Raw genomic sequence first — 57671 nt, forward strand, 5'->3', positions numbered from 1 at the left:
AGCCATGCCGAATTTACTATCTTCTTCAGCAATTTTAATTTGAAGTAAACAATTTATGGTTCTATCGTATTTTTTGGCCTGCTTGTTTATTTCTTTTAATAGTTTGAAACTGTCCACACCATGTATTAAGCTTACAAACTCAGCCATATATTTTACCTTATTGCGCTGCACATGACCAATCATATGCCACTCAATATCTTTTGGCATTTCGGCATGTTTATCTGCCATTTCTTGAATTTTGTTCTCGCCAAAAATGCGCTGACCAGCATTGTAAGCTTCCATTAGGTCTGAAACCGGTTTTGTTTTAGAAACAGCAACCAAGGTTACGTGTTCTGGTATGGTTGATTTTATATGCTGAAGGTTTTGTTCTATGCTCATTAATCTGCTTGCTTTTATTTTTACGCTTTTTATAGATTTAGAAATGCAAAGGTATTTAATACTCATAAATAGTAATAGCACTTCGTAATTTAGGTAAAATATAAGTGCTTTTTGGCGGCATGGTTAAACCTTCGTCTGCAATTTGTTTCATTTGCGCAACGTTTGAAGGACACATACCAAAACCAACTTTAAATTCGCCACTATCTACACTACTTTTAATGGTAATCATTTCGTGTTTTCCGTTAACGTAAGAAATCCGATTATCGTGTCGTAAATCTTCAATGCCTAAAATAGGTTGCAATATGGTTTTGTACAATAATTGTGCATCTAATTGGTCTAAAGCCGTTTTAAAATTATAATTTGTTTTTCTTAAATACAATGAATAAAATTCGCCATCTAAATACATACTAAAATGATGTGGTTTTGATGGATTATAAGGCATTATGCCTCTGTTTTCAATACGATAAAAAGCATCTAGCTTTATTAAAAATTCTTCTTTTGTTAAGCCGTTTAAATCTTTGATGAGTCTATTAAATTCATGAATCACTAAATCCGATTCCGGAATTAAATACGACATAAAATAGTTGTAAGATTCACTACCATTATGGTTTGGGTTTTTCGCCTTTTCATCTTTATAAAGTAAATAAGATGATGATGATCTATGATGACCATCTGCAATATAAATCGTTTCCATTTTTTGAAACTCTTTTTGAATTGTCTCAATAGTGTCTGCATTATCAATCTTCCATAAATAATGCGTGTCTCTATACGTCATCGTGAACTCAAACTCGGCATGTGTTTTTTGAGTTTCAGTTATAATCTTTTCAATTACCGAATTGTCAGGATAGGTGAGTAGTACAGGCTCGGCATTAAAGCCAACATTTTTAAGATAATTTTTAAAGGTTTCTTCGCGTTTTGCAATGGTGTCTTCGTGTTTTTTTATAATATTTCTCTCGTAATCCTCAGCACTTGTTGCCGCGATAATGCCACAAAATTCTTGACCATGTCTATTTACAATTTTGTAGACATAAAATGATGGCTTTTCATCTTGAACAAAAACACCATCTTCCTTAAATTCTAAATATCTATTTCTTACAAGTTTATAGCGTTCTTCGCCAGTCACTTCTTGCGCATATTTATAACCAGGATTTATAACATGAAGAAAACTATATGGATTATATGCCATGCGAGATTCGCGTTCATCTAAAGTATAACTCTGATAAGGACGTGAGGCAACAAGACCAACAATAGCTCTGGTTGGTTTTACAGCTTTAAACGGGATTATTTTTGACATGTTTTTAAGTTTTCAGTCTCAGTTTTCAGTCTTGGTTATGTGTACATCTGAAAACTGAGACTGCGACTGTTTACTTATCAAATTGCGAAGCAATTTTCTCAGCCTTTCGACTTTCGGAATAATCATAAAAACCCTCTCCAGATTTTACACCTAATTTTCCTGCCATAACCATATTAACAAGTAAAGGACATGGTGCATATTTAGGATTCTTGAAGCCATCATACATCACATTTAAAATAGACAAACAAACATCTAAACCAATAAAATCGGCCAATTGTAATGGACCCATTGGATGTGCCATTCCCAATTTCATAACCGTGTCAATTTCGTCAACACCAGCAACGCCATTGTATAAGGTTTCAATAGATTCGTTAATCATTGGCATTAAAATTCGGTTAGCCACAAAACCTGGATAATCGTTAACTTCTGTTGGTACCTTACCTAAGGTTTTAGATAATTCCATAATCGTAGACGTTACATCATCACTTGTGCTGTAGCCTCTAATAATTTCTACCAATTTCATTATTGGTACAGGATTCATAAAGTGCATACCAATAACTTTTTCTGGTCTAGAGGTTACTGCAGCAATTTGTGTAATAGAAATAGAAGATGTGTTTGTAGCGAGAATAGTATTTTCATCACAAACGGCATCTAATTGTTTAAAAATTTTAAGTTTTAAATCTAAGTTTTCAGTTGCGGCTTCAACGACTAAATCTACATTTTTAACACCATCTTCTGTAGTGGTAAATGTTGTTATGTTGCCTAATGTATAGGCTTTATCAGCTTCACTAATTTTTTCTTTAGCGACCATTCTATCTAAATTTCTAGAAATGGTATCCATGCCTCGTTTTAAAGATGCTTCGCTAATATCTATAAGTTGAACGTTAAAACCAGATTGTGCAAAGGTGTGTGCAATGCCATTTCCCATGGTTCCTGCACCTATAACTGCTATGTTTTTCATAATTAAAAGCCCCTTTAATTCCCCAAATGGGGAAAACTAAAGCGTTTATGTTAATATTAATTTTATGGTTTAATTTAATTTCTAGCCGTAACCATGTTCCCTTAATGATGCGAAGGGCTAGGGATGGGCTCCTTTTTCTAAAACTGATTAATTATCATGTTAGCAACACGCAAAGCTTCAGTACCATCGTGCAATGTTACGATAGGTTTAGTGTTGCTATTAATAGCATCTGCAAAAGTTTCTAGCTCATCTAAAATAGCATTGTTATTGGCTATTTCCGGGTTGTCAAAATAGATTTGTTTCTTGATACCTTCTGCATTCTGAAGAATCATATCAAAATCGCCAGGATTATCAGGTGCGTCTTTCATTTTAACAACTTCACATTTTTTTTCTAAAAAGTCTACAGAGATGTAAGCATCTTTTTGAAAGAAACGTGTTTTACGCATATTTTTTAATGAAATTCTACTTGCTGTAAGATTGGCAACACAACCGTTTTTAAATTCAATACGCGCATTGGCAATATCTGGTGTTTCACTAACCACAGAAACTCCACTTGCAGAAATATGCTTTACAGGAGACTGAACTACAGATAGAATAATATCAATATCATGAATCATTAAATCTAAAACCACAGGCACATCTGTACCACGAGGATTAAACTCAGCTAATCTGTGACACTCAATAAACATTGGGTTCTTAATTTGGTCTTTAACGCCTATAAATGCAGGATTAAAACGTTCTACATGACCAACTTGTCCTTTAACACCATGTTCTGCCACTAACGTTCTAATGGTTTCTGCCTCTTCTACAGTATTGGTTATTGGTTTTTCAATAAAAATATGTTTCCCTTTTTTAATGGCTTCTTTGGCGCAATCATAATGAGAAAGAGTAGGTGTAACTATATCTACAACGTCAACTAAATCAATCAATGCATCTATAGAATCATAGTATTTATAACCAAATTCTTCAACAACGCGTTTTGCATTTTCCGGATCCGCATCGTAAAACCCAATGAGATCATATTTATTGGATTGGTTTAGTAATCTTAAATGAATTTTTCCAAGGTGGCCAGCACCAAGAACTCCAACTTTTAGCATATATTCAGTTTTTAACAAAAATAGTCGTTTTCGTTCAGAAATTGAAAAAAGAAAATGGAAATTACTGAGAAATCATTAATTAAATTTTGATTGAATTCTTTCTTTGAAATTCTCCTTCTTTAAATTAATTTAGCGTAAACTAAACTACATTTTGAAAGATACATTTAAGCATCAAGGAATGCGCCAACAACTTGTTGATACACTTGTAAAAAAAGGAATAAAAGACCAAAACGTTTTAAAAGCCATTAATAAAATTCCAAGACATTTTTTTATGGATTCTGGCTTTATTGACCATGCGTATCAAGATAAAGCATTTCCTATTGCGGCAGACCAAACCATTTCTCAGCCTTATACTGTTGCGTTTCAATCTGAATTATTACAAATACAACCAGGTGATAAAGTCTTAGAAATAGGAACAGGTAGTGGCTACCAAACTGCTGTACTTTTAGAACTTGGTGCAAAAGTTTATAGTATAGAGCGTCAGCAAGAACTTTTTAAAAAGACCTCTAAATTTTTACCTAAAATTGGTTACAGAGCCAAAAGTCTCATTTTTGGTGATGGTTACAAGGGATTGCCTGTTGAAGCGCCTTTTCAAAGTATCATTGTAACAGCTGGTGCACCATATGTGCCTAATCCATTGTTGAGTCAGTTAACCATTGGAGGACGTTTAGTAATCCCAGTTGGTGATGATGTACAAGTCATGACTATGTTTATTAGAAAAGGACCAAAGGAATTTGAAAAACACGAATTTGGTGATTTTAGATTTGTGCCTATGTTAGAGGATAAGAATTAAGATAAATCAAGCAAGAACATTGTATTTATTAATTTTACGACAAAAGTAACATGTAGCTATTTTTGTTTTGATTGTAATTTTCTGCATTTTTCTTAATATTCTCTAGAATTGTAGAATCGATAGTTGTTCAGATTTCAGATAATAACTCATTCATTTTACGGTTGAATATACCTAAGATTTGTTCTTCTCTCTTGTGAATATTTGTAATAATACAACCGCTTGAAATGGTTAAAAAAATAATTGGCTTATCGTATTTGAAATCATGTTCCACTCCATATCTTGAACCTAAACCTCTAGAAAAGTTAAATAAATAGTATTTTTCCTTGCTAAAAAAGTATCTCGCTATAAATTCAATCCTTTTTTCTAGTTCCTTAGTGTTATTTTCTGTTATTAAGTCGAGACCAGCTGAATATACTCTTTTAATTGAGGCTATTGTATTTAATTCAGAATTAAGTTTAATTCTTAATTCTGAATTTGTAATAAATTGATTAATTGAATCAATTTTATGAGATAAAACTTCATTTATTAGTTCAAGATCCTTGTTCTCTTTGTTAAATATTTCTTCAGCATTAACATCATCTTGTGAATACGAGTATCCAAAAGCTAAAAATAACAATAGATAAACTTTTACTTTCATAACCTTATTCTTTTGGTAAATAGTCCTCAGGAATTGGATTTTCTTCAGATTCTTGCGTCCAATAAATATTAATAATCCACCAACGTTTACCGTCGTTAAATAACTGAACACTATTAATACCTCTCATAAAAGGTGTTGTGTCGTCTTTACTTTTAAAGGCTTGGTAAGTTGTGAAAACGTGAGCCATATTGCCAAAGGTTTGCGTTTTTCTGCTGATTTCTACTTCGTGAAAACCGTTTTCTACTAACCAATTTCCAGCTGTAGAAATATAATCGTCTGGTGACATATAGCGTATAACGTTTTCGCCTTTGTTGTTTTTGTTGGTTGCGATGAGTTTTGCATCTTTTTTTAAGAGGTGTTTAAACAAATCCCAATCGCGTTTAACGCCTTTATCTCCTGATATTACGGAGTATAATGTGGCAATTGTACTGTCTATAGTAGCAACGTTTTTAGTATAGTCTTTTTTTTCTTCTTGTGCTGAAACATTAAGAGTAAATAGTACTAAGATAAGTACAAAATAATTTTTCATAATTAATCTTGTTTAATAAAATCGTTAGGGTCAAAGCCATAATAGAATTTATTTATTAATCCATTTGAACTTTCTAAGTTCACAATATCCATTAATTCTTCAAAATACAGACAGATGCGTTCTCTATCTTCAGAATCAAAACCTAATTCTAATTCAGGAAATTTTGAAAGGCCATTTTTTATAACCATTAAATAGTCAATATTTGTTAATTCTTCAAATTCCGAAACTTTCTTGAATTCAACAGCAACCTCATTGATTTTTTCAGTTAGGATTGGTTTCAGTTTTTCATCTGAAATTCCTGGATATGTGTTTTCACTAATAAATTTTTCTTTTTCAATAAAGGCTTTAAAAAGCTTATTTGCATTTATAGGTGTTTGCATTTGTATTGTGTCTTGAGCATAGCTAATCGTTACTCCTAAAGTTAACAATAATAATAAAGATGATTTGAAAAATTTCATTATAAAATTTAAACTATAAACTTAAAAGAATTTTAAACCAAATACAACTGCATCACTTATAAATCCGCTTTGGTAAGAACGTAAATAATCGACTCTTAAGAAACGCCATTTTCCCCAGCCAATATTATCTAGACCAATAGAATATTCTTGATAAGGTTTAAAATCTGGTTGTGCCAATAGGTGTGCGCCAACCACTAAATTAAAATTCAGTTTGTTTAATAAAGGCACTTTTCCGAGTATAAAGCCATTAAAATCGTGTTCTGCATGTGCTTCAAAATAAGAATCGTTTGTACTTGCACTGTAATAATCTAAATTATTAAATACATTGGTGTAATTGCCTTCTGTACTCACATGTGTAAGGTTGCCATTAAAATGTTGGTAATCTACAAAAGCGATATCGTCTCCATTAAAGAATTTTCCGGCTTTTAGGTTATAACTAAATCGACCCTTATCTTTTAAATTGAAAGATTGTGCTAAACGTATTTTTATTTGGTCAAAGTTATAGTTGCTGTTGGTTGCTCCAAATCCTTTTTCGTAACCTAAATACAGCGTTGGGTAATTATCGTTACCAACATTGTATTTAGCATCTGGATAACTCATGTATTCTTGTCCGAAGTTAATGCGCGCATTTATTGAACCTTTTAAGATGTTATGCGTTTGAAAAGGTGCAATGCCATACGCTAATTCATTTAACGGATTATTACTTGTGTAAGCATCATTATCATCATTAATATAAACTTGGTCTGTAGTATTAAATAATGCTTTTCGTCTCTGATAACTTATGCCAGCATATAATCTAAAACCGTTGAAAAGTTCTTCGGAATAGTTTAAAGACAAGTGGCTTTTATCATATATCTTCATATAATTATCTTCAAAAAACAAAGAACTTACGCCATTAATTAAAGGTGTAATTGGGTTTGAAGGATTAAATTGAGATATAGTTACACCACCAGATAATGTTAAAAATGGATAGCTGGTATTATTAAATTTGTATGTAATTGCTCCTGTGGCGCGCAATCTATCGTCAGAAAATCCATATTGTAAATCGCCATTAACACTTATGTAGCGATTATAATCGTCAAACCCTTTTGTGTAGAAAACGTTTGTACCAATGGTGTATCCTTGAACCGTATTAAATTGTGTTGAAGTAGGAGGAATGTCAAATCCTAGTCGGTAGTCTTTATATGAATTTTGATAAGTGTAACCTAAAATATTTCCGAGTTTAAATTTGTTTTTTACGGCATCAATAGAGTCTAAATATGGTTTAGATTCTCTTACAATTTGTATACTATCTTTAGTGACGTAATCTGTACGTTCTTCTAAGGTTAGTGGAACAGGTCTAATTTTATTCCAGAAAATTGAGTCCTTTTTGTTGGCTTCATCTTCAAAAGACACAATTTCTTTATTAAAATCTTTTCGAGTTAAAGAGGTATTGAACTCATAATTACTGTAAACGGCCGTAAAACGTCCATCGCCTTTAATGCCAAATAAACCATATTTAAAATCGATACTTTGCGATATTCTTGCCCAAATATCATTGCTTTCAGAATAGGAGAAACTTTGCTGTAAGGAAATCACATCTACAGCCGGAATCCTTGCTTGTATGCCAGTAATATCTAACTCAAGAGCATAAATATCCCATTGGTCTTCTACAATATAAATGAAGCCTGAAAAAACAGGGTCGTTTTTACGTTTGGGTGTTACTTTAATCTTATTAATGAGGTTGCCTCTGTCGTCATAGAAAACACCATCTAGCTTGTATGTGTAGTAACTAAAGGCGTTGTTGGCAATTGGAGATATAATTTCATTACCAAAATTAATGGTGTTTTTGTAGAAATTAAAGTCAACCTCTAAGGCAGTGTTAAAGCTAAATCCATTGCTGTTTCCACTAATTTTTGAAGCAGAAATTCGTTCTTTAAGTTTATCTGGACTTAAAAATTGGATTTTAGAAATGGTTTCAGATAAATAAATAATGCCGCTTCTTGTAGAATCTAATCCGCCTCCTAAATCGCCAACTTCTTGACCCATTATTTTCTCTGGCGCATCTTTAATTTTAATTAAACCTCTAGAATAGAAATCGGCTTTAAAAGATTCAATTTTATCGAGATTAGCTTGTCGTTCCGCTATAGCTTGCCGCATTATAGCATTGGCAGGATCATTAGTTGCATCAACCAAAACTTCGCCAAGTGAAACAGATTCTTCTTCTAAAACAATATCTAATTGATACGGAAATTTAGAAATTGATACCGCCTTTTTTACCGTCTTATAACCCAAATAACTATAGATAATTACATAGTCTTTGGGTTGTGAGATGTTGAGTTCGTAATAACCATCGTCATTACTAGTAGTTCCTTTGTATGTGTTTTCTATTAAAATGTTTACAAAAGGAAGCGGATTTTTGTTTTGGTCTGTGATATTTCCAGTGATTTGTGCCGAAATTGATGAACTGATCGCGATTAGAAAGATGAAGAGTAGTTTTTTTTGCATAGACTAATTGATTGATGATGAGATAATGGTTTTAAGATTGTTTTTATAGCACAAACTTTATGCCTTTTATAAATAAAGACGTCATAAAATTGTAAAAGGTTGCATTCAGCATATAAAAAAATATACTGTTCTCAAACTTAGACTAATAAATAAAACAAAAAAGTTATAGGAATCTTAAAGTTATCGGAAATCTTTCTTAATACGTGCTAAATTACGCTTGTTGTCGCGATCTTTAATAGTTTCGCGCTTGTCGTATAGTTTTTTACCTTTTCCTAAGCCAATAATCATTTTGGCATAACCTCTATCATCAACAAAAAGCTTTAAAGGAATAATGGCATTGCCTTTAACGTCTATTTCTTTTTTAAGCTTTTTAAGCTCTTTTTTATTAAGAAGTAATTTGCGTTCTGCCTTTGGTCTGTGGTTGTAATAGTTGCCGTAAGCATATTCTTCAACCGTCATGTTAATTACAAAAAGTTCGCCGCGTTCATTAAACTCACAGAAACTTTCGGCAATAGACGCCTTGCTGGCTCTAATAGATTTAATCTCAGTGCCTGTAAGTACAATGCCAGCCGTATATTTGTCTAATATTTCGTACTGAAATTTAGCTTTCTTATTAAGTATGTTGACCTTATTTTGCATGGTTGGCAAAGATAGGTTTTTAGCGAAACGTGTAAAAGCTTATAGCTTGAAATGTTTTTCTATGAATTAAGAATTTGTTAATACGTCATTAATTTGTAATCTAAACTTTAGTTTTGCGACTGTGTTTTTAGAAAATAAGTAACCCATGAAAAATTATATTTTACTTCTATTAGTTGCGGTTTGTTTTAGCTGTAAAAATGAAAATACTTCAATAGATACATCTTCTGTTGAAGGGCATAAAACGAAGTTGACAGCAAATGATATTGTAAACAAATCAATTGAAGTTTCTGGTGGCGAAAAGTTTAAACAATCGAGTTTAAAATTTGAATTTAGAGATGTCTATTACCAAGCCCTTCGTAAAAACCATGAGTTTCTTTTAGTTAGAATTTTAGTAAAGGATAACGATTCTATTTTTGATATGTTAAGTAATGTTGGTTTTGAACGTTACGACAATAAAGACTTCGTAAAGCTTGAAGATTCTATTGCCAAAACCTATGAAGCCTCTGTAAATTCCGTGCATTATTTTTCAGTTTTACCTTATGGATTAAATGACGAGGCTGTGAACAAAACTTTATTAGCTGATGAGCAAATAAAGGGTAAAGATTATTATAAAGTAAAAGTGACTTTTAATGAAAATGGAGGAGGAGAAGACTTTGAAGATGTGTTTGTGTATTGGTTTGATAAACAAAGTTTTAAGCTCGATTATTTAGCATATTCATATAACGAAGCATCTGGTATAGGAATGCGTTTTAGAGAAGCTTATAATGAGCGTTATGTTAATGGATTACGTTTTGTAGATTACAACAATTATAAAACAAAAAGCACAGGATTTGTGCTCGAAAATTTAGGCAAAGAATTTGAAAATAATCAATTAGAATTATTATCTAAAATTGAATTAGAGCATGTAGAAGTACAGTTAATTAACAACTGATAATTCTGATGTTTTACCAACTTTTGTAAATGTCACTATGTATAAATTGGCGTTATTATGGTCTTCAATATCTTTGTATTTATCTTCATTTATTAAGCTGTTAACAAATTTTGGAGTCGTATTGCTATGACCAACAATTAATACAGTTTGTCCTTTTGTTTTTTCAATAAATTCTTCAATCTTAAAATCGGAAGGATCATAAAAATGAACCACTAAATCGTTGGCATTGGCAGTTGGAGTAGCAGTTTCTTTAGTTCTGTTATAATTAGTAGAATAGACGGCATCAAAATCAATGCCTTTAAAATGTTTTTTCCAATTTTCTGCACGTTGACGACCAAAGGAAGTTAAATGTGGATCTCTATTATTTTTATCGCCTCTATCTTTCTCAGCATGTCTTATTAAGTAGTAAGTCGCAATTACATTTTCATCTTGTTTTTGAATTGTTTCTTTGCAAGATGGAAATACAATTAATGATAGCAGGAGAATGAAGATTATTTTTTTCATATTTCAATAAAATAGGGTAATAATTAACACGTGTCGTATTTGACTAAATTAGTGAATTATTATGGAGATTAAGAGTGTTTATTTTTCTGATAGGTTTAAATTGTTAGGAATAAACACATTGTGTTCAGATTTTTCAAGGCATAGCTCTAACAATTTTTCGATATCTTCAGGCTTGTAATCTTTAATGTTAATAGATATATCTGATTTTATCTTGAATTCTAAATTCAAGGTTTTAGTAATTCTATTATAGTTTATCTGAATAAGATTTGGTAAAAGCCTCATTTTAAACCATTGTTGATTAAGGTATAATTTATCCTCATTGATAAAAATTTTATATGGTTTTTTCACTTTATAAATAAACCACATTACACAGCTTACGATAGATTTAGACCATAGACACATAATAAATAAAATTTCAAATTCTGAAATGTTGTCTTGCGCGAGGTATAAAGCGGAAATTAGTATGGCGAAAATTAAATCAAATACGTCTAATGACTTTTTCTGACTTCGAAATTTATATTCGTTTTTAAAGTTGTTTTTAAAAATTGATAATTCCCAACTAAAGAGTATAAAATAAATGAGTACAACAATTGAAATACAAAGGTAAGTAGAGTAGTACGTATCCCATAATTGAGATGCAATTAAACAGCAGACTAAGATAATAATTGCAATGAAATATTTCATCTATTAATAGTGTTATTATGCCAATTCTAAAGCGATTTCTATCATGTTTTTAAACGTGGTTTCGCGTTCTTCACTTGTAGTAGATTCTCCTGTTACTAAAGAATCTGAAATAGTTAAGATAGCTAAAGCATTCACATTGTGTTTTGCTGCGACGGTATATAAGCCAGACGCTTCCATTTCTACACATAAAACACCAAATTTAGACCACGATTTAAAAGAATTTGTATCATCTTGATAAAACTCATCTGACGTTAGTACATTTCCTGCCTTTACATCAATTTGTTTTGAGCGAGCTACTTCAACAGCTTTCATTAACAAACCAAAATCTGCTGTTGGTGCATAATTTGCTCCATTAAAACGCAATGTATTTACTCCGGAATTTGATGAAGCAGACATGGCTAATACCACATCTCTTAGTTTTACATCGTTTTGGTATGAACCAGCGCTGCCGACACGGATTAAGTTTTTTACACCATAAGCTGTGATAAGCTCATGTGCATAAATAGAAATACTAGGAACACCCATACCTGTTCCCATAGTAGAAATAGGTTTACCGTTATACGTGCCTGTATAGCCAAGCATGCCTCTAACGTTGTTAAAACATACAGGATTATTAAAAAATGTTTCTGCAATCCATTTGGCTCTTAGTGGATCTCCAGGAAGTAGAATAGTTTCTGCAATTTCGCCTTTATTGGCTTCAATATGTACACTCATATAACAAAGTTACATAAAGTGAATCAATTTAATAAGAGGCATTCGTTAATACATCATTCATCATCGCTACACTAGCAGATGCTCCAATTCTAGAAACACCAACTTCAATATATTTTAATGCAGTTTCGGCATCACTAATGCCGCCAGAGGCTTTAATTTGTAGTTGTCCTCTAACCGTTTTTTTCATGATCTTTACGGCTGTTAATGTTGCACCACTCTTAGAAAAACCTGTAGATGTTTTAATAAAATCGGCATTGGCATCCATACAGATTTCGCAAGCTTTTACAATTTCGTTTTTAGAAAGTTCACTGATTTCTAAAATCACTTTTAATGTGGTTAAGCCTATGGCAGTTTTAACCTTACTGATGTCTTTTAATACAGCAACGTAGTTATGACTTTTTAATCGGCCAATATTCATTACCATATCAATTTCTGATGCGCCTTGATTTATTGCATTTTTTGCTTCAAAAATTTTAGCTTCCGTAGACATTGCTCCAAGAGGAAAACCAATAACAGCACATACCTTTACCGAAGATCTACTAAGCGCTTGTTTGGCAAGTGCAACATAATTACTGTTAACACATACAGAATGAAAATTGTATTTTAACGCTTCATCGCAAAGCTTAAGAATGTCTGCCTCTTTTGCGGAAGCACTTAATAAGGTGTGGTCAATAAATTTGTTTAATTCCATTATAAAGTGTTAGGGCTTTGAACTAAAATTAACTATATAATTTCCCTCTAAATTGAGGGAATATTAACAAGATAATTAAACTCTTAAGGTTTTATTGGAATTAAATAGCTCGACAAAATTAATGATTTGTCGGATAAAAAGCACGTTTTTTTTTGATTTTATTTCACTTTTTTTTGAATTAATTTTTGTTTGCGATTTTAAGGTGTTGAAAATCAGTTTTTAAGTGTGGTTTTTTAAGCAAAAATTATTTTGTTTTTTTTTAATCTTTGATTTCGGCTCTACGACGCACGAAATTCAATTTTATTCTTTACCCTTATGTTAATTTTAAATAGAGCTATTTGTTGATTGCTAGGTAGTTCTCTTTTTTGTGCTTTATGTTAAATAGGAAAGGATGCCTACCTAATGATTGATTATAAATTGCTTTGGGTAGTATAGCATTGTATTATGGACGTACTCAAACTGTTGTAGATTGATGCTATTTGTAATCTAAGGCTTCAAAGATTAAAGGAGTCCAAAGAGATCTTAGTACATTGCTTGAAATATTTTAGGAAGTATAATTAGTATATAGGAAGAGCAACACGCCTTTCCAGTACTTGAAATTTGTGTTGCTCTTTACCAACCAATCATAATATAGACTGTTTTTACACTATAATGTTACAGTCTGTTTTAAATTTCATCCGTAACCAAATCACCTTGATTTCTAAAGACAAGCTGACCGTCAAATTCATCTAATAAAATGATACTATCTACAGTAACCTTACCTGCTAGTATTTCTTTACTCAATTGATTGAGCACGTCTTTTTGTATCACACGTTTTACAGGTCTTGCACCATATTCTGGATTATAACCTTTATCCGCTAAGTAGCTTACGGCTTCTGGTGTTGCATCAAAAGTAATGCCTTGTTTGGCAATCATTTTTGTAATACGCTTGAGTTGTAAACCAACAATGTCTGTGATGTTTTCCTTTGTTAAAGGTGTAAATAGTATAGTGTCATCAATTCTATTTAAAAACTCAGGTCTTACCGTTTGTTTTAATAGCGCTAAAACATCTAATTTGGCAGCTTCTATGGCAGAAGGTATGTCTTTTGTAGCTTCAAAACGGTCTTGAATAATATGGCTACCCATGTTAGAGGTCATAATTATAATAGTGTTTTTAAAGTCTGCAATACGTCCTTTATTATCTGTTAAACGCCCTTCATCTAACACTTGTAGTAAGATATTAAATGTGTCTGGATGTGCTTTTTCAATTTCATCCAATAATACTACAGAATACGGTTTACGTCTTACGGCTTCAGTTAATTGTCCACCTTCATCATAGCCTACGTATCCAGGAGGCGCACCAACTAGTCGGCTAACAGCATGACGTTCTTGGTACTCACTCATGTCAATACGTGTCATTGCATTTTCATCATCAAATAAATACTCAGCTAAAGCTTTGGCTAATTCGGTTTTACCAACACCTGTTGTGCCTAAAAATAAGAAGGTGCCTATTGGCTTTTCAGGATTTTGAAGTCCTGCTCTAGATCGACGTACGGCATCACTAACCGCTTCAATGGCTTCTTCTTGTCCAACAACACGTTTGTGTAATTCATCTTCTAGTTTTAGTAATTTTTCTCTATCACTTTGAAGCATTTTAGTAACAGGAATTCCTGTCCATTTTGCAACAACATCTGCAATATCTTCATAGGTAACTTCCTCTTTAATTAAAGAATTTTCACTTTGGTTTTCTTGTAATTCTTTTTGGAGTTGTTCTAACTGCTCTGTAGCATCTTTTATCTTACCATAACGTATTTCAGCGACTTTTCCATAGTCACCATCACGTTCTGCGCGTTCTGCTTCAAGTTTATAATTTTCTATGTCTTGTTTAATATTTTGAACGTTTTCAACAACTTCTTTTTCAGATTTCCATTTGGCATTGAGTTCATTTCGTTCTTCCTTTAGATTGGCTAAATCGGCTTTAAGACTTTTTAATTTAGCTTCATCTTTTTCGCGTTTAATGGCTTCATGCTCAATTTCTAATTGCATGATTTTACGGTCCAAAACATCTAATTCTTCTGGTTTAGAGTTTATTTCCATTCTTAATTTAGAGGCAGCCTCATCCATTAAGTCAATAGCTTTATCTGGAAGAAATCTGTTGGTAATGTATCGTTGAGATAATTCTACAGCACCAATAATGGCTTCATCTTTAATTCTAACTTTGTGGTGTGTTTCATATTTTTCTTTAATTCCACGAAGAATTGAAATAGCGCTTTCGGTATCTGGCTCATCTACTTTTACCATTTGAAAACGACGCTCTAGCGCTTTGTCTTGCTCAAAGTATTTTTGATATTCATCTAATGTGGTTGCGCCAATGGCTCTTAATTCGCCTCGTGCCAATGCAGGTTTTAAGATGTTAGCAGCATCCATAGCGCCTTGTCCACCACCAGCACCAACAAGCGTGTGAATTTCGTCAATAAAAAGTACAATATCTCCATTGCTTTCGGTCACTTCTTTAATGACCGCTTTTAGACGTTCTTCAAATTCGCCCTTAAATTTTGCACCAGCAATTAGTGCGCCCATATCTAAGGCAAAAATTTGTTTGTCTTTTAAGTTTTCTGGGATATCACCATCAATGATTCTATGTGCTAATCCTTCGGCAATAGCAGTTTTCCCTGTACCAGGTTCGCCCACTAAAATAGGATTGTTCTTTGTTCTACGTGATAAAATTTGAAGGATTCTTCTAATTTCTTCGTCTCTACCAATTACGGGATCTAATTTGCCGTCTTCGGCTAATTGATTTAAGTTTTTAGCATATTTATTAAGAGAATTGTACGTTTCTTCTTGGTTCTGAGACGTTACTCTGTCGCCTTTTCTCAGTTCTGTTATGGCTGAACTTAATCCTTTTTCTGTGACACCTTGATCTTTTAAAATTTGAGCAATTTTGCTTTTAGATTTAAAAATAGCTAAGGCTAAATGTTCAATTGAAACAAAGTCATCATTCATCTGTTTTGCAATAATAGAGGCTTCGTTTAATGTTTTACTAACGTCTCTAGATAGCATTATATCACCTCCAGAAACTTTAGGAAAACTTTCGAGTTCCTTATCTAATATTTGTTCTAGTAAGGCTATATTGACATTTAGTTTTTTTAATAGAAAAGGTATGACGTTGTCATCAACATTAAAAAGTGCCTTAAAAATATGCTCGTTTTCTATGTGTTGATGACCAAAACCTTGAGCAAGCTGCTGTGCTTGCTGTATGGCTTCTTGCGATTTAATGGTATAATTATTAAAATTCATCTTTATTATGCCTGTAAATACAGGTATCTTATTATTTGTTTAACTTATTTTGTTGTGTTTGTTTATCTTTAAACAATAATCTTACCGTTTCATAAATGTAAGAATTAAACGACAAAATGTCTGATTTAGTATAGGTGTAAGTGACGTTTTGTCGCATTGTAAGTTTTTACTTTACTAATCGACTGAAGGCTTCTAATTTTAAATTAGACTAAAAGAAAAATTATGTTCAAAAAATTATTCGGTTCATCTGAGCCTAAAGAAGAAAAAATATTGCCTTGGCAGCCACTGACAGCAATTTCGCAATTAGAAACCATTGTTAAGCGTTCACAAGCTAAAACTCAACTCATTTTTAAACACTCTACGCGTTGCGGTATTAGTAGTATGGTTATGAAACAATTTGTGTCTGCATATGATTTAGATCAAAATGCAGATTTATATTATTTAGATTTGTTAAGTTACAGAGATGTTTCTGATGAAGTGGGTTATAAATTTCAGGTTATGCATCAATCTCCTCAGCTTTTAGTAATTAAAAATGGCGAAGTAGTAGTGCATGCTAGTCATGGTAGTATTAATGACATTGAATTAGCAAGTTATATATAGCATTGAGTTTATATCAAAAATATAAAATAACAAAACAAGATTTATTGAAGCGCAGTTATGGCGTTTCTTTTGAAAGTTTAGATGAGGAATTTTTGTTTTTTATTGAAAAAGAAAGGGTTGCTGGTCAATTAATTTTGAGTGATAAAAATATTGCAAGGATTGAACACAAAATTAAACGCAATAATTCTATTAGTATTCTGGTTTTATTAATCTTAGGAGTTATTTGTTTAGCTCTTGGGTTGTATCAGTTTTTATATGCACAACCCTTAGTTGGTGTAAATCTTTATACGCATTTTCCCGTGATATCTAATGGCGCAATTGAAATTGCTGGTAGTTTAGGATTGCTTTTAGGTTGTTTATATAGTTATAAAAAACGAAATGCTGTTGTAGAACGTTTAGTGAAATCTGAATTAATTGAAGATTTAAAGATTTTAAAAAGAGAAAGAGATCGTTTATCTAAACGTCCAAGTAAAAAGCAAAAGCGCTTTAGGCAGCCGTACAAAGTAGGAAAAAAGAAATCTTAATCCCTAAAAAAATAAGATTCCAACTTATAATTTCGTGTAAAATAATGGTCATAGCATTGCTTAAAAAAAAACACCTTTTAAACAATTAGTTTGAAAGGTGTTTTTTTATGATTAAAAATTTGAACTATTGGTGAATAATTATTTTCTTATTAAATGTGCTTGAATTGGTTTCTACATTAATAATATATGAACCTTCTGAAATATGTTTTACAGGAATTCTAATTTCATGAGATAACGTTAAATTGGTAGCATTCCAAGATGCCACAGTCTGTCCTGCAACATTTATAAGATATAATTGTTTTAATTCCATAGACTGAGGTGTTTGCACTAAAATTTCATCGGAGTCTAACAAGTATCTTACATTAACTTTCTCAACATCTTCCTTAATTGTTGAAAGTGTTGCGCTTTCTTGAAATACAAGATAAAAACGATCTAAGTAATTACTGGCTTCTAAATGTATCTGAAAATTAAGGTTGTTAAATTGCGAATAAGTACCTAACAACGCATCATAAATATAAACATTGATTTCGTCGTTAAAATTCTCTAATGACTCCAGAGCAATTTCAATGTTACCTTGTATATTCATGGATATGTCTAAAGGATAAATTTTGGTTTCATCAAATGCACCAACACCTTGAATAACATATTTTTTGCCTTCTATATTAAAAGACATATCGCTAGGGAAATCATCAGAGTTAAGTCCATCGAAACCATAATCAAAGGCATCAGTAGCTGAATTGTCTGAAGTAAACCCAAGTAAAAGATGTCTTTTTGCACCTTCAGGAGTTTTAAAACTCATTCTAAGACGCTTAATTAAATCTTCATTTTCCTGTTCTTGTTGTGCAGTAACGTTAGGAGATCGTAAAAACACAGATTCTCCGGAAGCCTCTGTTTTAAAAATACGTTGTCCGTTATTAAAGGTTATGTTTCCTCCACTAGTACTTCCGTTAACGAAAAACCCTTGAGCAACTGGTACATATCTTTCTGGAGTATTGCTTGCGGTACCTTGCCCATTTATTTCTACAGGCACTGTAGACGGTAATCCTCCTGTTTTGTTGTAATATGAATAGCGTCCTTCGTATTGAGCTAAATTGTGAGATGTACTGTTAGGTGATTGTTCCCAGAAAATTAATGTACCATCTAATAACGCAGAAGCATTATCATCAATAAATGCATTGGCGTCTATAGCAGATGGATATGGGTTACCAACTAAACTCGATCTATTTCCTCCAGAAATAAAATTAGTAATAGTGCCATTATTAGGTAGTCCTTTAAAGGTGTAATTTTGATTAGGGCTTGTAGTGTTACTACCTTTCATAATAAATCCTAATCCAATATTGATAGGAGTGTGTTGCGAAATGTTTAGCCAAGCATTGTAGTCTTCAAAAGCACCATTGTCAAAAATATGAAGCCATCTTGAACTTAATGATAATGGCGATGCTATGCCGTCATAAGCGGATAACCAATATACCGGAGTGATGCCATCTGCGCCATCATATAATATATTACTTAGAGTAAATGTTGATGTGGTTGTTTTTACAGGACTTCCCCAATAATTATAATTGTATCCGTTACTGGTACCTTGCTGGTCACGTTCTAAATAACCTGTACTTGTAGCTTCTAGAATACTACCAACAGGTTGAAGCAATTGAGATTCACCAACTAAGTCTAAAACACCATCAATTTTAAGGTATTTATCCACAACGATGTGCTGATCGCCAAGAATGCTTAATCTATTGTTGTCTACTAATAGACCAAAAACAGTTGTTTTATTAAACATATTGACTGGTCGTGTTACACCGACATCAGTTGTAGTTCTTACAATATTCCATGTTTGTTCTATACCAGAATGACTATTGATTTTAGAATTCGGGATTTGTTGAACAGAACCATTAAGCCATGTTGCAGTGTTGTCCCAATCATTATTTGTATTAGAAATATATGGGATTGGTGCTGTTTCTGCTTGTATGGTTGTCATGTTATTTAGCTTACCTTGTGTTGCAGATATGGTTGCAATATCTTCAATGTAGCCGTTGGATACTATGGCTTGTGATCCTGTACTCATTTGGTAATAGCCAATTAAGTTATTCCATGGCAAACCACCAGATATGTCTAAAGGTACCTCAACACCTCTTACAAAAGTACCATTAGCCATAATTTCTTGATTCATCATTTCTCTAATCTGATCTTCTGTTAAAGCGATGTCCCAAAACCTTACTTCATCTATTCCGCCATCAAAATAGTGTGTTGGGTTTCCGTTTGTTGTATCCATTGCTCCAATTAAACAGTTGTTTGTATTAAGCAATGGCGCATTTACAACACCTGCTGCAGCTGTAGTTACCGCAAAGCCGTCGACATATATTAAATAGGAATTAGATCCATTGTAAGTGACAGCAACGTGATACCATTTTGAATTGTTTAGAGGAGTCGTAACATACATACTTGCATTGTTCCATCTAAAATAGATTCTGTTATTGATTATAGATAGGTCATAACCAGAATCTAAATTATTACTATCTCTTTTAGATAAAATGGTTTTTGTGCCAATTAAATTATCTGCTTTAATCCAAGCTTCAATACTAAAAGGTGTATTATTTAAACTATAGTTATTGGCAAAGCTGATATAATCTTCAGTGCCATCAAAAACTAAACTAGAATCACAATTTGCAAAAATAACTGACACCGTATCTGTAGTATTAGGACAAGGTGCAATATTAGTTGCTTCCCAAGTTAAGGTGTAGGTTTCTCCACTTTCACCAGTAAAAGTAGAGTTGTAAACATTGGCATCAGAAAAACTATAAGTGCTTGGTAATTGACCAGAAGTTACTGTCCAATGGCCTGCAACATTATTAGCATTTAAGGTTACAGTTGTATTTGAACAATCACTAGTTGAATTGTCAATATCAAGACCTGCTTCAGCGATGATGGTTTGTGTAATTTCAATATCATAGCTATCATTAGATGCACTACACGTAGATGCTGGAGTATTAGAAGTGAACGTTAATGTGGTTGTTCCTGTTTCGTTTATTCCAAACGTATAGGTTTCTGATGTGCCATCAGCAGATAAATTTGAAAATGTTCCCGTTCCAGTAGTCGTCCAAGTTCCAGAAGTGGCACTTCCTAATAACGTTGCATTTACTGCAATGCTTCCGTCTGCAGAACAAATAGGCGTTGATATTGGTTGAATTTCTACAATTGGAGCTTCGTCTATTGTAATAGTTCCGCTTTCTGATTTTGGATCGCCACAAGTTGAAGTTGTAGTGATTGTATAATTAAAGGTTCCAAATTCAGTAGGTGTTCCACTAATTGTGAATTTTAAACCATCAAAAGACGTAGTAAGTCCTGTTGGTAAAGGTGGTGTGCTAGTAATGTTAGGTGCGGTTAATCCACCACCAACATCATATGTTATGTCTTGTATTGGTGTGTTTTGGCAAATAGTTTGGTTGTTCGTTCCAGTAGCGGAAGTTAAAGTAATAAAGGTTGATAGTGTCGCAAATGAAACATCATCTATACCAAAATTGTTGCCTTGAGCAGCTGGGTTGATATTTATAATTTCTAAAATTGCTGTGGTTTCAGTACCTGAATTCCAGGTGTCATAAATACGCTCCCAATCGTTTCCTTTTACTAGGTTTAATGTAGGTCCAACTTCAATACCATTAATTCTAAATCTTAAATCACAAGGGTTTAGTGAGGCATTTGATGGGTCGGATAGGTCAATTCCCCACGCTGAAAAATAATATAATTCTCCAGGTTCTACATTGATTTCTTGTCGCCAAGCGACTAAATTAGGAGTACCATCATTATTCACTGCAAGAAATTGAGCTTCTGTATCTTCAGTGTGATCTGTTACACTCCTAAAAGTTGTGTTAAGTGGTCCTGAGTCAGACGTAATTGTTATCATATTCTGATCTAAAGTTGGGTTTACCACGTACCTGTAACCAGCATTATATGGTGCTACATAATCTTCATCATAATCAAAACCAATAGCATTTAAATTATCATTTGCATCAGGTCCAAAATCACCATCTACTGTTGAGACCGCTTCCGAGAAATCGCCATTAAATACACGCTCTTGCGCTACTCTTATTGTTCCTGAATCTGAACAGCCGTTTGTAGAAGTTGCTATTACCTGATAGAAATCAGCCGTATCGACATAGATGGTATTTCCTGTTTGAACAGGTGTAGTAAGCCATTCCCATGTTGTAGTTGATGGAGAGCTGTCATTTAGATCCGTTGCAATTAATTGCACCATATTACTTTCATCTTGCGCTGTCATTGGGTCATCAACAGGACAATAATCTGCGGCAATAACAATATTTGGGGCAGGATTAACCGTTACTGTTATGTCTTCTGATTCTGTACAGCCATTAGAATTATGAGTTGTAATTGTATAAACCGTAGTTACTTGCGGATTAACGGTTATGGAATTATTTGCACTAGATGGAATATTTGCTCCAGGTGGTAATCCTGCGTCGGATCCAGTATTAGCAGTCCATGAATAAGTGAATGAATCTGGCGTATTTGATGCTCGTATCTGAACGTTATCAATATAAACATTTGGGTGTAAATCTTCAGTTGCCAAACGAGGACCATCATATCCATCAGTAACACCAATCATAATTTGAATAACACTAGGATTGTTAACTATATCAGGCATAGATACGATTACTTCTTGCCAGTTTAAAGCCGTGGCTGAATTGTCTATTAACACACTACTGATTGGGACAAATGAAGCAGAACCAGAAGGGGAGCCTCCAATCGTATTACAATATACAGTGATGTATTTGTCAATTCCAATAACGGCTTCTCTTTTTGTTTGAAAATACAATGAAAAATCTTGATACGTCGAAATATCAGCTCCATCTATTGTGAAAACCCAAACACCACCATCATTTCCTCTATCATTATCAAGTTGCTTCATAGCATAGCCAGGTACAATTTCTAAATCGTACGCAGATCCTTGTGTTGCAGTTCCTGGGCCTTGTCTAAAATACATAGCGTGGCCAGTTATATTACAGTTGATATTAGCAACTTCTTGTCCGTCTAATGCGGCGTAATTTCCTCCCGAATTAAAATTATAATTAACGATGACCTCATTATTAATTCCAGCACCTTGCACATTTGCAGTTAAAATACTAGACTCTCCACTACAAATTAAAGTGTTAGTGGCTGTAAGCGACGAAATAATAGGTGTAGCTAAAATTTCAACAGTATTTGTAATTGATTGACACCCATTACTATCAGTATATGTAAATGTTACATTGCCAGGAGCCACACCAGTAATTACTCCAGAATTAGTGACAGTAGCTCTAGAGTTATTATTACTTACCCAAGTCCCACCAGAATTAGGTGTTAACGTACTTGTTTCTCCAACACAAAGGTTTGCTGGTGCCGATACTACGGGTAAATCATTGATCGTTATTGATAGGTCTGAGCTACAACCATTTGAATCTGTATAAGTAAATGTTGCAATACCAGAAGAAATACCTGTAACAACTCCAGTATTATTAACGGAAGCAAAACTTGTATTACTAACCCAGCCGGAAGTTGCAGGTGTTAAATTTGCACTGTTATTTATACATAATGATGTCGGACCAGAAACACTAGGAAGTGGATTTACATTAATGCTTATTGTATTACTAATTTTTGGGTCACAGGACGAATAAACGGATTGCATTTGAACATAAACTTCATCCAAATCATCTAATGCCGGAAAAGGGGTGAAAACATTACTAGGCGTTGTGCCTTGTGATACATTATTAACAAACCATTCATAAACAGGAGTTGGGCCTGCGTTCATTGGTGTTGCTGTAAAATTAACGTCTTCAGTAGCACATATTGTAGTGTTGTCTACTGATATACTTACCGTAGCAGCATTTGCTGGATCTATTACGGTTACTGTTGATGTACATGAAGCAGAATTTCCAGATGCATCTGTGACAGTTAATGTAACAGTATTTGCCCCAATATTACTACAATTGAATATCGTTTGAGAAGCAGATAATGATATCGAAGAACAATTATCCGATGAATTATTGTCTATATCGGCTGCTGTAATATTCGCATTTCCAGAAGCGTCTAAAGTAATAGAAATGTCTTTACAAACTGCAATTGGTACTGTTGAATCATTAATTGTAATAATTTGCGTTTGCGTAGCGGCATTATTGCCACAGGCATCGGCAACATTCCAAGTTCTAGTAATGGTTCCGTTATACGAAGTCCCAGATAAAGCAGAATCAACACCAGTAACATTACCACCAGCATCACAGTTGTCTGTCCAAACTAAATCGATCATAGCCGGAACGTCAGAAAAACAATTGACTGTGATATTAGCAGGAGCAGAAGCTATCACAGGCGCAGTGGTGTCATCAATCGTTATGATTTGTGTTCTCGTTGTAGCATTATTTCCATTAGCATCAGTAACATCCCAAGTTCTTGTAATGGTACCTCCACATGAATTTCCAGAAAGTGCAGAATCAACACCAGTAACATTTCCACCAGCATCACAGTTATCAGTCCAAGATAAATCCGTTATTGCAGGTACATCTGTAATACATTGCACAGTAATATTCGCTGGAGCAGCAGCAATAACAGGGTTAATGTTATCATTAATTGTAATAATTTGCGTTTGCGTAGCGGCATTATTGCCACAGGCATCGGCAACATTCCAAGTTCTAGTAATGGTTCCGTTATACGAAGTCCCAGATAAAGCAGAATCAACACCAGTAACATTTCCACCAGCATCACAGTTGTCTGTCCAAGCTAAATCGATCATAGCCGGAACGTCAGAAAAACAATTGACTGTGATATTAGCAGGAGCAGAAGCTATCACAGGCGCAGTGGTGTCATCAATCGTTATGATTTGTGTTCTCGTTGTAGCATTATTTCCATTAGCATCAGTAACATCCCAAGTTCTTGTAATGGTACCTCCACATGAATTTCCAGAAAGTGCAGAATCAACACCAGTAACATTTCCACCAGCATCACAGTTATCAGTCCAAGATAAATCCGTTATTGCAGGTAGATCTGTTATACATTGCACAGTAATATTCGCTGGAGCAGCGGCAATAACAGGGTTAATGTTATCATTAATTGTAATAATTTGCGTTTGCGTAGCGGCATTATTGCCACAGGCATCGGCAACATTCCAAGTTCTAGTAATGGTTCCGTTATACGAAGTCCCAGATAAAGCAGAATCAACACCAGTAACATTACCACCAGCATCACAGTTGTCTGTCCAAGCTAAATCGATCATAGCCGGAACGTCAGAAAAACAATTGACTGTGATATTAGCAGGAGCAGAAGCTATCACAGGCGCAGTGGTGTCATCAATCGTTATGATTTGTGTTCTCGTTGTAGCATTATTTCCATTAGCATCAGTAACATCCCAAGTTCTTGTAATGGTACCTCCACATGAATTTCCAGAAAGTGCAGAATCAACACCAGTAACATTTCCACCAGCATCACAGTTATCAGTCCAAGATAAATCCGTTATTGCAGGTAGATCTGTTATACATTGCACAGTAATATTCGCTGGAGCAGCAGCAATAACAGGGTTAATGTTATCATTAATTGTAATGATTTGCGTTTGCGTAGCGGCATTATTGCCACAGGCATCGGCAACATTCCAAGTTCTAGTAATAGTTCCGTTATACGAAGTCCCAGATAAAGCAGAATCAACACCAGTAACATTACCACCAGCATCACAGTTGTCTGTCCAAGCTAAATCGATCATAGCCGGAACGTCAGAAAAACAATTGACTGTGATATTAGCAGGAGCAGAAGCTATCACAGGCGCAGTGGTGTCATCAATCGTTATGATTTGTGTTCTCGTTGCAGCATTATTTCCATTAGCATCAGTAACATCCCAAGTTCTTGTAATAGTACCTCCACAACCAGTGCCAATAAATGCAGAATCAACACCAGCGACATAACCAAAACCATCACAGTTATCAGTCCAAGATAAATCCGATATTGCAGGTACATCTGTTAAACATTGTACAGTAATATTCGCTGGAGCGGCAGCTATAATAGGATTTACGTTGTCTTCAACCGTCACAGTAGTAACGCAGGTGTCTGTTTGACCAATAGAATCTTCAGCCGTTAGTGTCACAGTAATTGATGAACCAATATCTGAACAATCAAAACTATTAATATCTATACTTAAGGTTGGTGTATCTAAATCGTCAGTACTTCCTGCATCTATGTCAGTTGCATTAATAGTTGCATTTCCTGAAGCGTCAAGCTGTACGGTTAATGTGCTAATACAGTTGGCTGTTGGTGGATTATCTAATCTAAAAGTTGCTGTAAAATTATTAGCGTTATTATTAACATAATACGACGTTTGCGGAGTTCCATTAATAGTGTAATCTGCGAGTGTATAGACTTCTAAAGTGTAGTCTCCAGCGGGAAGACCATTTAACAAATTAATATTCTCAGCATTATTAATCCATTCTTGATTGTCGCCACTTCCGGCACATCCTAAACCAGAGTAGGTATAAATGGTTGCACTTAAGTCAACACCTGTAAATGTTGGTGTTCCAGGCCTGTTGCCAGTTAAATAGATGGTGTAATACAGCCAACCTGATGTAATATTGTTTGTAGAATTACATTTCCAAACATCATTTTGTCCACCGATAAGAGTTAGTGTTCCTGATGCTGTATCAAAATTTCCTAATGAATGACCGTTAAAATCAATTTCACCAGTGTCCATCGTAGTGTCTGTTACGGAATGTAAATCGTATAAAGTTGCTCCCGAACCAATGTCTAAAATAACATAACTTCTTTCAATTCCAGAGTTTTGACAAAATGTATTGGTACTAAAAAATAGGACAAATAATAAGAATAAAAACTTAGTGTATAAGTGCTTCATTAATTTAAGGTTATAGTTCGGCTGTGCCATACTAGACATGGCCAAACAGTTTATGTAAAATGATTAGGGTTGAAAGGGACATCAAAATTAACTAATAGCGGTTTAAGCAGTTAAAATATTCGATAAAATACAGATAAAAGCTTCAAATGAAATAGTTAAGATTTAAGAATTTATTTAAATTTTTTACTAACATGTTTATGAATACTGTTTTGGAATTTATGTTATTGATAATAAATAAGTTAAAATTTAGGTTTAGTGTTTTTTTTAGATAAAAAATCATGTAATATAGTTAGGTGTTTCTTTCGTATAAAAAAGCCTTTCAAGTATCGAAAGGCTTTTTATAATTCATAGTACTAAGAGTTTAGTTATTCTTTAAGAATCTTCTGAATATTTTCTCCGTTGTTACTAATGGTTCTTATAAAATAAACGCCCTCTGCATACGCACTAAAATCAATTTCAGTGGAAAAATCATCTATTGTTTTATATAAGATTTGTTTTCCTAATACTGATGTTATTTCTATGCTTATAATTTTACTTGAATTACTAATCTGAAGCATATTCTTAACAGGATTAGGATATAGGCTTAAATTAGGTTGTGTAAATTCATTATCACTTAAGGTTTCAACAAACGTAGTATTCCAAGTATTAGTAATAATGGCAGGATTAAAATCGAAATAGATTTCGGCAGTATTCGGAATCACATCGCCAATAGCATAATTTGGAAAAGGTTTCACTTTAAAAGTAATAAAACCATGACCTGTCTGCGTATCATCATCTTGAGAAGGTGGTAAATTAACACCAAAGAAATTCCACTCTAATTGTTTACCAACACGTTCTAATGAATAAGCATGACTAGCATCTACCATTTTTAAAGTAGATTCATCTAATTGATCATCTAATAAATCTTCAACTCTAATATTTATAGCATTTGCAGTTCCTGTGTTTTCAAAACGGATTGTATAAATTAAGTAATCATCTGTGGTAAATGTCGAGTGTACAATATTTTCACCATGCTTTTCCGTAATATCATTAGGATCATAAGAACCCACAATTGTTTCCGTTAAACTCGATGTATTATTTAATGGTAAAATCTCTCCAGCTAGTACTTCTATATCAGCAGTATTAGTTACCAATTGGCCTAAACTTACGGTTGGTAAGGTAGGCACATACATTTTTACCCAAAGGTGTTTTGTTTCATAAGGTCCTAAATTACTAAAAGTATAAGAAAACCCATTTGATGTTGTGGTTATTGAAGCCACATTAGTAGAGTTCCAATATTGTGTTGATTCATACACATTGTTCAGACTTAAAGCGCTATCCATATTAAAATCAATAGTTCCAGATGTTACTGTTTCATGTGAATGATTAGTGTAGCTCACGTAATTCCAATAATTAAAACCAGGAATAGGTGGTCTCCATGATGCTGATACATCAATAGACAAATCATCGTATGGTGTTGCCGTAATAGGAAAATCATAAGTTGTAATTCCGGAACCTACAGGAACCGAAATATTAGAATAACTTGTCGTTGTAGAATTGTAAGCAGCATAATCTGGATCTATAGTATAAGCTAAATTATATGTCGTTGTTGGATTAGATTCATATAAATAATGAGGCGATACAAACAAATTATGCATAATACCATCATTGTTAATTTCGTAATTAAACTGACCTAAAGGATAATTAATTTCATTAGTTTCTTGTATGCCATTTCCATTACTATCTACAAAAGCATTAAGTTCTAAACCGTCAGATTGTTGTAAACTGAAATTCTGAGACTGATAGTATAAATACTCTATTTGTTCATTTCCGTAATAGGTACCGTAAAAATGTGCACCTTCTAAGTTACCATCGTAATATCCAAAATTAATATCATCTTGTGTAATAATGTGTAATGCGGTAAACGTAGTTGTATCGGTAAGGCCTGCGCCTAAGCTTGCTAATGGTCCACCAACAATATCTAGGTCTTGATAAGGCACTTCCGCATCTATATTGGTAATAGCTGCGTTTCCGTTATTGGTTACTGTGTACTCATATTCAACAGTATCTCCAACACTTGTATAGCCATCGCCATTAAAATCTACATACGTTACAGTATAGTTGACCTCTAAAGGAGATACAACAATAATAGTAACCCAAGCTGTGTCGCAACTTGTTGGGTTTGCTGTCTCGCAAATTTGATATTCTATACTGTAATAACCTAACGGAACACTAGAAGGGACTGTTAAAAGTCCACTAGAATCTAGAGTAATGCCAAAAGCATTGGTACTAAGCATTGTTAAGTTTATATCAGCTAAATTTACAGGTAATCCTTCAAAAGTATCATTATCTAATACATTTAAAGACGTACCAACTTCTAAAATTGAAGCTATTGGGTCTGCTTGTGCATTTATAGCATAATTATCTATAATGAAAGCTTCAACGGAATAATTGGTGTTATATGTATTACCTGAAGTTATAACGGCATCAATGAATAAATTTTCATCATCTTCATCTAGCTGGTCTAAAACTGTAGGATAACTATAAACCTCATTATAATTGTGATATTGACCAGCAGGAATTGTAATATTTATAGTTGAGGTTGTATAGTCTGTATTATCAGCGGTTCCGTTAGTGGTAGTAATTTCAATTTCAGTATCAACAGGACTTGGATGCGTTAATCGTGGTGTAAATTTAAGGTCAAATCCTTCTTCTGCAGCGATACTATCCGAATATGGTTGGTTATCATTACTATAATAAGGCCGAATACTAAAATCTGGCATGCCGTCATTATCAATTATTGTTAAAGACCCAGTTTCAGAAGCATTTGTGGTGTTTCCGGACATCACAGTGCCTGTGTAGTTAAATGATTCTTCTGGTTCATCTAATGTGTCGTCCGTTGTGTAAATTTGGAAGTTTACACCAATATCTCCTGCTTCAATAGTTTTTGTTTGAGTAAGACTTGTATAATCAGAGTTATCAGCCGTTCCATTAGACGTTGTGATTTGTACGGTAACATCAGAATTAAATACTCTATCTAAATTAGCATAGACATACGCAGAATTACCTTCTGTTGTAGTGTCATAAGAGGACAAAATTAGGGTTGGTGTTGTATCATCATCTAAAATGGTAAAATCAATATCAATACTATTATTTGTAGTGTTTCCAGAAGTTATAGTTGCTGATATATTAAATGTTTCATCGGCTTCCGTTGCTGCATCTTGCAACGAAACAACAGGTATATAAATAGAACGTTCTCCAGCAGGAATAGTTAAGGTTGTTGAAATTGCGTTGTAGTCCGAAATATCTGCAGTACCATCACTACTAACTAAATTTAAAGTGACGTCAGTACTAAAATAATTACTAAGAAAAAAATAATGATTTGTCGTTTGGCCTTCAAACATATTTCGTGTTGTATTGCTGCCAACTGTTGGCGTAGTATCATTATCATAAAGATATATAATTCTAGAAATTTCAGAATTATTGGTGTTGCCAGACGTTACATTAGCTTGTATATTAAAATATTCATAATCATCTTCAATCGTAGAATCATTGTTTGTAGGAATACTTAATGCGCTACTACTTAATTGACCTGCAGGAATAGTAACTGTTGTATTAAGAGGTGTATAATCACTATTGTCAGCCGTGTTTGCTAGTGTAGATACATCTACAATGACATCAGTTGTAGTTGCGCTATACATGCTAACGGTAAAGGTATACGTATTACCTTCAATTACAGAATAGCCGCTTCCTCCATTGGTTATGTAAACCGTTGGGCCTTGAGCAAAACTAAATATGGAATAAAAAACAAATAGAAATAGAAGTGATAATTTTTTCATGATGGATTGGTTTGATAACTAATAGACGATAAATTAATCAAATGGTTGCGTTAAATTAAGTGCTATTTTTAACTTTAATAACATATTGGATTCTATAATTATAACAGCTAAAAATAAAAAACTCCTACCTAAGTAAGAGTTTTTTAATCTGGTATTCATTATTTTAACTTCTTCTAAACGCATAAGAACCAATGATATCCTTAAGTTTTAGTTTTAAATCTTCGCCTGTATCATAAACCATTTGTTCGTCTGTTGGGAAACGCATTTGTCTTTGGTTAATTAGGGAGATATCATCTTTATGTAACGCTCTTTTATCGCCTTTAAATGTTCCAAATACATTTTCAAATACAATACCACTATCAATAGCATATGAGTCAATGGTTTGGTTTTGTTTTAAATCTGTATAAACCACATCAGCAATTACTTGTGCTGATTTTGTTTGTAAAACTTCCGTAAATCTAGCCTTAACAGTTATAATTTTATCAATTTTAATATCGTTACCCAAACTGTCTTTTTTCACGTTTCCGTTTCTATCTAGTTGGTATTCCCAACCATCAACAATTTGTTTTTGTCTTAAAATCTGTGTTTCGTTAATACGCTCTGGCGAAATATTTATTTGCTTTAATTGCAATGCCATGGCAAAATCATAATCTATTGTTTCACTCGTGTTAGTGTGATATGTTGTCCAAAAATCATTTAAACCATAGGTGTTAAAATCAATTAAATCTGCTTCTAATTGTTGTGGAATAAACTGTTGTGTCTGGTTTTGTACAGAAACGTGTACATAATCCATACCAGCTTCATGCGCTTCTGTAATTAAGCTTCTATTTTCTTCAAAATTAGGGTTGATTTCTTCAATATAACTGAAAATACCATGTGCTTGTCTTGCATTATATTTATCGCCAGAATCTAATAATGTAATCCCTTGGCCAATTAAATACTCAGAGGTTTTGTATCTGTAATCTACAATTTCAGCAGTATAATCATTAAAATCTAAGTTCAATGTTTTTCCATTGATTTGCAAAGGCATCACACGCTTAATCGCATTTTGTCTTTCTTCTAAATCTACATATATAGAATAAATCGTTTTGTATTGTTCTGGATTACCATCTTTTTTAAGATGAGCCAAGTCATTTAAATCTTCTTCTAAAACTTTATAGTATGCATCCTCAAGCATCACAATGTAATCTTGCTTTCGGTTTTTGTCTTTATTGTTTTCAAGTTTTCTTAACGCTTCAGAAATAGCTTCGTCGTAATTTCCGTTGCTAATGGCGCTTTCAATTTGTTTTTTAGCACTACAAGATACTAGTACTGAAACAAGGACTGTTAAAAGTAAAAATCTTTTCATAATGTTAGGTTTTATTGGTTATATAATTAGTAATTTCAATTATGATGCCAAACTTTAAATTGAACGTCACTTCGAGTGATTTGTGAGGCACAAACAAATTGTATCGAGAAGCTTTTTTAAACATATTGTTCTCGATACAAAATTGCGAAAAAGAAGCAATGTCACTCGAACTGACCAATGGTGCCAAATTATAATTGTATGTCAGTAGAACTGACGAATAGAATATAATTTCGTTTCTTTGCAAATCAATTGAAAGTACTATGTTTAATACGGAAAATGGTTGTTTTCATTCTTTAGAAATTCCTTCGGAAAAACTTCCCAAACAGTTTACATTTCCGTTTTATTATACACCACATCCACTTTGTATTAAAGCTGCAGATACCGTAAAAGCATACTTATCTACGCAGCAAGATTTTGAACATAATTTTGGTCTAGACGAATCAAAAAAAGGTTTAAAACTCGGAAAAATGTTTGGTGTAATGTTAGTTGAAACTTCAGAAGGACAATTAGGTTACCTCACAGCATTTTCAGGAAAATTAGCAGAAAGCAATCATTTAAAAGGATTTGTACCACCAGTTTATGATACTTTAAATAAGGATGGTTTTTATAAGCAAAATGAAGCACGTTTAAATGATTTAACAGCTGAAATTGAACAATTAGAACAAAATCCAGAAATTGAAAAAGCCTTAAAAAGATTAAAGAATTTAAAGCTTGAAAACATTCAAAAACTTGAAGATTTTAAAGCTAATGCAAAAGCCGAAAAACAAAAAAGAAAACAGCGTAGAGTAGAAGCAGAGCAACATCTTTCAGATACTGAAAAATCACTTTTTTTTGAAGATTTAAAGCAACAAAGTATTCAGAGTAATATAGATTTAAAATATTTAAAGCTACATCTTGAAGATGCGCTGAAAACAGCAGAAAGGAATTTAGCCGAATTACAAAAACCAATTGAAGCTTTAAAACTGGAAAGAAAAACATTGTCTGCGCGTTTGCAAAAAGAAATTCATGAGCATTATAGATTTCTAAACGCTAAAGGCGAAACCAAAGATTTAATTACAATTTTTAATAGTACAGATATAGGAAAACCACCTGCAGCGGCTGGCGAATGTGCAGCACCTAAACTGTTTCAGTATGCTTATCAAAATAACATGAAGCCCATTGCAATGGCCGAATTTTATTGGGGAATTGCGCCAACCAAAGAAGTTAGAAAACACGGACAGTTTTATCCGTCTTGTAGAGGAAGATGCGAGCCTATTTTAGAACACATGATGCAAGGCTTAGAAGTAGAGCCAAATCCTATTGAATTGGCAGGTGTGTTTAATGGCGAATTAGAAATAATCTATGAGGACGATTATTTATTACTCGTTAATAAGCCTCATGAGTTTTTATCTGTTCCTGGTAAAACCATTAAAGATTCTGTGTTGACGAGGATGCAAGCGTATTTACCAAATGCGACTGGTCCTTTGCTATTGCATCGTTTAGACATGTCTACTTCTGGATTGTTATTAGTAGCCAAGAATGAAAGAACGCATAAAAAACTTCAAAAACAATTTATAGAACGCACTATAAAAAAGCGTTATGTTGCGTTGCTCGACGGAACTTTAAAAGATGAACAAGGCGTTATCGATTTACCTCTTAGAGTAGATTTAAATAACAGACCAAGGCAATTGGTTTGTTTTGAGCACGGTAAAAAAGCTAAAACAAAATTTGAAGTGGTTGAGGTCTTGGATAATAAGACAAGGATTCATTTTTATCCAATCTCTGGTAGAACACATCAGTTGCGTGTACATGCTGCGCATCATAAAGGATTAAATATGCCTATTGTTGGCGATGATTTATACGGAACAATTTCAAATCGATTACACCTTCATGCAGAAACGTTGAGTTTTGAGCATCCAGTAAAGAAAGAGTGGGTTAGTTTTAGTTGTGAGGCTTCTTTTTAGTTTACAGTCTTAGTTACAGTTTTCAGTCTCAGTCTCAGTCTCAGTCTCAGTCTCAGTTTCAGTTCTCAGTCTCAATTGACAGTAAAAAGTGTAGAGTGTAAAGTGTACAGTAGAAAGTAAAAAGTGTAAAGTGTAGAGTTAAACGTGGCTTGTGATTAGTAAAAAGTTTAGAGTTTTAGAGTTTGTTGAAATATGTTTAATAAAAAAAGAAGATTAAAGTTATTTCACTCTAATCTTCCTTCTATATTTTTTAGATTACTGAACACTGAACACTGAACACTGAACACTGAACACTGAACACTGACTATTTCTTCTTTTTCTTAGAATCAAATACAGGTAATAATTTCGTTTTTACAGAACCAAAACCAATTCTAATATCATCATTTTCACAATAGCCTCTCATAATTACGGTATCATTATCATTGATGAATTTACGCTCAGTACCATCTTTTAATTTTACTGGTTTTGTGCCTTTCCAGCTCAACTCCAACATAGAACCGTAAGAATCTGGTGTTGGGCCAGAAATGGTTCCACTTCCCATCATATCTCCAGAATTTACAGGACAACCATTAATGGTGTGGTGCGCCAATTGTTGAGACATGTTCCAATACATATATTTAAAATTCGAAGTACAAACCGTAGTTTCTTTGCCTCCTTTAGGTTGAATACCAACTTCTAGATTAATATCAAAGCTCTTTTTTCCTTTAGTCTGAAGATAATCTAAAGGCTTTGGGTTTTGCTTTGGGCTTTCTGTTCTAAACGGTTCTAAAGCATCTAGTGTTACAATCCAAGGTGACATTGAAGACGCGAAGTTTTTTCCTAAGAATGGTCCAAGCGGTACGTATTCCCATTTCTGAATATCACGTGCAGACCAATCATTAAATAAAACCAAACCAAAGATATATTCTTCAGCCTCTTCAATAGGAATTGGTTCACCTAAATCATTAGCATCTGTTGTAATAAACGCCATTTCTAATTCAAAATCTACCAATTTAGAAGGCCCAAAAACAGGTTGATCAGCATCTGCAGGTAACGTTTGGCCTTGCGGACGATGAATAGGAATTCCTGAAGGAATAATAGAAGAACTTCTACCATGATAACCAACTGGCATATGTACCCAATTTGGTAATAAAGCGTTATCTGGATCTCTAAACATAGTTCCTACATTTGTAGCATGTTCTTTACTCGCGTAGAAATCAGTATAGTCACCAACTTGTATAGGTAATTGCATTTCAATTTCATCCAAACGAAATAAAATCGTCTCTTTATGAGGTACATTATTTTTTAACGTATCATTTTCTGCATCAAATATTTCAGCAATTCTATTTCTTACTAAACGCCAAGTTTTTCTTCCATCAGCAATAAAGTCGTTAAGTGTATCTTGTAAAAAGATATCGTCTGTTAACGGTATACCTTCAAAATAACCTAATTGATGTAAAGCGCCAAGATCAATTGCCGTATCACCAATTCTGGTTCCTATTGTAATTATGTCGTCTCTAGTTAAGAAAACACCGAAAGGAATATTCTGAATTGGGAAGTCTGAAGTTTTGCCGACATGTAACCATGACGTTCTATCTGGATTATTGGCTGATAATGGCATATTGCTATTGTTGATTAAATGTTCATTAAATTCTACTCAAACCTACATAATTTTTAATATTTAAACTAATGTATTCACTATTTTTGTACCGATTTAACAAACACATTATATATGCAACGCGACGAACAAATTTTTGAACTCATTAAAGCTGAAAATGAACGCCAGATCGATGGTATAGAATTAATAGCATCAGAAAACTTTGTAAGCGACCAAGTTATGGAAGCTGCAGGTTCTGTATTAACAAATAAATATGCTGAAGGTTATCCTGGTAAACGCTACTATGGTGGTTGCGAGGTAGTTGATGAGGTTGAGAACATTGCTATTGATAGAGCTAAAACATTATTTGGAGCTGCATATGCTAACGTACAACCACATTCAGGTAGTCAGGCAAATACAGCAGTTTTTCATGCGTGTTTAAAACCAGGCGATACTATATTAGGTTTCGATTTATCTCATGGTGGCCATTTAACTCATGGTTCTCCTGTTAACTTTTCAGGTAAATTATATCGTCCTACATTTTATGGTGTAAAAAAAGATACAGGTTATATTGATTATGATATGTTAGCTGACCAAGCTAAAAAAGAGCAACCAAAATTAATCATTGCTGGTGCTTCTGCATATTCTAGAGATATAGATTTTGCTAAGTTTAGAGAAGTTTCAGATAGTGTTGGTGCTGTTTTATTAGCTGACATTTCGCATCCTGCTGGTTTAATTGCAAAGGGAATTTTGAATGACCCAATGCCTCACTGTCATATTGTAACAACTACAACACACAAAACCTTACGTGGACCAAGAGGTGGTATGATAATGATGGGCGAAAATATTGATAACCCATTTGGTATCACTTTAAAAAATGGTAAACTACGTAAAATGTCTGGTTTATTAGATTCTGGTGTTTTTCCGGGTAATCAAGGTGGACCATTAGAGCACATTATTGCTGCTAAAGCAATTGCTTTTGGAGAAGCTTTAACGGATGAGTTTTTACATTATATGTTACAAGTAAAGCACAATGCTGATGCTATGGCAAAAGCGTTTGTAGCTAAAGATTATAACTTAATTTCTGGAGGAACGGATAACCACATGATGTTAATTGACCTTAGAAATAAAAATATTACTGGTAAAGATGCAGAGAATGCATTGGTAAAAGCAGATATTACAGTGAATAAAAACATGGTGCCTTTTGATACAGAATCTCCTTTTGTAACTTCTGGAATTAGAGTTGGTACACCTGCAATTACTACAAGAGGTTTAAAGGAATCTGATATGGCTTATGTTGTAGATTTAATAGATGAAGTATTAACTAACTACCAAGATGAAACTGTTCTAGAAGGTGTTGCTGAAAAAGTGAATGCTTTAATGGGAGGACGCTCTCTGTTTAATGCTTAGACTTAAATAAATAGATCTGACAGTTTTTAAAACCGATCTGATCTGAAAATATAGAAAAGCCTTTCAATTTAGTTTGAAGGGCTTTTTTTATAAATTAAAATAAGATTTAATGTGAGTGAAATCGCTATAACGAAACCTATTATGATTAAGTATTGCGTAGATAGATTTTTAAAATCTGGTCGTCTTATCTTTTCTACAACAGCTACAACAAAAGGTATTGCAGCTAAGGCATTAAAAGTTAACCATAGATACTTTATAATTTCAATTGCAAACTTTGAATAATTAAGCTTTGTTTTCATAACTAATCTTCAAATACAATACTTTCATATGCGCCACAATCTGGCGCAGTAGAATTTCTAGGTTTGTGTAGAATATCATAACCTGCATGTGGAGTGAGTTGTAATGCCTTACCATTGGCTCCAGAAGAGGTTCCTATTTGCAGTTCGTTTTCGAGCGAATTTTTAAATTTAGGATCTAGATTAAAAACATTTTGCACGTAATGCTCTGTGTTGTTAAACTCATAATTCCCTGAGTCTTCTAAATTTGTATCATTAAATTTTAATAAGCAATTGGTAAATTTAAAATTAAAAGTAGGACCTTCATTTTCTATTGAAAATTCAGGATCGTTATTTCCGTATATTATGCAGTTAATAAAATTAGCTTCCGTTGCATTGTTGATTATTGGTAAGCCGTTTTCTTCTAATATATAATCATTTATGAGTAAAGAAGGATATTGTCTAAAACTCGAATTCCAATAATTTGCTATAGTACAATGCGTTAGATTGTATTTGCCTCCAAAAGTTCCTGCAAATGAGGATTGTCCACAATTATTAATGACTAGATTTTCTGCTTTTATTGAAGTGGCTCTTCCTAAAACGCCAAAGCTACTAATATTAAATATTTTAGAATTAGAAATGGTTAGCTTATCGTTCTCAGCAGTTTGGTTGCCTTCAGCCAATAGGCCAATCGTAGCATTTTTTATGGTTGCATATGTAATAGTGTTGTTAATACTTCCATTATATAACCAAATAGTTCCCCATTGACCTGGAATATCTGAGTATAACGGTTCTAAACGATCACCTTCTAAAATTACTTCGTTTTCTAAAGTTTCTTGATCTGTACTTAAGTCTCCATTAATATTTAAAGACGCACCATCGGTTACAATAATACCAGAATCTGCATGGAAATGAACACGCGTACCAGCTTCCATAGTTAAGGTTTTGCCTTCGCCAACGCCTGCGTAACCATAAATAACATACGGCTTTTCATTGGTAAAAGTGAGTTCGCTGTCTTGCAAAAATCGTCCTTGTAAGTTGGTTTCATCAGGTGTTCCGTCGCCATCTACATCAAAAGTTAAGGTCTCAACTATATAGGAGTTGTCTTCTTCATTCAATTCTCTATTAGGATATATAAACACTGCATCTTTTACCAAGGTAACAACATCGACGTCTTGCTGAATACTTCCAGAATCGAATAAAATTTTATCGGTATATAAAAATTGATTTTCTAATACACCTAACTCAGGAGAATTAATATCAATCGTGGTTTCAATAAAAATATACAAGCTATCATTGGCTAATAACTCTACATTTTCAAAAAACTTACCTATCTGATTATCGTTTTGAATACCAGTAGACCCATCGACATTCATTCTATAAAGAGAGTTTTCTCCATTTTCTAGTTGAATCGTCGGTATTACAATGTCTTCATCACTGCGATTATATACTTTTAAATTATAAGTGCTAGAGCCTATAGTTGAAAACACTGTATCTAAATATATAGTGTCTTTTGCAAATTCTAAATTTCCGGTATTTGGAGAGAATTCAAAATCATTGCGACAAGAACTCCAAAATATTAGGATTCCGAAGCAAAGTAAAAATGAGAGTAATCTCTTCATGAGTTCATTAATAAAATTAAGGTTTAAAAATATAACTTTTGAAGTTAGGTTTTAGTATCTAAACCTACATATTTCTATTCTTTTGACACGTTTTTTTCTTTATATTCTTCTAATATGATTAAGAACAGTTGACTATTTAGTACCAATTCTTCAAGCAGCAGCATTTTGTTTTCATCTTTCAGTAGTTTAGAACTGATTTCTTTAGCGTCACAAAAGTCATAAAATAAATACGTTTTATCTTCTGGGATTTTTAAGTCTTTGGATAGTAATTCTTTATTAAAAAAATCGCTTTTATCAAATAACGAATCTATTTGCGTATATGTTATAGGTTTGTAAATAGGTTCGCGATATTTATCTTTTTTCTTTAATAATTTAGCGACTAAACCTAATACTGCCAATATGTTTCCACTAGTTGGTTGGTATAGGTGAGGGTTGTTTTTGATGTCTTCTTTTAAAATGTTTTTTAATTCTGCATTATAAGTTTCTTCAGTAAATACAGGTTGTTCTGGTTCTGCTTTAATTTCAACCTCGTCTAGCTCATTTAAAATTTCTTTAAGTTCAAAAACGAAAGTTTCGGTAAAATGAATGTCTTCTAAAATTATGGTCTTTTTATGGTAGAATAAAGATTCAAAAGTAATGCTGTCTTTTACGTTTGCCGTGATACTAAAATCGCCATCATCATTAGTTAACGTTAAGCGGTTTTGAGTTTTATTATAAACTTTAATGTTTTTTATCGTGCCTTTAGAATCGTATACTTTGCCTTTTAATGTTTGAGCATTATGTAGCAAAGGAAGGCATAACAGAAAGAGGAGAAAAGTCGTTTTTTGCATTGTATAATTGATTGATGCTCTAAAGAAAAGAGAATTAATCGATACCATACTTAGCATTAAATAAACTTTAACCTAATAAAATGTTAATTAAAAAGCGCACCAATTTCAGGAATAATACGTGTTGGTCGTTGTGTTTTATTATCAATTAAACACCATTTTGCTTTAGATTTCACTATTAATTTATTGGTGGTTACATTAGTGATTTCTACATGTCTCATGGTAGAAACGCCTTCAACTAAAGGGACGAAGGTTTTTAAATGTAATGTGTCACCTAATAATGCTTGATTTTTATATTCTATAAAGTGATTTACTAAAAACCATGAGTAGGCTTCTAATATATCTTTTGTAGCAAATGCAAGCCAATGTGCTTTAGCTATATCTTGAACCCATTGCACATAACGCACGTTATTTACATGGTTAAGGTCATCTATATCATCTTGTGAAACCGTTATGGTTTTTTCAAATATTTGCATCGTTGTGTTTTGATGCTTAAAGATATTATTTCTTACTAAACAATCTTTTGATTCCGTAAAAGAATTTACCTATTGTGGTTCTTTTTTTAGAACCGTTTTGCACTTGATTATTTTCTGAAAGCGCATGTGTTGGTGTATTATGGTCATAAACTCTAATGCCACCTGCAACTACATTAACCTCACCTAGAATTTCCAATTCATTTGATTGAAGCTTAATATTAATGTGTTTTGCATTTTTAACTTTTATTTCTTGTGAAATGTAACCTAAGAAGCTGAAAATAAGCGTTTCATCTTTCTTTACTGCAATGGTGTATTTACCATCAAAATCGGTTTCAATTTTTTGATTGGTGCTTTTTACCACTATAGAAACACCGACTAATGGTTTACCGCGTTCTGCTTCGGTAACCATACCATAAATTTTTTGCTTGACTAATATAGAGGTTGCTATTTTGCCACCTATAGTAGGTCTTATTGTTGTTTCTGTGAGATTTGAGTTGGGTTTACCTTGTGCATAGATACTTTGGTTTCCTATTGCCAAAAATGCTAATAGACCAGAAGCCACCCAAGATATATAGTTGTTTTTATTCTTTCTGGCTAAAACCATGTCTCTATCAATCTGTTCCGTTTTAAACCTTCCGCATAAATGACTATTAGTTTCTAAAGCTGTAATAATTTGTTCATCTGTTTGTTTTGAAAAATCTACAACTGTTTTATCGCAAACAGCACAATGACGTCCTTGTGTTTGAGGCGTCATTGTATTCCAATCTTCATGACAAGGTTCTGGAATACTTATGGTAATTACTTTTCTCATGATTTCTATGATTTACATCAAAGAACCAAAAGTTGATTATGAAATAAAACGTAGAATGAGTAAAGTCGTCTTTTCAATGAGTGAAGTCGCTTTTGCTTATTGCGCTGTGATTTTTACTTCAAAGAGTTTATCCCAGTTTTTTCCTGTAACAAATATAGTTTTACGCTCAGGATGATATGCAATACCGTTTAATACATCTAAATCAGGATGTTGTTTTACCAAAGACTTTAATGGTTTAAAGTTAATAACACCTTCAACACCACCTGTTTTTGGGTTGATTATAGCAACGCCATTTCTTTGATATATATTAGCAAATATTTTACCATCTATCCACTCTAGTTCATTAATTCTTGGAATTTTTCCTTTTTCGGTGTACACTTCTAAGTGTCCGTTTTCCGTTAGATTTTCAGGATCTAAAAAATAGATCTTTTCGGTACCATCAGATTTGTATAATGTTTCGCCATCATTACAAATGCCCCAACCTTCTTTGCTTGAGCCGTAATTGAATGTATTTAGTTTTTCAAAACTCTCTACGTCATACACAAACCCTCTTTTAGCTTGCCATGTTAATTGATATATTTTGTTGTTTAAAATGGTTAAACCTTCTCCAAAATATTGATCTTCTAAATTGATGTTTTTGATAACCTCTCCTGTTTCAAAATTGATTTTTCTAAGTTTAGATTTTGTTTTTTGCCCTGTACTTTCATAGAGTTCACCATTATAAAACTCAAGCCCTTGGGTGTAAGACGTGATATCGTGAGGATAGGTGTTTACAATCTCATAGGTGTAAATTGTAGGAATTACATTATTATAGATAACCACAGATTTAGTAATGGTTTCTAATTGGTCTCCAAGTTTTATTTTTGCAGTAATTGTTTTTTGCCCTAATGTTATATGTTTTAAAACAGAATTAGTTTCAATAGGTTTTCCATTTAGTTCATAAGCAATACTAGAAATTTCTAAATTCTCAGGATTTTCAATAGATAACTTTAAAGAATCTCCATACATTAATGATTTTTCATTCGTTTTTATAGTTAAACGCGATGTTTTAGTCGAATTGTTTTCGCCACAGCTAAATAAAAATAGAGTTAATGTAAAGAAAATGAAATGTTTAGATGCTAACATAAGTGCTGTTTTATTTTTTAGCAAGTTATTAAATTAAATTCAGTTTAAAAATCTACATAAATCGTTGTGTAAATATGAAAAGGTTGTATCTTTGCAGCCGGCAAGTCCTACACAACCAGCTCCTGTTGAATCCTCCAGGGCGGGAACGCAGCAAAGGTAAACGGTTGTAGCGGTGTGATGTAGGTAGCTTGCCTTTTTTTGTACCCAAAAGTCTCCTATAAATTTGTACTTTCGTTTAAATAATTTCTAAACTATATGTCTAAAGTTGTTTTAATCACAGGAGGTTCTTCAGGAATTGGTAAATCGGTTGGTGAGTTTCTTCATGCCAAAGGGTTTAAAGTGTATGGCACCAGTAGAAATCCAGAAAATTATCCTAATAGTAAATTTCCTATTGTTGCTTTAGATGTTACGCAACCCGAAACGATTTCTAAATGTGTTTTTAATGTACTCGCGGAAACTTCTAAAATTGATGTGTTAATTAATAATGCAGGAGCAGGTATCACAGGACCAATTGAAGAAATTCCAGACCAAGAAATAAAACGGAATTTTGAAACCAACTTCTTTGGTCCCATAAATGTAATTAAGGCCGTTTTACCATCTATGCGAGAGCATAATTCGGGTTTAGTGATTAATGTTACCTCAATTGCTGGTTATATGGGATTACCTTATAGAGGTGTTTACAGCGCAAGTAAAGGCGCATTAGAATTAATAACCGAAGCCTTTAGAATGGAATTAAAAGGGTTTAATATTAGCATGACCAACGTTGCACCTGGCGATTTTGCCACGAATATAGCAGCAGGTCGCTACCATGCACCAGTCTTAGAAAATTCGCCTTATAAAGCGACTTACGGGAAAACTTTAAGTATGATGGATGCGCATGTAGATAGTGGTAGTGATCCTAAACAAATGGCAGAAGCCATTTATAAGATAATAGAAACTAAGAATCCTAAAATACATTACAAGGTTGGTGTGTTTATGCAGAAATTTTCAATTGTTTTAAAACGAATTCTACCAGATACTGTTTATGAAAAAATGCTCATGAACCATTATAAATTATAGAAAATGGTATGTTTTTTGTGATTTAGTTTTTAAATAAGCTATTATGAAATCAAATTACTTTCTACCGTTTTTATTCTGTTTTTTATGTTTAGGTTGTGAAGACACCTTAAGTTGTATCATTCCTAGAGAACCCGAACTTCCTAATAAATCATTTCCTGTTACTGCAGTAGATAGTTATTTCTACACATCACTTAAGGCAGAAATAAACAATGAACCACGAGATGATGATTACGATTATTATTTTGATGTTAAAGGTTTACCATTAGGAATGGAGTACGTAGTAGATTATAGAACCGTAAAATTACAAGGCATACCAGAAGTCGCTGGTACGTATAGAATCACGGTGGATTTATATGTGGATGTTTTAGAGATTTCACAGATGAGTCCGAAATACTATGCAGTTATAGCACCACAAAAAGTTATTTGTTGATTGTGGAATCTCAGTAATGTATTCTTGATATTTTCTTTTTGATATAATCTGAAAATCATTTCTGTAAATTAGCCATTAAGTTGTAAATTCGCAGCAACTTATTAAATAATAATTTTAAACAACATAACATGAAATTTTTTATCGATACGGCAAACCTAGAGCAAATTAAAGAAGCTCAAGATATGGGTATTTTAGATGGTGTTACAACAAACCCATCATTAATGGCAAAGGAAGGTATTACAGGTACCAACAATATTTTAAAGCATTACGTTGATATTTGTAATATTGTAGAAGGAGATGTATCTGCAGAGGTTATTTCTACAGATTTTGAAGGTATGGTAAGAGAAGGGGAAGCGTTAGCAGAACTACATGATCAGATTGTTATTAAATTACCAATGATTAAAGATGGTGTAAAGGCATGTAAATATTTTTCAGATAGAGGAATTAAAACCAACGTTACTTTAGTGTTTTCTCCAGGACAAGCCTTATTAGCTGCCAAAGCTGGTGCAACGTATGTGTCACCTTTTATTGGTCGTTTAGATGATATTTCTACAGATGGATTAAATTTAATCGCAGAGATTCGTCATATCTACGATAACTATGCTTTTGATACTCAAATTTTAGCGGCATCTGTGCGTCACACCATGCATGTTATTGATTGTGCAAAATTAGGAGCCGATGTTATGACAGGACCTTTAAGTTCAATTTCAGGATTGTTAAAGCATCCTTTAACTGATGCAGGTCTAGCAAAATTCTTAGAAGATTATAAGAAAGGGAATTAATTAAATTAACCTTAAGCTTAAAGGTTTAGAGAGCATCTTGTGTTGTAGCAAGATGTTTTTTTTGTAAAATCGTGTTTAGCGTTTCATTAATTTCTGAACTAAAGATATTAACTTTTGGATGGAGAATGATGCCGTTTTTATCCACAATTATTGATTTATTAAGATAATTAATTGCGAGCGTTTTTCGAGCTACTTTAGAATTCTTAAACTTAAATTCATTTTGAGTTGAAAAGTTATAATTATCAATAATTTTTTTCCAGGACTGGTCGTCATTATCATTAACGTTAATAGAAATGAAATCCATATCTGGATAATTAGATTTTAATTTATCCACCATATAATGACTATTCCTATACTGTGACTTAGAGTTAGAAGACCAAAAATAAATGATGGACGGCTTCTTTATAACTGAATTAATAAAATAAGGTTTATTGTCATAGCCAACCAATTCTATATTTGGAAAAGGATTGCCTTGTCTTAATTGCCTTAAAGAAGCTACAAGTTCTTTCATAAAAGCTTTATCCTTGTTATTACTACTTTTTTCTAAATAATAGTTGAGAAAATCATTGGCCTCTTTTTCAGTATGATTGTTAGTAATATATTCTCTAGCTTTATATTTTAATAAATTATTTTTAATGGTTGTATCGGATATAATACTATCAATTAAATCGAGTTTTGATTTATTATAATCCATGGCATGTCTGTTAAACGTGCTATGATAAGGATTGTTTTGGTAATACTTTTTAATGGCTAAATTATCTATATTAGAAAATAGAAATCTATTGTAAGCAAAAAAGTGACTTAAGTAATGGGCATTATAATCGATATGATCTCTGTGATTAAAAAAATTCTCAGGTAAATCTTTAATATGGATCATTTTATTGTTTCCAAAATACGCAAATGGGTAAATTTCTTTATCTGCGTAGGTATTATAATTAATATTGGCTTCTACAATGGATTTAAAAAATTCAGATTCTTCATTTTGAAGTAAAAACTCATGAAATTCCTTTAATTGATTACGTCTTCTGTTTTCAACAAACTCAAAGAATTCTTCAGGTTCCATTTTAGAATAGGTAACCAATTGCTTAGCTTCTTTTTCATTAGATAAGTAGGTCTTAATAAGATAATTATTCTTTTTTGCACCTTTACCAGTAAAGACTAAGGATTCGTCAAAATCGTACGTGTTGAGTCTAATCATTACGCTATCGTTAGGCTCTAACAATAACATTTGGTATTCGCCGCCATGCGTAATAGAATGCAGACCAGGTTGTAAGTTTTCTATTTTATGTAAAAACCTGTTATTATCATCTAAGGTAATGGAATCTACAATTTTCCCCTTTGTATTAAAGAGAACAATAGTTTTGTTTTTTGGATTTATGATTTCGCCTCCTATATATGCTTGCTCACTAGTATTTCCGCCTTTGAAATGGCATCCAAAAGTAACAGAAAGCAAAGTTATAGCAAATGCAAGGTTTCTAGTCAGCATACAATTCATATAATATTTAGTCTAACAAAAATATAGGTTGCGTTCATTAACTCTTGTTAATACCGCGTTAAAACTTATAATCCATTAAGGTTTGATGATTTAATCAATTGAAAATGAGGCGCTTGAATCTATGTGTCTTAGTTCTAAAACTAATAGTCTTAGCACTTTATAATGTCATTGATGTGAAATCCCAACATTAGGATACCTATTGCTTCGATTTAATTTAAAATTCCTTGTCTTGTAAATTGGCAGTATTTGGGTTTAATTTTCTACTTTTGCAGCTTCAAAAAACACCCGATTAATTTCTTGGGTTAACAGAATAAATATATAAGCTATGTTATCAGTTTCTAATCTTTCGGTTCAATTCGGAAAACGTGTACTTTTTGACGAAGTAAGTACGACATTTAATAATGGTAATTGTTACGGAATAATTGGTGCAAATGGTGCCGGAAAATCTACATTTTTAAAAATTATAGCAGGTAAGTTAGATCCTACATCTGGAAGTGTGCATTTAGAACCAGGTAAACGTATGTCTGTTCTTGAGCAGAACCATAATAAGCATGATGAAGATACCGTTTTAGAAACCGTCCTAAAGGGTAACATTCCTTTGTATACCTTAAAAACTCAAATTGATGCGCTTTACGCTGATTACACAGACGAAAACGCGGAAAAAATTGGAGAATTACAAGTGCAGTTTGAAGAAATGAACGGTTGGAATGCAGATAGCGATGCCGCTGCCATGTTATCTAATTTAGGTATTAAAGAAGACTACCATTATACTTTAATGAAAGATTTAGATGGTAAGCAAAAAGTACGTGTTTTATTAGCGCAGGCCTTATTTGGTAATCCAGATCTATTAATTATGGATGAGCCAACCAATGATTTAGATTACGAAACTATTTCTTGGTTAGAAAATTTCTTGGCAAATTATGATAACTGTGTCATCGTCGTATCTCACGATAGACACTTTTTAGATGCTGTTTGTACTCATATTTCTGATATCGATTTCGGAAAAATTAATCACTTTTCTGGAAACTATACCTTCTGGTACGAGTCGTCTCAATTAGCAGCTAGACAACATGCTCAACAAAACAAAAAAGCTGAAGAAAAGAAAAAAGAATTAGAAGATTTTATTAGAAGATTCTCTGCAAACGTTGCTAAATCTAAGCAAGCAACAAGTAGAAAGAAAATGATTGATAAATTAAATATTTCTGAAATTAAACGCTCTAGTCGTCGTTATCCAGCTATTATTTTTGAACGCGATCGTGAGGCTGGAGACCAAATATTAAATGTAGAAGGCCTTTCGGCAAGTCTAGAAGGTGATATTTTGTTTAAGAACATTGATATTAATTTAAATAAAGGTGATAAAGTCGTTGTCTACTCTAAGGACTCTAGAGCAACGAGTGCATTTTATCAAATTTTAAACGGTAACGAAAAAGCAGATGCAGGTAAATTTGCTTGGGGTGTTACAACGACGCAATCTTATTTACCATTAGACAACAGTGAGTTTTTTAACAATAAATTGACTTTAGTAGATTGGTTACGTCAATGGGCACAAACGGAAGAAGAACGCGAAGAAGTAAACATTAGAGGGTTTTTAGGAAAGATGATTTTTAGTGGTGAGGAAGCGCTTAAAACCTCAGATGTATTATCTGGAGGCGAAAAAGTTCGTTGTATGCTTAGCCGAATGATGATGATGAGAGCGAATGTATTAATGTTAGACGAACCTACAAATCACTTAGATTTAGAAAGTATTACAGCGTTTAATAATTCATTAAAAAACTTTAAAGGCACCTTGCTTTTAACAACACACGATCACGAGTTTGCACAAACCGTTGGTAATAGAATTATAGAATTAACACCCAATGGTGTTATTGATCGTTACATGACCTTTGATGAGTACATGAATGATAAAAAGATAAAAGAACAACGCGATAAAATGTATGCGATTAACGCATAATTAATTTTGCATTTGATTATAAATGAAAAGCTAGTATTGTATGATACTAGCTTTTTTATTTTAATATGTCATTAATTCTCTAGGCTGAAGCCTCCATTTCAGCTTCAACACGTCTTACAACAGCTTGCGCTTTTTCTAGTTCGTCATTGTGAACGAATAGTTCTTGAATACCATTGCTAAGCGAACCTTGTCCACCTAAACGTTGAGATTCACCTTCATCTTTAATAATAGGAATAATGCCTACATGTTCTAATTCGTCTTTAACACGTGTTGCTAAAATGAAATTCCCGTAATAAACTTTTGTATATTCTGTTGTGCTCATAACTATTAGGTATTTATTTTAAGAAAAGTTACAAAATTTTTATGATATTATTTCACAAAAATTTCATAATTTTATTGAAAACAACTATTGGTATTTAAAAAGCAATAGTTTTTGGTTATTGAAATATAAAATATTAAAATATGAGTGTTTAATATTCGATGGCGATAATCATTAATTTTATCAAAAATTCTAATCATAAAAAAATATATACTATGGATCACAGTACAAACGGCGATGCAAGCAAATGTCCTTTTATGCAGGGCGCAATAACAACAACCGAAAAAACAGTAACGGATTGGTGGCCTAATACCCTTAACTTGGATATACTACATCAACAAGATGCTAAAACAAATCCTTTAGGAGCCGATTTTGATTACCTAGAAGAATTAAAAAAATTAGACGTAGAAGCGCTTAAAAAAGATGTTCATGATTTTATGACTGATTCTCAAGATTGGTGGCCTGCAGATTGGGGACATTATGGAGGATTAATGATTAGAATGGCTTGGCATGCCGCTGGTTCTTACAGATTAGCTGATGGACGTGGTGGTGGAGGAACCGGAAATCAACGTTTTGCACCATTAAACTCTTGGCCAGATAATGCTAGTTTAGATAAAGCAAGACGATTGTTGTGGCCAATTAAGAAAAAGTATGGTAACAAAGTAAGTTGGGCAGATCTTATCATACTTGCAGGTACTATTGCTTATGAAAGCATGGGACTTAAAACCTATGGATTCGCATTTGGTCGTCCAGATATCTGGCACCCAGAAAAGGATGTGTATTGGGGCGCGGAAAAAGAATGGTTAGCACCAAGTGATGAGCGTTATGCAAATGTAGAGCAACCAGATACTATGGAAAATCCATTAGCTGCAGTACAAATGGGACTTATTTACGTAAATCCAGAAGGTGTAAATGGTGTGTCAGATCCGTTGAAAACCGCAGCTCAAGTTCGTGAAACATTTAAGCGAATGGCCATGAATGATGAAGAAACAGTGGCATTAACAGCAGGAGGTCATACCGTAGGTAAAACGCACGGAAATGGTGACGCTAGTATTTTGGGACCTGATCCAGAAAGTGCAGGTATAGAAGAGCAAGGTTTAGGTTGGTCTAATCCACATAAATCCGGAAAAGGGAAATATACTGTTACAAGTGGTTTAGAAGGTGCTTGGACTACCAATCCAACGAAATGGGATAATGGCTTTTTTGAAATGCTATTTAACCACGAGTGGGAATTAAGAAAAAGTCCTGCAGGAGCGCATCAATGGGAACCTATAGAAATAAAGGAAGAAGATAAACCGGTGGATGTCGAAGATTTAACGACAAAGCATAATCCTATGATGACTGATGCGGATATGGCCATGAAAGTAGATCCAATTTACCGAGAAATTTCTTTAAAATACATGAATGATTTTGAAGCATTTTCAGACGCATTCGCTCGTGCTTGGTTTAAATTAACGCATCGTGATATGGGACCAAAAGATCGTTGGTTTGGTCCAGATGTTCCTCAAGAAGATTTAATATGGCAAGATCCTGTTCCAAAAGGAAACTACAATTATGATGTAGAGGCCGTTAAAAGCAAAATAAACAGTACAGATCTAACGATTTCAGAGTTAGTGTCTACGGCATGGGATAGTGCAAGAACCTATAGAGGATCAGATTTTAGAGGTGGTGCTAATGGCGCACGTATTCGTCTTGAGCCTCAAAATAAATGGGAAGCTAATGAGCCTGCTCAATTGCAAAAAGTGTTGGCTGTTTTAGAACCTATTGCTGCAGAATTTAATATTAGTGTGGCAGATACTATTGTAATTGCAGGTAATCTAGGTGTGGAGAAAGCGATACAAAATGCAGGAATGAACGTTAGTGTTCCGTTTGCACCAGGTAGAGGTGATGCAACGCAAGAAATGACAGATGTAGCGTCTTTTGAATCTTTAGAACCTGTTGCTGATGGTTTTAGAAACTATCAGAAAAAAGACTATGTTGTGAGTCCGGAAGAACTTCTACTAGATAAAACACAATTATTAGGATTAACAGCTGCAGAAATGACAGTTTTAGTAGGAGGAATGCGTGTTATAGGAACCAATTATGGTGGCACTAAGCATGGTGTGTTTACAGACAATGAAGGTGCTTTAACTAACGATTTCTTTGTGAACCTTACAGATATGATTTACGAATGGAAATCTCTAGATAATGGTATTTACGAAATAAAAAATCGTAATACAGGTGAGGTTAAATTTACTGCAACTCGAGTAGATCTAGTATTTGGTTCTAATTCTATTCTTAGAGCTTATTCCGAATTATACGCTCAAGACGATAGTAAAGAAAAGATGGTAACAGATTTTGTTGCGGCTTGGACAAAAGTGATGAACGCAAATCGTTTTGATATATAATTAATAACTTAAATTGATATAAAAAGGAATGGACTTAAGGACATTCCTTTTTATTTTAAATTATTTCGACAATGAAAAAAGATACAGATGTTTTTTTTGAAGCCATACGCTTAGGAGATAAAGATCGTTTAATTGCTTTAATAGGTATTAACCCAGATTTAGTAAATGAGAAAGATGCACGCGGATTTACGCCTTTAATTTTAGCAACTTATTTTAATAATGAAATTGCAACACAAATTCTGTTAGAAAACAATGCAGATATTAATGCCAAAGACGGATCTGGTAATACAGCGTTAATTGGTGTTAGTTTTAAAGGGAATACGTCTTTAACCACCACATTGTTGGCGAACGGTGCAGATATCAATGCCGTTAACAATGCAGGCACAACAGCGTTAAGTTTTGCGACCCAGTATAATAAAATTGATGTTGTTCATTTATTGCTAGAACACAATGCAGATAAATCCATTAAAGATAATGAAGGTAAAACGGCTTTGGATTATGCTGAAGCGAAAGCGTATACCGATATTATTAAGTTTTTGAATTAAACAAAGATAACTCTACATTTGCAGTAGAACGATGCTTAAATTTTAAAACCTCAGATGATTCTGAGGTTTTTGATTTTAAAAAGAATATTTAAAATGTTTCCTGAGCGAGTTCCATATTTAAAGCTGCTCCAGCAATATTTCCAGTATAAACAGCATTAGCCACAGATCTAAATTTGTTGACATTGTCTCCACAAGCATAAACGCCAGGAGTTGTTGTTTTTTGCAGATCATCTACTTTTATGTATCCATTTTCTGTGATGTCACATCCTAAGTCTTGAGGGATATTTGTATGTTGCTCAAAAGGTAATTGAACATAAATGGCATCAAATTGTGCTGTGCTTCCATCGTTATAAATCACTTGTTTTACTTCACCATTATCATGAATAATTTCTGTAATTTCTTTTTCTATAACAGGAATGTTGTTTTCCTTTAATTTCGCGGTTTGTGCTTCCGAAAAATGAGCAGGCCCTTTGGTGATTATTGACAATTCTTTTGATAAGTTATGCACTAATTGGTTAATGTGAAACGCCTTATCACCATTTGAATATATAGCCGTTTTTTTGTTTATAAATTCATAACCATGGCAATACGGACAATGAATTACTGACTTTGCCCAAGTTTCTTTAAAGCCTTTGATATCTGGTAAAATATCTTTTATTCCTGTGGCTATAATTATTTTTTTGGTGTTATAATACAGTCCTGATTGTGTACTGACTTTAAAACCTGTATTTGTCTTTATGGCCTGTGTTGCAAAATCATTAACTAGTCTAACGGTGTCATATTTTAAAACTTGTGCTCGTGCTTTATGGGCAATAATATGTGGTTGTTCACCATCATGTGTAATAAAATTTTGCGAATGAGGTGTATCGCGATTGCAAGGTTGTTTTGCATCTATTATAAGTACGTTTCTCAGGGAACGTCCCAAAGTCATTGCAGCGGAAAGTCCTGAATAACTGCCTCCAATGATAATAACGTCTGTGTGATTTTCAGTGTTCATGTTACTATATTTTTACTTTACAAATATAGGATTATTTTGTTATTGCAACTAAGTTGCGTTAATGTTTAGTTTGGATGGATTTCCAACAGATTTAACTGGAGTAAAAATTAATAATTGTGATATGTTTTAACTGAAAAAGCCTCATACAATTTTATGTATAAGGCTTTTTATATTTATAAGTAGAGCTGTTACTTTAAAAACGCCAATAAAGGTTTTATAAAACTGTCGAACTTTTCAATATGTGGAAGATGACCTACGTTTTCAATTTCTACAAGTTTCGCATTTGGTATGGCTTTTTGTGTGGTTTTACCAAGTTGGCTGTATAGTCCCATGGTTTTTCTTACTTCTTCGCTTACTAGTGGTTTTCCTAGCGCAGTTCTATCTCTGGTTCCTATTATTAAAAGGGTAGGAGCCGAAATGTTTTTAAACTCGTACACTACAGGTTGCGTAAATATCATGTCGTAAGTTAAGGCGTTGTTCCAAGCAATTGTTTTGTAGTTGGAGTTTAAAGTCCAACCAGCCAATAAATTTACCCATTGATCGTATTCTGGTTTCCATTGGTTGTCGTAATAATTGACTAATTGGTATTTTTTAATGCCTTCATAACTCTTTTTAAGTTCGTTAGCATACCACCAAGTTATGGGTTTGTAAGGTACTTTTAGTTTCCAGTCTTCTAATCCAATAGGGTTTTCTAATATGAACTTATCAGTAGCTTCAGGATACATTAAAGTGAATCTTGTCGCTAACATGCCACCCATTGAATGTCCTAAAACAGACGTTTTACTCACGTTTAAAGAATCTAATAAAGTTTTTGTGTTTTGTGCTAACTGCTGAAATGTGTAATGGAAGTGTTGAGGTTTCGATGATTTGCCAAAACCAATTTGGTCTGGTACAATCACACGATAGCCTTCTTTAGTTAAAGCTTCAATAGTCGTTTTCCAGTAGGCTCCATTAAAATTTTTACCATGAAAGAGCAGTACATTCTTACCATTGTAATTTTCTGGTTGTACATCCATATATGCCATTTCTAGCTTTTGGTTTTGAATTTCTAAGTCTAAAGTGGCAACCGGAAAAGGATATTCGTAATTAGATAATTGTAGATCTAACCATTGTAATTTTTCTGTTTGTGCAAATGTTAGTTGTGTTGCAATTACAACTAAAAAGAGGACAAGTATTTTTTTCATAATTCAATTCTTTTTTGTTTATCGAAAGTACTTTGTTTAAAAATATTATCGCCTTAATTATTTGCTAAAATTTGATGGTTTAGAGAGGGGATTTTCTTATTACGTTACTTTTTTAATAAAAAAACCACCTTGCTTTCACAAAGTGGTTTTTAATTATTTAATTATTAATTTCTATTGGTCAATAGAACCTAAAACACGTTTCATAAAATTATTAACGGCATCTTTCTTAGAGCTTCCATCTTTAATCATTTTATGGACTTCTATCGCACCATACATGTTAGAGATTAACTCTCCAATAACGTCTAATTCTTCATCTTTTAAAGAAGGAACTTCGGTTAAGGCTTCTAGTGTTTCAATTGTTTCAATGATATAATCTTCATCATTGTCCTCAATAAACTGCGTTAAGTGCTTAATTACGGGTAATTTCATTTGGAATTATATTTTAATCTCTTAAACAGCAGCTCATAAATAATTTAACTGCTGTTTACCTGAGATTTTATAAATTAAACAACTTCGTTAACTAATTCTTTTAAGACATCAAACTTATTTGTTTGCACTTGGTTCACAAAAGCACCGTTTTTAAACGTTGCAAAAGTTGGTAAATTATCAACGGTTGCAAGTTTTCTACTTTCTGGAAACTTCTCAGCATCTGCGATAACAAAAGTTACGTTTTCTAACTCAGAAGCTAGTTTTTTTACTTTTGGTTTCATTATGCGACAGTTGCCACACCACGTTGCTGAATATTGTACAACAACGGTTTCGTTATCTGCGATATAACTTTGTAAGTTATCTTCGTTTAATTCTGTAACCATATTATATTAGTTTGCGTGTGCAGCTAAATACTCAGCTGTTGCTTTTGCGTTAGCATTCATAGCTTCTTTTCCTTCTTCCCAGTTTGCAGGACAAACTTCTCCTTTTTCTTGTACATGCGTTAAAGCATCAATGATTCTTAAATATTCATTAACGTTTCTACCTAAAGGCATGTTGTTAACACTTTCGTGTTGTATGGTGCCTTCTTCATCAATAATATATGTCGCTCTGTATGTAACGTTGTCACCTTCTACAGTTACTAATCCTGTTTCTTCATCAAACGTTTCGTTAAACGTATCTAAGATACCTAAAGCTGAAGCTAAGTTACGGTTAGAATCTGCTAAGATTGGGTATGTAACACCTTCAATTCCACCATTATCTTTTGCTGTGCTTAACCAAGCAAAGTGAACTTCTGCAGTATCACAAGACGCACCAATTACAATCGTGTTTCTTTTTTCGAACTCACCTAAAGCCGCTTGAAATGCGTGTAATTCTGTTGGACAAACAAAAGTGAAATCTTTTGGGTACCAGAATAAAACAACTTTTTTGTTGTTGTTTTTTGCTTCCTCTAAAACGTTCACTTTAAAAGTGTCGCCTAGATCGTTCATTGCGTTTACGTTTAAATCTGGAAATTGTCTTCCTACTAATGCCATGTGTTTTTAATTTAATTTGTTAATTAATTGTAGTACAAATTTAGCGAGGCAATATTTAATTTTTAATAGGAATTGATTATGAAATAGAATAGTGAAATAGCAAGTGTATATGGTGTCAAAATTTAAGCCTAATAATTGTCATTTTGTTAAAATTTGAAGTCTTAATATATCAACTTGATAATTTATAAGGAAAAAGCCTGAGCAGGTCGCTATTATTTTTTTGTTAACATTTTTATTTTAATTCTTAATGCTGCAAAAAGTAAAGTTGTAAATGGACTTAGCCAATTAAAAATGGCATACATAAAGTATTCGCCAACGCCAACACCTAACACACCACTTTGGTAAGCACCACAGGTGTTCCAAGGAATAAGAACGGAAGTTACTGTCCCAGAATCTTCTAAAGTTCTACTTAAGTTTTCAGGAGCTAAACCTTTGTCTTCATAGGCCTTTTTAAACATTTTGCCAGGAATAACTATAGCTAAGTATTGGTCTGAAGCAATTACGTTTAGACCTAAACAACTTAGTACAGTACTTGTAAATAAACCAAAAATTGTAGTTGCAACAGAGAGTAATGCTTTTGTAATTCTAGATAATGCTCCAATGCCATCCATTATTCCACCAAAAATCATGGCACAGATAATAAGGTAAATCGTCCATAACATACCATTCATTCCACCAGAACCAAATAATTGTTTTAATTTATCTATTGTTAAAAGTCTACTAAGACTATCCGTTTTGATGGCGAGTGTATTTTGGTCGTAATTAAATGGACTAAAGATGTCTTCTAATTCTGAAATAGAAAAGTTTTTTTCAATGCCACCATCTGTAAAAAGCGTTTCGAGATGCGGATTGTTTCCTATGGCTTCAATATCTTGAGCATTTAATGTAGCCATATAAGACGTGTCGTCTATAGGAATATTAGTATCTGTTAATACGGAATTAACGATAGTTTTAGATGTAGAGTTTGATACACTATCTAAAACTTCTGGCTGAAAAATAAGCGCAAAAACAATCGCTAATACAACGCCTGAGCCTAATGCAATTAAAGGTTTCGTTTTTAATAAAATTAAAGCAACTACAACGATAGGGACTAAAAATAACCATGGTGTAATATTAAAAGTAGCATCAATCGTTTCTAGTATTTGAGAAATATCTGTATTTCCTGAGGTGTCTATTGATGCACTGATTATTCCAAAAACAACTAGAGTGACTAAAATTGTGGGTACAGTTGTTATAGTCATGTACTTTATATGCGAAAACAAATCGGTTCCTGCCATTGCTGGTGCCAAATTGGTAGTGTCACTTAAAGGCGACATTTTATCACCAAAGTAAGCGCCAGATATTACAGCACCTGCAATCATTCCTGGGTTTATACCTAATGCTGTACCAATACCAACTAATGCAATACCAACAGTTGCAGAAGTGGTCCAAGAACTTCCTGTGGCTATAGAAATAACAGCTGCAATTATAACGGAAGCAGGTAGAAATATTTCAGGACTTAATACTTGTAATCCATAATAGACCATAGCTGGTATAACACCACTAATTAGCCAAGTGCCAGCTAATGCGCCAACCAAAAATAAAATGATAATAGGAATAAAGACACTTTTGATGTTTTCCCAAACTTCCGTTAGCATTGTATGCCATGAGGTTTTATTAAATAGACCAACTATAGCTGCCACAACACCTCCTAAAACCAAAATTATTTGATTGGTATATTCACCAAACCATTCGCTACCTTTAACAAAAAAGATATTATAGGCCAACAGACCCATTAATATTACCACAGGAATTAAAGCTTCAAAAAGATTAAGTTCTTTATTGTCAATAATTTGTTGGTCTTCGATGTCAATTTTAGATGAATCTTGGTCTTTCATTTTAGTTTTGTTTGGTCTTGTAATGTTACGATTTTGTTAAGTCAATTGCAAATGGTTAGCGTTACAGCGTAAAAGAAAAAAAATGGTTAGACCCCTTTTTCGTAAAAAAGAATGCAACCATTTCTCACTTTAATTAAATATAGTGTTTACAGAATACCAAGTTCTTTCATGCACGTTTTCATATTGTCATATGTGCGTTCAATATCGGCATCTAATCCAATTGAAAAACGAATTAATCCATCGCTTAATCCCATTTCTTTTTGCTCATCTTCTGGTATTTCTGAAGACGTAGAACTTCCTGGAGCACTAAACAGGGTTTTGTAAAACCCTAAGCTTACTGCGAGATAACCTAAATTTCGTTCTTGCATTAATTCCATAAGGGCATTGGCTTTATCTAAAGATCCAACATCAATAGTTAGCATACCTCCAAAACCGTATTTTTCATTCATCATGGATTTAAAGAGCTCATGAGAAGGATGAGATGCTAAACCTGGATACACTGTTTTTAAGCCGTCTTTTTCAAATTTTTCGGCTAAAAAAGTCGCATTGTGGCTATGTTGCATCATTCTAATGTGTAGCGTTCTTAAGTTTTTAAGAACAGATGCAGATCGTAAACTATCCATTGTAGATCCTAGTAGCATTGCTGCGCCACTGTTGACGTTTCTTAGGTCGTCAATTAACTCTTGCGTGCCGCAAACAACACCTCCAACCGTATCTGAGGAACCATTGATAAATTTAGTTAAACTATGTGCAACGACATCAGCACCTAATTTTATTGGAGAAATAGATAATGGAGAAAAGGTATTATCTACAACAAGTTTTAAATTGTGTTTTTTTGCAATGACGGCTAAACCTTTGATGTCTGCAACTTCTAAAAGCGGATTACTAACAGACTCGCAATACAAAACTTTTGTTTGTGGTGTTATTGCAGCCTCAACAATATCTAATTTAGTGATATCAACAAATGTGGTGTCTATACCTAAGCGTGGTGTAAAGTTTTTTAGAAAAGCATACGTACCACCATAAATAGTTCTACTGCTTACAATATGATCGCCAGATGCACAAAGTTGAAGTAAAACAGGTGTAATGGCTCCCATACCAGAAGCGGTAACTGTTGCCGTTTCCGTGCCTTCCATAGCTGCTAAAGCTTCACCTAAATAGAGATTAGAAGGTGATGAATGACGAGAATATAAATAACAGCCATCTGCATTTCCTTCAAAAGTATCAAACATAGTTTTTGCTGATAGAAATGTATAGGTTGATGAGTCTGAAATAGAAGGGTTTACACCTCCGAATTCTCCGAAGTATTGTAAATCTTGAATGTTGTTTGCAGGTTTAAATGCCATAGTTTAATGATTTGTTTATTGTATTCAAATGTCGTTCAAATAAGAATATTATTCAACAGTTGTGATAAAACTTAGAAAATATAATTGCAATAAATATAATTTTTAGATTAAAAATCTCTATATTTAGTGTGAATATGATTTATTCCGAAAAATTATAAGTATGATATTTGACGAAACCGATAGAAAGCTGCTTCATTTGCTACAAGTTGATAGTAAGCAAACAAACAAAGCCTTGTCTACGAAATTAAATTTGTCTGTTACGGCGGTTTATGAGCGCATTAAAAAGCTTGAAAAAAGTGGAATTGTAAAACAATATGTTGCTTTGGTTGATAAAACCAAAGTACAGAAAGAATTCGTAGCATTTTGCCATGTGAAATTGGTGCAACATTCGCAAGAATACGTGGTAAAGTTTGAGCGTGAGGTAAATCAGTTAAACGAAGTTTTAGAATGTTATCATCTCAGTGGTGATTATGATTATTTGCTTAAAGTTTTGGTAAAAGATATGAAAGCTTTTAGGGAATTTATGGTTGAAAAAC

46 protein-coding genes and 1 other RNA gene (2 of these 47 cut by a window edge) are annotated in these 57671 nt (G+C 33.3%); 15 read left to right on the forward strand and 32 right to left on the reverse strand.

Annotated features, from left to right (window positions below; translation table 11 throughout):
* The 4 genes from HNV08_RS14005 to HNV08_RS14020 form a co-directional block, all read right to left on the reverse strand.
* Nucleotides 1–378: the 5' portion of a YggS family pyridoxal phosphate-dependent enzyme gene (locus HNV08_RS14005; protein ID WP_173281981.1), read on the reverse strand. 285 nt of this gene lie to the left of the window's left edge; only the first 378 of its 663 coding nucleotides appear in the window; its start codon is at nt 376–378; its stop codon lies off the left edge, out of view.
* A 55-nt stretch (nt 379–433) separates the two neighbouring features.
* A complete protein-coding gene (locus HNV08_RS14010) occupies nt 434–1672 on the reverse strand; it encodes a DUF1015 domain-containing protein (RefSeq protein ID WP_173281982.1) in 1239 nt (412 codons plus the stop codon).
* 70 nt (nt 1673–1742) lie between these two features.
* The gene (locus HNV08_RS14015) at nt 1743–2633 is read right to left on the reverse strand and encodes a 3-hydroxyacyl-CoA dehydrogenase family protein (RefSeq protein WP_173281983.1); all 891 of its coding nucleotides are present in this window, start codon (nt 2631–2633) and stop codon (nt 1743–1745) included.
* Nucleotides 2634–2770: 137 nt separating this feature from the next.
* Entirely contained in the window at nt 2771–3730 is a 960-nt protein-coding gene (locus HNV08_RS14020) for a Gfo/Idh/MocA family protein (RefSeq protein ID WP_173281984.1), read from the reverse strand.
* A gap of 151 nt (nt 3731–3881) precedes the next feature.
* On the opposite strand from HNV08_RS14020, the gene HNV08_RS14025 reads away from it, so the two are divergent.
* A complete protein-coding gene (locus HNV08_RS14025; protein WP_173281985.1) occupies nt 3882–4523 on the forward strand; it encodes a protein-L-isoaspartate(D-aspartate) O-methyltransferase in 642 nt (213 codons plus the stop codon).
* 127 nt (nt 4524–4650) lie between these two features.
* Here the strand turns inward: HNV08_RS14025 and HNV08_RS14030 are convergent, their stop codons facing one another.
* From HNV08_RS14030 to smpB, 5 genes are all read right to left on the reverse strand, one after another.
* A complete protein-coding gene (locus HNV08_RS14030) occupies nt 4651–5160 on the reverse strand; it encodes a hypothetical protein (protein WP_173281986.1) in 510 nt (169 codons plus the stop codon).
* A gap of 4 nt (nt 5161–5164) precedes the next feature.
* A complete protein-coding gene (locus HNV08_RS14035; RefSeq protein ID WP_173281987.1) occupies nt 5165–5689 on the reverse strand; it encodes a hypothetical protein in 525 nt (174 codons plus the stop codon).
* A 2-nt stretch (nt 5690–5691) separates the two neighbouring features.
* Complete coding sequence (locus HNV08_RS14040; protein WP_173281988.1) at nt 5692–6147, reverse strand: DUF4844 domain-containing protein; 456 nt, start codon at nt 6145–6147, stop codon at nt 5692–5694.
* Between the two features lie 21 nt (nt 6148–6168).
* A complete protein-coding gene (locus HNV08_RS14045) occupies nt 6169–8634 on the reverse strand; it encodes a DUF5686 and carboxypeptidase regulatory-like domain-containing protein (protein WP_173281989.1) in 2466 nt (821 codons plus the stop codon).
* A 180-nt stretch (nt 8635–8814) separates the two neighbouring features.
* Nucleotides 8815–9273: an SsrA-binding protein SmpB gene (gene smpB, locus HNV08_RS14050; protein ID WP_173281990.1), complete on the reverse strand. Its 459-nt coding sequence runs from the start codon at nt 9271–9273 to the stop codon at nt 8815–8817.
* 145 nt (nt 9274–9418) lie between these two features.
* Here smpB and HNV08_RS14055 point away from each other — a divergent pair, with 145 nt between their 5' ends.
* Nucleotides 9419–10204, forward strand: a complete 786-nt coding sequence (locus HNV08_RS14055; RefSeq protein WP_173281991.1) for a DUF6503 family protein — start codon at nt 9419–9421, stop codon at nt 10202–10204.
* Here the strand turns inward: HNV08_RS14055 and HNV08_RS14060 are convergent.
* From HNV08_RS14060 to clpB, 5 genes are all read right to left on the reverse strand, one after another.
* Complete coding sequence (locus HNV08_RS14060) at nt 10190–10708, reverse strand: SixA phosphatase family protein (protein ID WP_173281992.1); 519 nt, start codon at nt 10706–10708, stop codon at nt 10190–10192. The two genes, HNV08_RS14055 and HNV08_RS14060, sit on opposite strands and share 15 nt — an antisense overlap.
* Before the next feature lie 78 nt (nt 10709–10786).
* Complete coding sequence (locus tag HNV08_RS14065) at nt 10787–11392, reverse strand: hypothetical protein (protein WP_173281993.1); 606 nt, start codon at nt 11390–11392, stop codon at nt 10787–10789.
* A gap of 15 nt (nt 11393–11407) precedes the next feature.
* The gene (deoD, locus tag HNV08_RS14070) at nt 11408–12106 is read right to left on the reverse strand and encodes a purine-nucleoside phosphorylase (RefSeq protein ID WP_173281994.1); all 699 of its coding nucleotides are present in this window, start codon (nt 12104–12106) and stop codon (nt 11408–11410) included.
* A 28-nt stretch (nt 12107–12134) separates the two neighbouring features.
* A complete protein-coding gene (gene deoC, locus HNV08_RS14075) occupies nt 12135–12797 on the reverse strand; it encodes a deoxyribose-phosphate aldolase (protein ID WP_173281995.1) in 663 nt (220 codons plus the stop codon).
* A gap of 666 nt (nt 12798–13463) precedes the next feature.
* Nucleotides 13464–16073, reverse strand: coding sequence for an ATP-dependent chaperone ClpB (clpB, locus tag HNV08_RS14080; protein ID WP_173281996.1), 2610 nt, complete (start codon nt 16071–16073; stop codon nt 13464–13466).
* 222 nt (nt 16074–16295) lie between these two features.
* On the opposite strand from clpB, the gene ytxJ reads away from it, so the two are divergent.
* On the forward strand, nt 16296–16673 hold the full coding sequence (gene ytxJ, locus HNV08_RS14085) for a bacillithiol system redox-active protein YtxJ (RefSeq protein WP_173281997.1): 378 nt from the start codon (nt 16296–16298) through the stop codon (nt 16671–16673).
* Nucleotides 16674–16675: 2 nt separating this feature from the next.
* Nucleotides 16676–17197, forward strand: coding sequence for a hypothetical protein (locus HNV08_RS14090; RefSeq protein ID WP_173281998.1), 522 nt, complete (start codon nt 16676–16678; stop codon nt 17195–17197).
* 124 nt (nt 17198–17321) lie between these two features.
* On the opposite strand, the gene HNV08_RS14095 is transcribed toward HNV08_RS14090, so the two are convergent.
* From HNV08_RS14095 to HNV08_RS14105, 3 genes are all read right to left on the reverse strand, one after another.
* Nucleotides 17322–26069: an HYR-like domain-containing protein gene (locus tag HNV08_RS14095; protein WP_173281999.1), complete on the reverse strand. Its 8748-nt coding sequence runs from the start codon at nt 26067–26069 to the stop codon at nt 17322–17324.
* A 365-nt stretch (nt 26070–26434) separates the two neighbouring features.
* Entirely contained in the window at nt 26435–29887 is a 3453-nt protein-coding gene (locus tag HNV08_RS14100) for a DUF7619 domain-containing protein (RefSeq protein ID WP_173282000.1), read from the reverse strand.
* 163 nt (nt 29888–30050) lie between these two features.
* A complete protein-coding gene (locus HNV08_RS14105) occupies nt 30051–31235 on the reverse strand; it encodes a hypothetical protein (protein ID WP_194242025.1) in 1185 nt (394 codons plus the stop codon).
* 260 nt (nt 31236–31495) lie between these two features.
* Here HNV08_RS14105 and HNV08_RS14110 point away from each other — a divergent pair, with 260 nt between their 5' ends.
* Nucleotides 31496–33178, forward strand: coding sequence for an RluA family pseudouridine synthase (locus HNV08_RS14110; protein WP_173282001.1), 1683 nt, complete (start codon nt 31496–31498; stop codon nt 33176–33178).
* A gap of 304 nt (nt 33179–33482) precedes the next feature.
* On the opposite strand, the gene fahA is transcribed toward HNV08_RS14110, so the two are convergent.
* Nucleotides 33483–34778, reverse strand: a complete 1296-nt coding sequence (fahA, locus tag HNV08_RS14115) for a fumarylacetoacetase (RefSeq protein WP_173282002.1) — start codon at nt 34776–34778, stop codon at nt 33483–33485.
* A 111-nt stretch (nt 34779–34889) separates the two neighbouring features.
* Here fahA and HNV08_RS14120 point away from each other — a divergent pair, with 111 nt between their 5' ends.
* Together HNV08_RS14120 and HNV08_RS14125 are read left to right on the forward strand one after the other, a co-directional pair.
* Nucleotides 34890–36164: a serine hydroxymethyltransferase gene (locus HNV08_RS14120; RefSeq protein ID WP_173282003.1), complete on the forward strand. Its 1275-nt coding sequence runs from the start codon at nt 34890–34892 to the stop codon at nt 36162–36164.
* Between the two features lie 141 nt (nt 36165–36305).
* Nucleotides 36306–36446, forward strand: coding sequence for a hypothetical protein (locus HNV08_RS14125; protein WP_173282004.1), 141 nt, complete (start codon nt 36306–36308; stop codon nt 36444–36446).
* 19 nt (nt 36447–36465) lie between these two features.
* On the opposite strand, the gene HNV08_RS14130 is transcribed toward HNV08_RS14125, so the two are convergent.
* From HNV08_RS14130 to HNV08_RS14150, 5 genes are all read right to left on the reverse strand, one after another.
* A complete protein-coding gene (locus HNV08_RS14130; RefSeq protein ID WP_173282005.1) occupies nt 36466–38061 on the reverse strand; it encodes a right-handed parallel beta-helix repeat-containing protein in 1596 nt (531 codons plus the stop codon).
* A 74-nt stretch (nt 38062–38135) separates the two neighbouring features.
* Nucleotides 38136–38891, reverse strand: coding sequence for a hypothetical protein (locus tag HNV08_RS14135; RefSeq protein WP_173282006.1), 756 nt, complete (start codon nt 38889–38891; stop codon nt 38136–38138).
* Between the two features lie 83 nt (nt 38892–38974).
* Entirely contained in the window at nt 38975–39364 is a 390-nt protein-coding gene (locus HNV08_RS14140; protein ID WP_241697233.1) for an acyl-CoA thioesterase, read from the reverse strand.
* A 25-nt stretch (nt 39365–39389) separates the two neighbouring features.
* Entirely contained in the window at nt 39390–40175 is a 786-nt protein-coding gene (locus HNV08_RS14145) for a carboxypeptidase-like regulatory domain-containing protein (RefSeq protein ID WP_173282007.1), read from the reverse strand.
* Nucleotides 40176–40271: 96 nt separating this feature from the next.
* On the reverse strand, nt 40272–41300 hold the full coding sequence (locus HNV08_RS14150) for a glutaminyl-peptide cyclotransferase (RefSeq protein WP_173282008.1): 1029 nt from the start codon (nt 41298–41300) through the stop codon (nt 40272–40274).
* A 98-nt stretch (nt 41301–41398) separates the two neighbouring features.
* Here HNV08_RS14150 and ffs point away from each other — a divergent pair.
* From ffs to fsa, 4 genes are all read left to right on the forward strand, one after another.
* Nucleotides 41399–41497: signal recognition particle sRNA small type (gene ffs, locus HNV08_RS14155), an RNA gene on the forward strand.
* A 58-nt stretch (nt 41498–41555) separates the two neighbouring features.
* Nucleotides 41556–42359 (forward strand): SDR family oxidoreductase, encoded by an 804-nt coding sequence (locus tag HNV08_RS14160; RefSeq protein WP_173282009.1) that lies wholly within the window; start codon nt 41556–41558, stop codon nt 42357–42359.
* A gap of 43 nt (nt 42360–42402) precedes the next feature.
* Nucleotides 42403–42789 (forward strand): hypothetical protein, encoded by a 387-nt coding sequence (locus HNV08_RS14165; protein WP_173282010.1) that lies wholly within the window; start codon nt 42403–42405, stop codon nt 42787–42789.
* A gap of 128 nt (nt 42790–42917) precedes the next feature.
* On the forward strand, nt 42918–43571 hold the full coding sequence (gene fsa, locus HNV08_RS14170) for a fructose-6-phosphate aldolase (protein WP_173282011.1): 654 nt from the start codon (nt 42918–42920) through the stop codon (nt 43569–43571).
* Nucleotides 43572–43596: 25 nt separating this feature from the next.
* Here fsa and HNV08_RS14175 read toward each other — a convergent pair whose 3' ends face one another.
* Nucleotides 43597–45057 (reverse strand): TlpA family protein disulfide reductase, encoded by a 1461-nt coding sequence (locus tag HNV08_RS14175; RefSeq protein ID WP_173282012.1) that lies wholly within the window; start codon nt 45055–45057, stop codon nt 43597–43599.
* 334 nt (nt 45058–45391) lie between these two features.
* Between HNV08_RS14175 and HNV08_RS14180 the strand changes: the two genes are divergently transcribed.
* Nucleotides 45392–47017, forward strand: a complete 1626-nt coding sequence (locus HNV08_RS14180) for an ABC-F family ATP-binding cassette domain-containing protein (RefSeq protein ID WP_173282013.1) — start codon at nt 45392–45394, stop codon at nt 47015–47017.
* A gap of 79 nt (nt 47018–47096) precedes the next feature.
* Here HNV08_RS14180 and HNV08_RS14185 read toward each other — a convergent pair whose 3' ends face one another.
* Complete coding sequence (locus tag HNV08_RS14185; protein WP_173282014.1) at nt 47097–47339, reverse strand: putative signal transducing protein; 243 nt, start codon at nt 47337–47339, stop codon at nt 47097–47099.
* Nucleotides 47340–47551: 212 nt separating this feature from the next.
* Here HNV08_RS14185 and katG point away from each other — a divergent pair, with 212 nt between their 5' ends.
* Nucleotides 47552–49723 (forward strand): catalase/peroxidase HPI, encoded by a 2172-nt coding sequence (gene katG, locus HNV08_RS14190; protein ID WP_173282015.1) that lies wholly within the window; start codon nt 47552–47554, stop codon nt 49721–49723.
* 71 nt (nt 49724–49794) lie between these two features.
* Nucleotides 49795–50268 carry an ankyrin repeat domain-containing protein gene (locus HNV08_RS14195; protein ID WP_173282016.1) on the forward strand — a complete coding sequence of 158 codons (474 nt, stop codon included), beginning with the start codon at nt 49795–49797 and terminating at the stop codon, nt 50266–50268.
* Nucleotides 50269–50356: 88 nt separating this feature from the next.
* Here the strand turns inward: HNV08_RS14195 and HNV08_RS14200 are convergent, their stop codons facing one another.
* The 7 genes from HNV08_RS14200 to HNV08_RS14230 all read right to left on the reverse strand — a co-directional run bounded on the left by HNV08_RS14200 (nt 50357) and on the right by HNV08_RS14230 (nt 57135).
* Nucleotides 50357–51265: an NAD(P)/FAD-dependent oxidoreductase gene (locus HNV08_RS14200; protein WP_173282017.1), complete on the reverse strand. Its 909-nt coding sequence runs from the start codon at nt 51263–51265 to the stop codon at nt 50357–50359.
* 188 nt (nt 51266–51453) lie between these two features.
* Nucleotides 51454–52449, reverse strand: coding sequence for an alpha/beta fold hydrolase (locus tag HNV08_RS14205; RefSeq protein WP_173282018.1), 996 nt, complete (start codon nt 52447–52449; stop codon nt 51454–51456).
* Between the two features lie 171 nt (nt 52450–52620).
* Nucleotides 52621–52878, reverse strand: a complete 258-nt coding sequence (locus HNV08_RS14210) for a DUF6952 family protein (protein ID WP_173282019.1) — start codon at nt 52876–52878, stop codon at nt 52621–52623.
* A 74-nt stretch (nt 52879–52952) separates the two neighbouring features.
* Nucleotides 52953–53261, reverse strand: coding sequence for a thioredoxin family protein (locus HNV08_RS14215; RefSeq protein WP_173282020.1), 309 nt, complete (start codon nt 53259–53261; stop codon nt 52953–52955).
* A gap of 6 nt (nt 53262–53267) precedes the next feature.
* Entirely contained in the window at nt 53268–53912 is a 645-nt protein-coding gene (locus HNV08_RS14220; protein WP_173282021.1) for a peroxiredoxin, read from the reverse strand.
* A 212-nt stretch (nt 53913–54124) separates the two neighbouring features.
* The gene (locus HNV08_RS14225) at nt 54125–55789 is read right to left on the reverse strand and encodes a Na+/H+ antiporter NhaC family protein (RefSeq protein WP_173282022.1); all 1665 of its coding nucleotides are present in this window, start codon (nt 55787–55789) and stop codon (nt 54125–54127) included.
* 146 nt (nt 55790–55935) lie between these two features.
* On the reverse strand, nt 55936–57135 hold the full coding sequence (locus HNV08_RS14230; protein ID WP_173282023.1) for an aminotransferase class I/II-fold pyridoxal phosphate-dependent enzyme: 1200 nt from the start codon (nt 57133–57135) through the stop codon (nt 55936–55938).
* Between the two features lie 160 nt (nt 57136–57295).
* Here HNV08_RS14230 and HNV08_RS14235 point away from each other — a divergent pair, with 160 nt between their 5' ends.
* Nucleotides 57296–57671: the 5' portion of an Lrp/AsnC family transcriptional regulator gene (locus HNV08_RS14235; protein ID WP_173282024.1), read on the forward strand. 86 nt of this gene lie beyond the right edge of the window; only the first 376 of its 462 coding nucleotides appear in the window; the start codon lies at nt 57296–57298; its stop codon lies beyond the right edge, outside the window.

It is taken from the genome of Winogradskyella eckloniae (genome assembly GCF_013249045.1).
In the GTDB taxonomy this organism is placed as follows: domain Bacteria; phylum Bacteroidota; class Bacteroidia; order Flavobacteriales; family Flavobacteriaceae; genus Winogradskyella; species Winogradskyella eckloniae.

Excerpts from the sequence above, each read along its gene's own strand:
- HNV08_RS14010 (WP_173281982.1), bottom strand. The coding sequence starts at position 1,672 with ATGTCAAAAATAATCCCGTTTAAAGCTGTAAAACCAACCAGAGCTATT.
- HNV08_RS14015 (WP_173281983.1), bottom strand. The coding sequence starts at position 2,633 with ATGAAAAACATAGCAGTTATAGGTGCAGGAACCATGGGAAATGGCATT.
- HNV08_RS14020 (WP_173281984.1), bottom strand. The coding sequence starts at position 3,730 with ATGCTAAAAGTTGGAGTTCTTGGTGCTGGCCACCTTGGAAAAATTCAT.
- HNV08_RS14030 (WP_173281986.1), bottom strand. The coding sequence starts at position 5,160 with ATGAAAGTAAAAGTTTATCTATTGTTATTTTTAGCTTTTGGATACTCG.
- HNV08_RS14035 (WP_173281987.1), bottom strand. The coding sequence starts at position 5,689 with ATGAAAAATTATTTTGTACTTATCTTAGTACTATTTACTCTTAATGTT.
- HNV08_RS14040 (WP_173281988.1), bottom strand. The coding sequence starts at position 6,147 with ATGAAATTTTTCAAATCATCTTTATTATTATTGTTAACTTTAGGAGTA.
- HNV08_RS14045 (WP_173281989.1), bottom strand. The coding sequence starts at position 8,634 with ATGCAAAAAAAACTACTCTTCATCTTTCTAATCGCGATCAGTTCATCA.
- smpB (WP_173281990.1), bottom strand. The coding sequence starts at position 9,273 with ATGCAAAATAAGGTCAACATACTTAATAAGAAAGCTAAATTTCAGTAC.
- HNV08_RS14055 (WP_173281991.1), top strand. The coding sequence starts at position 9,419 with ATGAAAAATTATATTTTACTTCTATTAGTTGCGGTTTGTTTTAGCTGT.
- HNV08_RS14060 (WP_173281992.1), bottom strand. The coding sequence starts at position 10,708 with ATGAAAAAAATAATCTTCATTCTCCTGCTATCATTAATTGTATTTCCA.
- HNV08_RS14065 (WP_173281993.1), bottom strand. The coding sequence starts at position 11,392 with ATGAAATATTTCATTGCAATTATTATCTTAGTCTGCTGTTTAATTGCA.
- deoD (WP_173281994.1), bottom strand. The coding sequence starts at position 12,106 with ATGAGTGTACATATTGAAGCCAATAAAGGCGAAATTGCAGAAACTATT.
- deoC (WP_173281995.1), bottom strand. The coding sequence starts at position 12,797 with ATGGAATTAAACAAATTTATTGACCACACCTTATTAAGTGCTTCCGCA.
- clpB (WP_173281996.1), bottom strand. The coding sequence starts at position 16,073 with ATGAATTTTAATAATTATACCATTAAATCGCAAGAAGCCATACAGCAA.
- ytxJ (WP_173281997.1), top strand. The coding sequence starts at position 16,296 with ATGTTCAAAAAATTATTCGGTTCATCTGAGCCTAAAGAAGAAAAAATA.
- HNV08_RS14095 (WP_173281999.1), bottom strand. The coding sequence starts at position 26,069 with ATGAAGCACTTATACACTAAGTTTTTATTCTTATTATTTGTCCTATTT.
- HNV08_RS14100 (WP_173282000.1), bottom strand. The coding sequence starts at position 29,887 with ATGAAAAAATTATCACTTCTATTTCTATTTGTTTTTTATTCCATATTT.
- HNV08_RS14105 (WP_194242025.1), bottom strand. The coding sequence starts at position 31,235 with ATGAAAAGATTTTTACTTTTAACAGTCCTTGTTTCAGTACTAGTATCT.
- HNV08_RS14110 (WP_173282001.1), top strand. The coding sequence starts at position 31,496 with ATGTTTAATACGGAAAATGGTTGTTTTCATTCTTTAGAAATTCCTTCG.
- fahA (WP_173282002.1), bottom strand. The coding sequence starts at position 34,778 with ATGCCATTATCAGCCAATAATCCAGATAGAACGTCATGGTTACATGTC.
- HNV08_RS14120 (WP_173282003.1), top strand. The coding sequence starts at position 34,890 with ATGCAACGCGACGAACAAATTTTTGAACTCATTAAAGCTGAAAATGAA.
- HNV08_RS14125 (WP_173282004.1), top strand. The coding sequence starts at position 36,306 with ATGATTAAGTATTGCGTAGATAGATTTTTAAAATCTGGTCGTCTTATC.
- HNV08_RS14130 (WP_173282005.1), bottom strand. The coding sequence starts at position 38,061 with ATGAAGAGATTACTCTCATTTTTACTTTGCTTCGGAATCCTAATATTT.
- HNV08_RS14135 (WP_173282006.1), bottom strand. The coding sequence starts at position 38,891 with ATGCAAAAAACGACTTTTCTCCTCTTTCTGTTATGCCTTCCTTTGCTA.
- HNV08_RS14140 (WP_241697233.1), bottom strand. The coding sequence starts at position 39,364 with ATGCAAATATTTGAAAAAACCATAACGGTTTCACAAGATGATATAGAT.
- HNV08_RS14145 (WP_173282007.1), bottom strand. The coding sequence starts at position 40,175 with ATGAGAAAAGTAATTACCATAAGTATTCCAGAACCTTGTCATGAAGAT.
- HNV08_RS14150 (WP_173282008.1), bottom strand. The coding sequence starts at position 41,300 with ATGTTAGCATCTAAACATTTCATTTTCTTTACATTAACTCTATTTTTA.
- HNV08_RS14160 (WP_173282009.1), top strand. The coding sequence starts at position 41,556 with ATGTCTAAAGTTGTTTTAATCACAGGAGGTTCTTCAGGAATTGGTAAA.
- HNV08_RS14165 (WP_173282010.1), top strand. The coding sequence starts at position 42,403 with ATGAAATCAAATTACTTTCTACCGTTTTTATTCTGTTTTTTATGTTTA.
- fsa (WP_173282011.1), top strand. The coding sequence starts at position 42,918 with ATGAAATTTTTTATCGATACGGCAAACCTAGAGCAAATTAAAGAAGCT.
- HNV08_RS14175 (WP_173282012.1), bottom strand. The coding sequence starts at position 45,057 with ATGCTGACTAGAAACCTTGCATTTGCTATAACTTTGCTTTCTGTTACT.
- HNV08_RS14180 (WP_173282013.1), top strand. The coding sequence starts at position 45,392 with ATGTTATCAGTTTCTAATCTTTCGGTTCAATTCGGAAAACGTGTACTT.
- HNV08_RS14185 (WP_173282014.1), bottom strand. The coding sequence starts at position 47,339 with ATGAGCACAACAGAATATACAAAAGTTTATTACGGGAATTTCATTTTA.
- katG (WP_173282015.1), top strand. The coding sequence starts at position 47,552 with ATGGATCACAGTACAAACGGCGATGCAAGCAAATGTCCTTTTATGCAG.
- HNV08_RS14195 (WP_173282016.1), top strand. The coding sequence starts at position 49,795 with ATGAAAAAAGATACAGATGTTTTTTTTGAAGCCATACGCTTAGGAGAT.
- HNV08_RS14200 (WP_173282017.1), bottom strand. The coding sequence starts at position 51,265 with ATGAACACTGAAAATCACACAGACGTTATTATCATTGGAGGCAGTTAT.
- HNV08_RS14205 (WP_173282018.1), bottom strand. The coding sequence starts at position 52,449 with ATGAAAAAAATACTTGTCCTCTTTTTAGTTGTAATTGCAACACAACTA.
- HNV08_RS14210 (WP_173282019.1), bottom strand. The coding sequence starts at position 52,878 with ATGAAATTACCCGTAATTAAGCACTTAACGCAGTTTATTGAGGACAAT.
- HNV08_RS14215 (WP_173282020.1), bottom strand. The coding sequence starts at position 53,261 with ATGGTTACAGAATTAAACGAAGATAACTTACAAAGTTATATCGCAGAT.
- HNV08_RS14220 (WP_173282021.1), bottom strand. The coding sequence starts at position 53,912 with ATGGCATTAGTAGGAAGACAATTTCCAGATTTAAACGTAAACGCAATG.
- HNV08_RS14225 (WP_173282022.1), bottom strand. The coding sequence starts at position 55,789 with ATGAAAGACCAAGATTCATCTAAAATTGACATCGAAGACCAACAAATT.
- HNV08_RS14230 (WP_173282023.1), bottom strand. The coding sequence starts at position 57,135 with ATGGCATTTAAACCTGCAAACAACATTCAAGATTTACAATACTTCGGA.